The sequence below is a fragment of the Aquirufa sp. TARAVU-A1A genome, assembly GCF_054558675.1.
In genome coordinates this window covers 57,672-115,342 of sequence record NZ_JBPXKP010000003.1, presented here as the reverse complement: position 1 = coordinate 115,342, position 57,671 = coordinate 57,672, and the positions used below count along the sequence as shown (strand labels likewise).

The 57,671-nt window shown below is 42.1% G+C and carries 51 protein-coding genes (2 of these 51 cut by a window edge); 22 read left to right on the top strand and 29 right to left on the bottom strand.

The features are described 5' to 3' along the window. The 3 genes from V7S75_RS04980 to V7S75_RS04970 form a co-directional block, all read right to left on the bottom strand. A protein-coding gene (locus V7S75_RS04980; protein WP_459511890.1) for a DNA polymerase III subunit crosses the window boundary here: on the bottom strand, positions 1-733 show its 5' portion. 395 nt of this gene lie to the left of the window's left edge; only the first 733 of its 1,128 coding nucleotides appear in the window; it begins with the start codon at positions 731-733; the stop codon falls past the left edge of the window. Positions 734-758: 25 nt separating this feature from the next. Continuing rightward, the gene (locus tag V7S75_RS04975; protein ID WP_459511888.1) at positions 759-1,871 is read right to left on the bottom strand and encodes a putative sugar nucleotidyl transferase; all 1,113 of its coding nucleotides are present in this window, start codon (positions 1,869-1,871) and stop codon (positions 759-761) included. Positions 1,872-1,941: 70 nt separating this feature from the next. Next, positions 1,942-2,184, bottom strand: coding sequence for a type B 50S ribosomal protein L31 (locus V7S75_RS04970; RefSeq protein ID WP_315576023.1), 243 nt, complete (start codon positions 2,182-2,184; stop codon positions 1,942-1,944). Positions 2,185-2,704: 520 nt separating this feature from the next. Here V7S75_RS04970 and V7S75_RS04965 point away from each other — a divergent pair. From V7S75_RS04965 to V7S75_RS04950, 4 genes are all read left to right on the top strand, one after another. Further along, the gene (locus V7S75_RS04965) at positions 2,705-5,158 is read left to right on the top strand and encodes a ribonucleoside-diphosphate reductase subunit alpha (protein ID WP_459511887.1); all 2,454 of its coding nucleotides are present in this window, start codon (positions 2,705-2,707) and stop codon (positions 5,156-5,158) included. A 223-nt stretch (positions 5,159-5,381) separates the two neighbouring features. Next, positions 5,382-6,824, top strand: coding sequence for a glycosyltransferase family 39 protein (locus V7S75_RS04960; RefSeq protein WP_459511885.1), 1,443 nt, complete (start codon positions 5,382-5,384; stop codon positions 6,822-6,824). Then, positions 6,824-7,450 carry a lysoplasmalogenase gene (locus tag V7S75_RS04955; RefSeq protein ID WP_459511882.1) on the top strand — a complete coding sequence of 209 codons (627 nt, stop codon included), beginning with the start codon at positions 6,824-6,826 and terminating at the stop codon, positions 7,448-7,450. Before V7S75_RS04960 ends, V7S75_RS04955 begins: the two co-directional genes overlap by 1 nt. Before the next feature lie 10 nt (positions 7,451-7,460). Next, on the top strand, positions 7,461-10,370 hold the full coding sequence (locus V7S75_RS04950) for an FAD-binding and (Fe-S)-binding domain-containing protein (RefSeq protein WP_459511879.1): 2,910 nt from the start codon (positions 7,461-7,463) through the stop codon (positions 10,368-10,370). On the opposite strand, the gene nagB is transcribed toward V7S75_RS04950, so the two are convergent. Together nagB and V7S75_RS04940 are read right to left on the bottom strand one after the other, a co-directional pair. Beyond that, positions 10,367-12,268, bottom strand: a complete 1,902-nt coding sequence (gene nagB / locus V7S75_RS04945) for a glucosamine-6-phosphate deaminase (protein WP_459511878.1) — start codon at positions 12,266-12,268, stop codon at positions 10,367-10,369. The two genes, V7S75_RS04950 and nagB, sit on opposite strands and share 4 nt — an antisense overlap. A gap of 10 nt (positions 12,269-12,278) precedes the next feature. Beyond that, positions 12,279-12,488 carry a helix-turn-helix transcriptional regulator gene (locus V7S75_RS04940; RefSeq protein ID WP_377975285.1) on the bottom strand — a complete coding sequence of 70 codons (210 nt, stop codon included), beginning with the start codon at positions 12,486-12,488 and terminating at the stop codon, positions 12,279-12,281. 163 nt (positions 12,489-12,651) lie between these two features. On the opposite strand from V7S75_RS04940, the gene V7S75_RS04935 reads away from it, so the two are divergent. Beyond that, positions 12,652-15,027 carry a TonB-dependent receptor gene (locus V7S75_RS04935; protein ID WP_459511875.1) on the top strand — a complete coding sequence of 792 codons (2,376 nt, stop codon included), beginning with the start codon at positions 12,652-12,654 and terminating at the stop codon, positions 15,025-15,027. 1 nt (position 15,028) lies between these two features. Beyond that, entirely contained in the window at positions 15,029-15,934 is a 906-nt protein-coding gene (locus V7S75_RS04930; protein ID WP_459511873.1) for a DUF4249 domain-containing protein, read from the top strand. Position 15,935: 1 nt separating this feature from the next. Here the strand turns inward: V7S75_RS04930 and porT are convergent, their stop codons facing one another. From porT to V7S75_RS04910, 4 genes are all read right to left on the bottom strand, one after another. Continuing rightward, complete coding sequence (porT, locus tag V7S75_RS04925) at positions 15,936-16,613, bottom strand: type IX secretion/gliding motility protein PorT/SprT (protein WP_459511871.1); 678 nt, start codon at positions 16,611-16,613, stop codon at positions 15,936-15,938. A gap of 2 nt (positions 16,614-16,615) precedes the next feature. Next, entirely contained in the window at positions 16,616-17,341 is a 726-nt protein-coding gene (gene ubiE, locus V7S75_RS04920) for a bifunctional demethylmenaquinone methyltransferase/2-methoxy-6-polyprenyl-1,4-benzoquinol methylase UbiE (protein WP_459511869.1), read from the bottom strand. Positions 17,342-17,417: 76 nt separating this feature from the next. Continuing rightward, a complete protein-coding gene (locus V7S75_RS04915) occupies positions 17,418-18,344 on the bottom strand; it encodes an AEC family transporter (RefSeq protein ID WP_459511867.1) in 927 nt (308 codons plus the stop codon). Continuing rightward, entirely contained in the window at positions 18,341-19,564 is a 1,224-nt protein-coding gene (locus V7S75_RS04910; protein WP_459511865.1) for a sensor histidine kinase, read from the bottom strand. The genes V7S75_RS04915 and V7S75_RS04910 overlap by 4 nt, the downstream gene beginning before the upstream one ends. 137 nt (positions 19,565-19,701) lie before the next feature. Between V7S75_RS04910 and V7S75_RS04905 the strand changes: the two genes are divergently transcribed. From V7S75_RS04905 to V7S75_RS04895, 3 genes are all read left to right on the top strand, one after another. Beyond that, complete coding sequence (locus V7S75_RS04905; RefSeq protein ID WP_459511863.1) at positions 19,702-20,043, top strand: PadR family transcriptional regulator; 342 nt, start codon at positions 19,702-19,704, stop codon at positions 20,041-20,043. Between the two features lie 10 nt (positions 20,044-20,053). Then, on the top strand, positions 20,054-22,507 hold the full coding sequence (locus V7S75_RS04900) for a PspC domain-containing protein (RefSeq protein ID WP_459511861.1): 2,454 nt from the start codon (positions 20,054-20,056) through the stop codon (positions 22,505-22,507). A 67-nt stretch (positions 22,508-22,574) separates the two neighbouring features. Further along, complete coding sequence (locus V7S75_RS04895) at positions 22,575-23,297, top strand: head GIN domain-containing protein (RefSeq protein ID WP_459511859.1); 723 nt, start codon at positions 22,575-22,577, stop codon at positions 23,295-23,297. On the opposite strand, the gene V7S75_RS04890 is transcribed toward V7S75_RS04895, so the two are convergent. Continuing rightward, complete coding sequence (locus tag V7S75_RS04890) at positions 23,294-23,902, bottom strand: DUF1684 domain-containing protein (RefSeq protein WP_459511857.1); 609 nt, start codon at positions 23,900-23,902, stop codon at positions 23,294-23,296. The genes V7S75_RS04895 and V7S75_RS04890 overlap by 4 nt on opposite strands. Positions 23,903-23,948: 46 nt before the next feature. On the opposite strand from V7S75_RS04890, the gene V7S75_RS04885 reads away from it, so the two are divergent. Beyond that, the gene (locus tag V7S75_RS04885) at positions 23,949-24,539 is read left to right on the top strand and encodes a riboflavin synthase (protein ID WP_459511856.1); all 591 of its coding nucleotides are present in this window, start codon (positions 23,949-23,951) and stop codon (positions 24,537-24,539) included. Here the strand turns inward: V7S75_RS04885 and argH are convergent. The 5 genes from argH to V7S75_RS04860 form a co-directional block, all read right to left on the bottom strand. Further along, positions 24,528-25,868, bottom strand: coding sequence for an argininosuccinate lyase (gene argH / locus V7S75_RS04880; RefSeq protein ID WP_459511854.1), 1,341 nt, complete (start codon positions 25,866-25,868; stop codon positions 24,528-24,530). The genes V7S75_RS04885 and argH overlap by 12 nt on opposite strands. Positions 25,869-25,875: 7 nt before the next feature. Continuing rightward, entirely contained in the window at positions 25,876-26,991 is a 1,116-nt protein-coding gene (locus V7S75_RS04875) for a M20/M25/M40 family metallo-hydrolase (protein WP_459511852.1), read from the bottom strand. Next, positions 26,942-27,721 (bottom strand): acetylglutamate kinase, encoded by a 780-nt coding sequence (argB, locus tag V7S75_RS04870; protein WP_459511850.1) that lies wholly within the window; start codon positions 27,719-27,721, stop codon positions 26,942-26,944. The genes V7S75_RS04875 and argB overlap by 50 nt, the downstream gene beginning before the upstream one ends. Beyond that, positions 27,721-28,695, bottom strand: a complete 975-nt coding sequence (locus tag V7S75_RS04865) for a Rossmann-fold NAD(P)-binding domain-containing protein (protein WP_459511848.1) — start codon at positions 28,693-28,695, stop codon at positions 27,721-27,723. Before V7S75_RS04865 ends, argB begins: the two co-directional genes overlap by 1 nt. Before the next feature lie 73 nt (positions 28,696-28,768). Then, positions 28,769-29,317: a GNAT family N-acetyltransferase gene (locus V7S75_RS04860; protein WP_459511846.1), complete on the bottom strand. Its 549-nt coding sequence runs from the start codon at positions 29,315-29,317 to the stop codon at positions 28,769-28,771. A gap of 99 nt (positions 29,318-29,416) precedes the next feature. Between V7S75_RS04860 and V7S75_RS04855 the strand changes: the two genes are divergently transcribed. Continuing rightward, positions 29,417-32,020: a TonB-dependent receptor domain-containing protein gene (locus V7S75_RS04855; protein ID WP_459511844.1), complete on the top strand. Its 2,604-nt coding sequence runs from the start codon at positions 29,417-29,419 to the stop codon at positions 32,018-32,020. A 52-nt stretch (positions 32,021-32,072) separates the two neighbouring features. Here V7S75_RS04855 and V7S75_RS04850 read toward each other — a convergent pair whose 3' ends face one another. Then, the gene (locus tag V7S75_RS04850) at positions 32,073-33,047 is read right to left on the bottom strand and encodes a polyprenyl synthetase family protein (protein ID WP_459511843.1); all 975 of its coding nucleotides are present in this window, start codon (positions 33,045-33,047) and stop codon (positions 32,073-32,075) included. 100 nt (positions 33,048-33,147) lie between these two features. Here V7S75_RS04850 and V7S75_RS04845 point away from each other — a divergent pair, with 100 nt between their 5' ends. Beyond that, positions 33,148-34,077, top strand: a complete 930-nt coding sequence (locus V7S75_RS04845) for a patatin-like phospholipase family protein (protein WP_459511841.1) — start codon at positions 33,148-33,150, stop codon at positions 34,075-34,077. A gap of 28 nt (positions 34,078-34,105) precedes the next feature. Here V7S75_RS04845 and frr read toward each other — a convergent pair whose 3' ends face one another. From frr to V7S75_RS04830, 3 genes are read right to left on the bottom strand one after another with little or no spacing between them, the layout of a single operon-like run. Further along, positions 34,106-34,666 (bottom strand): ribosome recycling factor, encoded by a 561-nt coding sequence (frr, locus tag V7S75_RS04840; protein ID WP_459511839.1) that lies wholly within the window; start codon positions 34,664-34,666, stop codon positions 34,106-34,108. Positions 34,667-34,672: 6 nt separating this feature from the next. Continuing rightward, positions 34,673-35,383, bottom strand: coding sequence for a UMP kinase (gene pyrH, locus V7S75_RS04835; protein ID WP_459511837.1), 711 nt, complete (start codon positions 35,381-35,383; stop codon positions 34,673-34,675). Positions 35,384-35,435: 52 nt separating this feature from the next. Next, positions 35,436-36,134: a fatty acid desaturase gene (locus tag V7S75_RS04830; protein WP_459511835.1), complete on the bottom strand. Its 699-nt coding sequence runs from the start codon at positions 36,132-36,134 to the stop codon at positions 35,436-35,438. Between the two features lie 39 nt (positions 36,135-36,173). Between V7S75_RS04830 and V7S75_RS04825 the strand changes: the two genes are divergently transcribed. Beyond that, a complete protein-coding gene (locus V7S75_RS04825; protein WP_459511833.1) occupies positions 36,174-37,916 on the top strand; it encodes a family 43 glycosylhydrolase in 1,743 nt (580 codons plus the stop codon). Here V7S75_RS04825 and V7S75_RS04820 read toward each other — a convergent pair. The 3 genes from V7S75_RS04820 to dusB all read right to left on the bottom strand — a co-directional run bounded on the left by V7S75_RS04820 (position 37,903) and on the right by dusB (position 41,100). Continuing rightward, entirely contained in the window at positions 37,903-39,171 is a 1,269-nt protein-coding gene (locus V7S75_RS04820; protein ID WP_459511831.1) for a DUF2851 family protein, read from the bottom strand. The two genes, V7S75_RS04825 and V7S75_RS04820, sit on opposite strands and share 14 nt — an antisense overlap. Before the next feature lie 77 nt (positions 39,172-39,248). Continuing rightward, complete coding sequence (locus V7S75_RS04815; RefSeq protein WP_459511829.1) at positions 39,249-40,148, bottom strand: DMT family transporter; 900 nt, start codon at positions 40,146-40,148, stop codon at positions 39,249-39,251. Then, a complete protein-coding gene (gene dusB / locus V7S75_RS04810; protein WP_459511827.1) occupies positions 40,117-41,100 on the bottom strand; it encodes a tRNA dihydrouridine synthase DusB in 984 nt (327 codons plus the stop codon). The genes V7S75_RS04815 and dusB overlap by 32 nt, the downstream gene beginning before the upstream one ends. A 33-nt stretch (positions 41,101-41,133) precedes the next feature. On the opposite strand from dusB, the gene V7S75_RS04805 reads away from it, so the two are divergent. From V7S75_RS04805 to V7S75_RS04790, 4 genes are read left to right on the top strand one after another with little or no spacing between them, the layout of a single operon-like run. Further along, the gene (locus V7S75_RS04805; protein WP_459511826.1) at positions 41,134-42,084 is read left to right on the top strand and encodes a CPBP family intramembrane glutamic endopeptidase; all 951 of its coding nucleotides are present in this window, start codon (positions 41,134-41,136) and stop codon (positions 42,082-42,084) included. Continuing rightward, entirely contained in the window at positions 42,085-42,279 is a 195-nt protein-coding gene (locus V7S75_RS04800; RefSeq protein WP_459511825.1) for a putative signal transducing protein, read from the top strand. 2 nt (positions 42,280-42,281) lie between these two features. Then, entirely contained in the window at positions 42,282-43,115 is an 834-nt protein-coding gene (locus tag V7S75_RS04795; RefSeq protein ID WP_459511823.1) for a phosphatidate cytidylyltransferase, read from the top strand. A 55-nt stretch (positions 43,116-43,170) separates the two neighbouring features. Further along, complete coding sequence (locus tag V7S75_RS04790) at positions 43,171-43,884, top strand: peptidase associated/transthyretin-like domain-containing protein (RefSeq protein ID WP_459511821.1); 714 nt, start codon at positions 43,171-43,173, stop codon at positions 43,882-43,884. A gap of 162 nt (positions 43,885-44,046) precedes the next feature. On the opposite strand, the gene pgeF is transcribed toward V7S75_RS04790, so the two are convergent. The 3 genes from pgeF to V7S75_RS04775 are packed head-to-tail and all read right to left on the bottom strand — an operon-like array spanning position 44,047 to position 47,154. Beyond that, positions 44,047-44,784, bottom strand: coding sequence for a peptidoglycan editing factor PgeF (pgeF, locus tag V7S75_RS04785; protein WP_459511819.1), 738 nt, complete (start codon positions 44,782-44,784; stop codon positions 44,047-44,049). Further along, entirely contained in the window at positions 44,774-45,397 is a 624-nt protein-coding gene (locus V7S75_RS04780; protein ID WP_459511818.1) for a gluconate 2-dehydrogenase subunit 3 family protein, read from the bottom strand. The genes pgeF and V7S75_RS04780 overlap by 11 nt, the downstream gene beginning before the upstream one ends. Next, the gene (locus V7S75_RS04775; protein WP_459511816.1) at positions 45,397-47,154 is read right to left on the bottom strand and encodes a GMC family oxidoreductase; all 1,758 of its coding nucleotides are present in this window, start codon (positions 47,152-47,154) and stop codon (positions 45,397-45,399) included. The genes V7S75_RS04780 and V7S75_RS04775 overlap by 1 nt, the downstream gene beginning before the upstream one ends. Positions 47,155-47,230: 76 nt before the next feature. On the opposite strand from V7S75_RS04775, the gene mutS reads away from it, so the two are divergent. Beyond that, positions 47,231-49,861 (top strand): DNA mismatch repair protein MutS, encoded by a 2,631-nt coding sequence (mutS, locus tag V7S75_RS04770; RefSeq protein WP_459512328.1) that lies wholly within the window; start codon positions 47,231-47,233, stop codon positions 49,859-49,861. A 212-nt stretch (positions 49,862-50,073) separates the two neighbouring features. Here mutS and V7S75_RS04765 read toward each other — a convergent pair whose 3' ends face one another. The 3 genes from V7S75_RS04765 to V7S75_RS04755 are packed head-to-tail and all read right to left on the bottom strand — an operon-like array spanning position 50,074 to position 52,393. After that, on the bottom strand, positions 50,074-50,958 hold the full coding sequence (locus V7S75_RS04765; protein WP_459511814.1) for an NAD kinase: 885 nt from the start codon (positions 50,956-50,958) through the stop codon (positions 50,074-50,076). 3 nt (positions 50,959-50,961) lie between these two features. Next, a complete protein-coding gene (locus V7S75_RS04760) occupies positions 50,962-51,630 on the bottom strand; it encodes a hypothetical protein (protein WP_459511813.1) in 669 nt (222 codons plus the stop codon). A 1-nt stretch (position 51,631) separates the two neighbouring features. Continuing rightward, positions 51,632-52,393: an alpha/beta fold hydrolase gene (locus V7S75_RS04755; protein ID WP_459512326.1), complete on the bottom strand. Its 762-nt coding sequence runs from the start codon at positions 52,391-52,393 to the stop codon at positions 51,632-51,634. An 87-nt stretch (positions 52,394-52,480) separates the two neighbouring features. Between V7S75_RS04755 and V7S75_RS04750 the strand changes: the two genes are divergently transcribed. The 3 genes from V7S75_RS04750 (at position 52,481) to V7S75_RS04740 (ending at position 55,437) form a co-directional block, all read left to right on the top strand. Further along, positions 52,481-53,674 carry an NAD(P)/FAD-dependent oxidoreductase gene (locus V7S75_RS04750; protein ID WP_459511811.1) on the top strand — a complete coding sequence of 398 codons (1,194 nt, stop codon included), beginning with the start codon at positions 52,481-52,483 and terminating at the stop codon, positions 53,672-53,674. 63 nt (positions 53,675-53,737) lie between these two features. Then, entirely contained in the window at positions 53,738-55,057 is a 1,320-nt protein-coding gene (locus V7S75_RS04745) for a vanadium-dependent haloperoxidase (RefSeq protein ID WP_459511809.1), read from the top strand. Next, complete coding sequence (locus tag V7S75_RS04740; protein WP_459511807.1) at positions 55,057-55,437, top strand: group III truncated hemoglobin; 381 nt, start codon at positions 55,057-55,059, stop codon at positions 55,435-55,437. The genes V7S75_RS04745 and V7S75_RS04740 overlap by 1 nt, the downstream gene beginning before the upstream one ends. A gap of 193 nt (positions 55,438-55,630) precedes the next feature. On the opposite strand, the gene V7S75_RS04735 is transcribed toward V7S75_RS04740, so the two are convergent. Then, positions 55,631-56,716 (bottom strand): DUF5009 domain-containing protein, encoded by a 1,086-nt coding sequence (locus V7S75_RS04735; RefSeq protein ID WP_459511806.1) that lies wholly within the window; start codon positions 56,714-56,716, stop codon positions 55,631-55,633. A 41-nt stretch (positions 56,717-56,757) separates the two neighbouring features. On the opposite strand from V7S75_RS04735, the gene V7S75_RS04730 reads away from it, so the two are divergent. Continuing rightward, a protein-coding gene (locus V7S75_RS04730; protein WP_459512324.1) for a mevalonate kinase family protein crosses the window boundary here: on the top strand, positions 56,758-57,671 show its 5' portion. It continues 199 nt past the right edge of the window; 914 of the gene's 1,113 nt are visible here — the first part of the coding sequence; it begins with the start codon at positions 56,758-56,760; its stop codon lies off the right edge, out of view.

The following is a 57,671-nucleotide window of genomic DNA, read 5'->3' as shown; positions in this document are numbered from 1 at the left end:
AAGCCCAAGCAATATTTCCTTCGCAACTGATCGCTAAATTTTGCGCATTTTCAAGGCTTGTCCCCGTCTCTTTGACTAAAAAATCGGCGAGCGATGTTTCGTCAACAGCCTGAATAGCAATGCGTTGTGTTCTGGATAAAATGGTTGTTAACAACTTTTGGGCATCCGAACAAACTAATAAGAATAGGGTGTCGCTGGGTGGCTCCTCTAAGGTTTTAAGCAGGGCATTCCCGGATGATAAATTCAGCGATTCGGGGTTCCAAATAATGACCACTTTGAAAGGAGCTTCAAAAGGTTTAAGGCTTATTTTTCCTAGGAGCTTGCGGGTTTCTTCGACGGGGATATTTCCCTGTTTGTTTCCTTCAGCACCCATAGCTGCAAGCCACTCGGGAAGTACCCGAAAGAGGCCTCCCGTGATGAAATTACGCCATTCCGGAAGGAAGGCGTCGGATTCTGCCTCTTTGATTTTTTTAGTCGTGACACTCGGGAACAGGTAGACGATGTCTGGATGGATGCCTTTGTGCACTTTTTGGCAACTTGGACAAGTCCCACAAGAATCCTCACCTTGTCGGTTCGTACAGAATAAATACGAAGTAAATGCCATTGCCATGGCTAATTGAGCACCACCGGTAGGACCATGAAATAATTGGGCATGAGCAATGTGTTCGTTGAGAACAGATTGGCTCAATTGTTTCTTGGTTTGTTGTAATCCGGGGATGTCTTGAAAGCGCATGCGGTTTCCCTAATTAATGAATAAGCTAATTTCGGGCATTTGCTTCCTCTTTCCAAATTTGTTCGATGTTGCTGGGCAGATTTTCAGGGATTTCTTGTTTTTTGGCAAGAATCCATGCGGAAGCATTTTCTGCGGCTTGATCTTTTCGATAGGGGCTGAAGTCGGGGTATTCACCCCAGGTCAAAGAAGGAATGTATTTGGGCAGAAATTGTGTGCCACTGATGTTGCAATGGTTTCCTACGACTGTGCCTGTGTTGAATTTGGTATGAATGCCTGTTGTTACGTAATCACCGAGCAGTATGCCAAAGGATTTGCATCCCGTTTTTCGTGGCTTGTTTGTGGCGTAATTGTATAGTTGTACGGGTTTTAGGTCGTTGCGGACATTGGAACAAGTTGTTAACGCCCCAAGGTTACAGAAAGAGCCAATGATGGAATTTCCGATAAAACCTTCGTGCGACTTATTGCTGTAAGGGAAAAAGATACTCGCACTGATTTCGCCTCCTACTTTGCATCCAGGTCCTATGGTTGTGAAGGGTCTTATTTTGGCACCTAAATTTGTGACACTATCCGCTAAGATTGCGGCGGGTCCTTGCATGTAGGTTCCTATTTGTAGTGTTACGTTCTTTCCTATAAATATGGGGCCTTGACTGGCATCTAATATGGAGCCTGTGATGGATGCGCTGGAATCGATGTAACAGTTTGAGGAATTGATACAAGTGTTTCCTCGTTCGCCTAATGCGTTGAGGTCAAATGTATTTGGAGTAATTTCGCGGGTTAATGCTTGCCTATTTGCCTCGAGTAAATCTTCCGGGAATTGAATAAATGTGGGTTGCTCCTTGAGGTATATACGTTGTGTATGTTCGCTTTGTGGAGTCGAAGCCCGATAGGCGATCCATTGGCTTTCCCAATAGAGGGTTGAGTCCGATGGTAATTGAAGGATTTGTTGGACGAGATCTTTGCTCGGTAAAACAGAACCTAGTATATAAGTATCTGGCGAAAGGATGTTTTCAAAAGATTTCCATTTAGCTTCGATTGTACTTAGTCCCACCCATAGTTCGCTTAACTTTCTTGTATAAGTCAGCGGGCGCATTTGCATGCTTATTTGTACATCATCAAGGAGTTGGCTTGTCTTCCACATCTTGCAAATAAACGGAAAAAGCCTCAACATGAAGACATGTGGAGGCTTTTTTTGTATGCTATAATGAATACTAGTTCTTCGCGTAACGCTTGTTGAATTTATCAACACGACCCGTAGTATCTAACAATACATTTTTACCTGTGTAGAAAGGATGTGACTGAGAAGAAACCTCTAGTTTGTAAACTGGGTAAGTTGCTCCTTCAAATTCAGTTGTTTCAGTTGTTTGAACGCAAGAACGAGTTAAGAACTTGTAATCAGCTGATAAATCGTGAAATACAACCTCTTTGTATTCTGGGTGGATATCTTTTTTCATTGTGTTTGTATAATGACGATTCCCTGCCGTCTATTTTAAAATTAATTGGAAATCCCTGGGAATGGACTTCATTTATTCGGGTTGCAAAATTAATTATTATCTACATAAATACAAATCATGCGTGTATATAATTTTCAGTAAAATCAAAGCCTAAATACCTTGAAAAAATTTTTCAAAAATATTTTATGGTACTTTTCCAAGAGAGATACTGCCATTGGATTTTCCTATGGCGCTATGTCATAGTGTATTTTAAATATGGAATTATTTTCATCTTTTTTAGCTTGGAAAAATGTTTGCACGGCCTCTCATTTTTTTCTAATTTTACATAGTGCCCAAGCCGCTGGAAGTGCTTCAATTTTCAGCTTACGAAAAGCAATAAAACAAAACCGCCAACGGGTCAATTTTAACCATAAGTCGACCTAGTGAAATTAAGAAAAAGCAAATCTTAGTTGGGAATCTTATTGTGTTTAGTTTGGCTTGTACCGAAATGATTATTCTAATTTATATTTTATAGAAACACATGTACGTAATTAAAAGAGACGGTCGTCGCGAATCTGTCAAGTTTGACAAAATCACAGCTCGCATAGAGAAGTTGTGCTACAGCTTGGATCCATTTTTTGTTCAGCCTTTAGAGGTGGCAAGAAAGGTTATTTCGGGTTTATATGATGGGGTTAAGACGACTGAATTGGATAATTTAGCAGCAGAAACAGCGGCTTCTTTGACAACAAAGCACCCAGATTACGCAACTCTTGCTGCGCGTATCGCCATCTCAAATCTGCATAAAAACACGTTAAAGTCATTTTCTGCGACAATGAAGCGTCTTTACACGTACATTGATCCGAAGACAGGACAAAACGCAGCATTACTTTCTAAAGAAGTTTTTGACATCATCAAGAAGAATGCGGTAGAGCTGGATGAAGCGATTATCTATGACCGGGATTTTGGTTATGATTACTTTGGTTTCAAGACATTAGAGAAATCTTACTTATTGAAGTTGGATGGTGCAATCGCTGAGCGTCCTCAACACATGTTAATGCGTGTGGCGGTAGGTATCCATGGAGCGGATATTGCAGCAGCTATTCATACCTATAATTTATTGTCGGAGCGCTGGTTTACGCATGCTACTCCAACCTTGTTTAATGCAGGTACTCCAAAGCCTCAAATGTCGTCATGTTTCTTGCTTGCTATGCAGGACGATTCGATCGAAGGAATCTATGATACATTGAAGCAAACGGCTAAGATTTCTCAGTCGGCGGGAGGTATCGGTTTAAGCATTCATAACGTTCGTGCAACGGGTTCATATATCAAAGGGACGAATGGTACATCGAATGGTATTATTCCTATGTTGCGTGTATTCAACGATACGGCACGTTACGTGGATCAAGGGGGTGGAAAGCGTAAAGGATCGTTTGCGATTTATTTAGAGCCTTGGCATGCAGATGTATTTGATTTCTTGGAATTGAAGAAAAACCACGGAAAAGAAGAAATGCGTGCGCGTGACTTATTCTATGCCTTGTGGATTCCAGATTTATTCATGAAGCGTGTAGAAAGCAACGAGGAGTGGTCATTGTTCTGTCCACATGAGTGTCCAGGTTTATCAGATGCTTACGGCGAGGAATTTGAGGCATTGTATCACAAATATGAATTAGAAGGCAAAGCACGTGCTACTGTGAAGGCGCAAGAGCTTTGGTTTAAAGTATTAGAGTCGCAAACAGAGACTGGTACACCATATATGTTGTACAAAGACCATGCGAACAACAAGTCAAATCAGAAAAATTTAGGTACAATCAAGTCTTCGAACTTGTGTACTGAAATCATGGAGTACACATCGAAAGATGAGGTTGCCGTATGTAACTTGGCTTCATTAGCCTTGCCAAAGTATGTTCGTACGAACGAGCAAGGAGTATCTGAGTTTGATCACGCGAAGTTGTATGAAGTAACGAAAGCTGCAACGGTCAACTTGAACAAAATCATTGATGTTAACTACTACCCAGTTCCAGAGGCTCGTAATTCAAACTTACGTCACCGTCCTATTGGTCTAGGTGTTCAAGGATTAGCTGACGTGTTCATTATGTTGCGTATGCCATTCGAATCTGAAGAGGCGAAGCAACTGAATAAAGATATCTTCGAAACGATCTATTTCGCTGCGATGGAAGCATCCATGGAATTAGCGAAAGTGGAAGGTCCTTACTCAACTTGGGAAGGTTCACCCATCTCAAAAGGTATTTTCCAATTTGATATGTGGAATGTGACTCCATCTTCAGGAAACTGGGATTGGGAGAAATTGCGCCAACAAGTTGTGGAGCACGGTGTACGTAACTCCTTGTTAGTTGCACCAATGCCAACGGCTTCTACGAGCCAAATCTTGGGTAATAACGAATGTTTTGAACCATATACATCAAATATCTACGCACGTCGTGTGTTGTCAGGAGAGTTTGCTGTTGTGAATAAGCACTTGTTGAAAGACTTGATCAAATTGAACTTGTGGAATGAATCCATGAAAAACAAGTTGATCTCTGCCAACGGATCTGTTCAAAACATCCCAGAGATTCCACAAAACTTGAAAGATCTTTACAAGACGGTTTGGGAGATTAAGCAAAAAACCATCTTAGAAATGGCCGCAGATCGTGGTGCTTATATTTGCCAATCTCAAAGTTTAAATATCCACATTCAAGATGTGAACTTTGGTAAATTAACATCTATGCACTTCCACGCTTGGAAGTTAGGTTTGAAAACAGGTATGTATTACTTACGTACAAAAGCCGCTGCTGACGCGATTAAATTTACAATCGAGAAACAAGCAGATGTGGCAATCGAGCAATCGAATGATGTACACGAGACAGAATTGCAATATGCCGCACACGCAGCACAAGCAGCTGCCGCAGCTTCATTCCAAACAGATGATGCGCAAAATCGTGCTGACATGACATGTTCATTGGATAATCCAGAAGCATGTGAGGCTTGTGGCTCATAATCAATGGATGAATTAATTTGTTAAAATCACCTAGTCGAAAGATTAGGTGATTTTCATATTTTAGGATACGATGCAAATAAAGAAAGAACTGTATTTTTTCGTTTTTCTCGGACTAATTCTATTAGCTCTTTTTTTACGCGTTTATCATTTGGGACAATTCAGTCTTTTCTCCGACGAGCGATCGAGTGTCTTGTTAGGCGTCGCCAACACAAATCAAGGCGGGATGGGTGAATTAATGCGTCCTGACAAGACCTTTACACCTGCTGATTTTTGGGCTCCGCGAGGGATAAAATCCTGGTTGGATGCTGATGCTCGCGGTGATGTTAGCGGGAATAGTCTTGTACATGATATGATGCTCAAGCTATTTGCTTGGTTATTTGGTAAAGGGGATGCAGCCATGCGGAGCGTTTCCGTCATGTTTAATATGTTGACGATTTGGGTGATGTTTCGCTGGGCCCGACAATTCAGCAAATCAAACCTTTGGACTCTCGCGATTGTCTTCTTTGCTGCCATTGAACCTTTCTTTGTAATCTATAGTCAGCAGGCTCGTAATTATGCCACTAGTTTATTTTTTACAACGGCCTCGAATTACCTCTTTTGGTTATTGGTTATCAAACGAGAAGGGGAATTAAATGGGAATAAAAAATACCTTGCGCTCTGGGTATTAAGTTCAATAGGTGCATTGTTTAGTACTTATTTGACAGCTTTAGCACTCGTAGGGCAGTTTGTTTATATGGCCTTTTTTGTACGTAATCGGACCATTTGGCTGCGAATGACGACGCGTTTGGGTTTAATTCTTGTTCCATTTGTTGCTTGGTTTATTTGGGGACCTGCACGTTATTTCATGGGATTTCAAGCAAATGCCGCGGAACAATTAATTACTTATATTCGAAAAAATGGGGAAATTCCAGGCTGGTTAGAATTCGCGACGCCTGCAAATCTTTTTAAACGCACGATTTCGATTTTGTCCGATCACTTTTTCTGGACAAACGACCTGTATGTCAAACATGGTTTTAAAATTGGAAGCGTCCTGTTAGTTGGCTTTCTCTTTTTGATCTATCAATGGATCAAATCGTTGGATCGTGCAAGTCGGGGAATATATGTCTTGGGAATTATTCAAATTCTTTTGCCCGTTGTATTTCTATTTGCTGCTGCTGTAAATGCGGGTACGACTTCTGGCTTTTTCCTACGTTATGCTTGTTTTGGCTTGCCTTTTGGAATATTTCTGTCGGTAGGCATATTTGATTATATCTTGAAACAAGCGATTTGGTACCGGATTTTTGCCTTTGTTTATCTGTTGGCTCAGACCTATCAATTGGTTGCCTTATTTGTGCCTCTCTATTCAGATCAGCATCAGAAATATACCTTTTCTGTGAATCGTGGACCGAATCCATATCCCAGTATTGCCGCTAAAATACAAGCCCAATATCAAAAGGGTGATACCGTTGTGTATCCTTCATCCAAAGCCAATATTTTGGATTCAAAATACCTTCGCAATTTGGTTATCGACCCCTTGGATGCGCAAAATGTTAACCTATATCTGAATGAAACGGATTCCTTCATTCAGCGAGTTGATCCAGTCATGCAGGATTCTGTCCTTATTAAAAAAGCCGATGGCAAAGTTATCGTGCTATTTGATTTCAAAAAAGGCAAATACAGATACTGATGAAAGCAAATCGTGTGCTTATCGCTTATGGCCTAGTTGCATGCATGGAATTGCTTGCTAGCCATTCTGCCATTCGCTATGTTACTAAGCCCTTGTTGATGATTTTATTGGGAATTTTTGTCTTCGGCTATGGCTTAAAACCTGCTATGCGAAATTCCCTTTTATTTACATTGCTTTTTGCTTGGTTAGGGGATGTTTTTTTGCTGATTCCAGGTGATGCTGCCCTTTATTTCCAATTGGGCTTAGGTTCTTTCTTGGTCATGCAAATGGCTTATATAAGACAGTTTGTCAAGCTAGGTGCGCTACGTTGGTCCTATTTGTTGATTCCCGTTTTGGTCTATATCATCGGTTTTTTAGGATTTTTGTATCCCAACCTACCTGCAGCCCTAGTACCTCCAGTGGTGGTTTATGCCCTGGCTTTAGGTTCCATGTTATATTTTGCTTTTCAAATTCCTAATATCGAACTCCGTTGGGGCGCTTTTTTATTCGTTGTTTCTGATAGCTTATTAGCTTTTGGTAAGTTTTATTTTGAATATCCGTGGAATTCCTTTGCGGTCATGTCGACTTATATCCTAGCTCAATTGCTACTAATCCGCGCTTTGTGTAAATTGCACATTCAGCGATAATTACACGTACATGGATGCTCAAGTTCTCAATCAATTAGCAAGTCAATTACAAGGTGCTTTGCACACGGACAACGTGATGCGAACGCTGTATGCCACAGATGCATCGGCCTATCGGGAGATGCCTTTAGGCGTTGCGATACCTGAGACGATTCAGGACATTGAGACCTTGATTCAATTTGCTGACCAACATCAAATTCCGTTGATTCCGCGTACTGCTGGTACTTCATTGGCCGGTCAGGTTGTAGGAAGTGGATTAGTTGTTGATGTTTCTAAACATTTCAATCGAATTCTGGAGGTTAATGCCGCAGAATCCTATGCTTGGGTTGAGCCAGGTGTCGTGCGTGACGTGTTGAACGTGGAGTTGAAAAAACATGGTTTGTTTTTCGGACCTGAAACATCAACGGCAAATCGTGCAATGATTGGCGGTATGCTTGGAAATAACTCTTGTGGTTCGAATTCTGTTGTTTATGGCTCTACGCGGGATCATATCTTGGAAGTTGAGGGATATTTGTCGGATGGAACTTTCGTGCATTTTAAAGCTGAAGATCCACATCAAACGGTACAAACATTACAGCCGGGTTCGCGCTTGCATAGTATATATGCACAAACTTTAGCAGCACTTTCAAATCCCAAAAATCAAAAAAATATCAACGACGAGTTTCCGAAGCCAAGTATTAAGCGTAGAAATACGGGGTATGCGGTGGATATGTTGTTAAATACGGATGCATTTGTGGCTGATAAACCAGCCTTTAATTTTTGTGCACTTTTAGCTGGTTCTGAAGGAACTTTGTGCTTTGTGACACGTATTAAAGTTCACGTCGATCCGTTGCCACCAGCACATTTGGGTTTGGTTTGTGCGCATTTTAATAACATTGATGAGGCTTTACGCGCAAATTTAATTGCCTTGCGCTTTAATCCATCCGCTTCTGAGTTGATGGATCATTATATTTTAGAATGTACCAAAGCAAATGCCGAACAGAGTCTAAATCGTTTTTTCGTGGATGGAGACCCGGGAGCAATTCTGGTTGTGGAACTTCGTTCTGACAATGCTGATGATTTAGCTACTCAGGCGAAAGCAGTAGAAGAAGCGATGTTAGCTGAAAACCTCGGCTATCATTTTCCATTCGTTACAGGTGGAGATGTAAAAAAGGTTTGGGATTTGAGAAAAGCGGGCTTAGGCTTGTTGTCTAACTTGCCAGGTGACGAAAAAGCCGTTGCGGTAATTGAGGACACTGCGGTCGATGTGAATGACTTGCCTGCTTTTATTGCCGAGTTTAATGAGATTCTCTCTGAAAATAATTTGTATTGTGTACATTATGCACATGCGGGTTCCGGAGAATTGCACTTGCGACCAATCATTAATTTAAAGACAGAGGAAGGCCACAAGCAATTCCGACACATTGCAGAGGAAATTGCTCATTTGGTGAAAAAATACCAAGGGTCCTTGTCGGGCGAACATGGCGATGGCCGTTTACGTGGAGAATTTATTCCTTGGATGGTGGGAAAGGCCAATTACCAATTGATGCGTGAGCTAAAATCTTGGTGGGATCCGAAGGGGATTTTCAATCCGAATAAGATTGTTGATACGCCACCAATGGATACCTTTTTGCGTTATGAGGCAGGCCAACAAACTCCTGAGTTCAAAACAGCCTTCCGTTATCAGGATCAAGATGTTTTGCAACATGCCGAGCAATGCAATGGTTCGGGGGATTGTAGGAAGACGCCTGTTTCTGGCGGTACGATGTGTCCGTCGTTTATGGCAACACGTAATGAAAAAGAAACTACACGTGCACGTGCGAATATCCTTCGGGAATTTTTAACACGCTCAACGCAAGCTAATCGCTTTAATCACAAAGAAATTAAAGAGGTAATGGATTTGTGTTTAGCTTGTAAGGGTTGTAAAGCAGAATGCCCTTCCAATGTCGATGTGGCTAAATTGAAGATGGAATTCTTGTATCAATACCAAAAGGAAAATGGTACACCATTACGCAGTTGGCTTGTGGGTCATTTTGCCTCTGTATCTGCATATGCATCACGGGTACCTTTCCTCTATAATTTGGTGATGGGAACGCCATTTTTACGTCGGATTTCTAATCGTATGGTCGGATTTCATCCGGAACGTACGATGCCATTAATGGCTAAACAAACTTTATGGTCTTGGTTGAAAGGTCGTCATTCGATTCAGTCATCCAAAGCCGTATATCTATTTGTAGATGAATTCACGAACTTCAATGATGCTGAAGTTGGACGTAAGGCAGTGTTATTGCTTGAAGCTTTAGGTTATGAGGTGCGTACCTTACAGCATCCGATTTCGGGTAGATCATTCTTGTCGAAAGGTATGCTTGATGAGGCACGTAATTTGGCACAAAAAAATGTCGAATTATGGTCGGGGCTTGCAACTGCTGAGACTCCTTTAGTAGGGATTGAACCTTCCGCTATTTTGACATTCCGAGATGAATATCCTGATTTAGTGTCGGATGCGTGGTTAGAGAAGGCGCAAGCATTGAGTAAAAATGTATTGTTATTAGAGGAGTTTATTGCGCGGGAGGCGGATGCCAAACGTATCAATGGAAAAGCATTTTCAAGCGAAAAGAAATTGTTGAAGTTGCATGGGCATTGCCAACAAAAATCCATGAGCTCTTTGGTAGCTGCTAAAAAGGCTTTGTCGTTGCCTGCTAATTTTGAGGTTCAATTGATTCCTTCAGGATGTTGCGGGATGGCAGGATCTTTTGGTTACGAAAAAGAGCATTATGATTTATCCATGCAGATTGGGGAATTAGTTTTATTCCCTACAGTTCGCTCTCAACCAGCCGAAGTGGAAATTGTGGCATCGGGTACGAGTTGCCGACATCAAATCCACGACGGTACGCAACGCCATGCGAAGCATACCGCCGAGGTGTTATTTGAGGCTTTGGCTTAGAATTTCCAACGAACAAAGGCTTCCATGGCCTCGTATTCAGCTAAACCGAGTGCATTGTAAATTTGAGCAGTGCCTCGGTTTCGTTCTTCCGCACGTTGCCAGAATTCACGCGAATCTTCTCCTTGGAAAACAACACCATCTTTTTGTGATTGGTGTTTGAAGATACCCATTCGTTTTTTAAATACTTGGTCAGGGGACATGGGAACTGCCATTTCGATTTGATCGATATCCCATTCAGCCCACGCCCCTTTGTATAGCCAAACCCAACAATTCTTCATGTATTCACGATGTTTTAGGCGTTGGATTGCTTCAAAGATGGCATCCAGGCAGACTTTATGTGTACCGTGCGGATCTGCTAAATCGCCCGCAGCATAGATTTGATGCGGTTGGATTTCTTCGATGATATCCATAATTAATTGGATATCTTCTTCTCCGATGGGTTTCTTGCGTATAGTTCCCGTTTCATAAAAGGGCATATGTAAGAAATGTGCATTTTCTTTTTTGATTCCCACGAACCGACAAGTATTTTTCGCTTCGCCTTGTCGGATGAGGCCTTTGATCTCGCGAACAGCTGGAATATCTAATTCAGAATCCTTCTTGTTTTTTAAGAACTTAACTGCCTCCTTGTAGATTTTATTGGCTTTTGCATTCGAGCTTTCAAATTTTTCATTGAAGTCAACGACAAATTCTGCGAATCGTAACGCTTCATCATCTGCAACGGCGATGTTACCTGAAGTTTGATAGACTATATGTACGTCGTGCCCTTGATCATGTAAACGCTGGAATGTTCCGCCCATGGAGATGATATCATCGTCTGGGTGGGGGCTAAAAATGATGACTTTTTTCTTGGCAGGGAAAGCGCGTTCAGGTCTATGCGTATCATCTGCATTTGGTTTTCCGCCTGGCCAGCCTGTGATCGTATGTTGTAAGTAGTTGAATACTTCGATGTTGATGTCGTAGGCCTGTCCGTATAGGGAAAGCAAGTCCGACATGCCATGCTCGTTATAATCTTTACTGGTCAACTTTAATACGGGTTTGCCTAAATGAAGGGAAAGGTGAGTTACCGCTTTTTTGATCATGTTGCGGTCCCAGGTAACTGAGTCGACTAACCAAGGTGTTTTGATACGTGTCAATAAGGATGCAGCCGTTTCATCGAGAATGAAAAGTGTATTCGGGTGTTGCTGTAAATAAGTGGCCGGGATGTCAGATGTGATAGGACCTTCTACGGCTTTGGCAACACTTTGTGCTTTGTGTTCTCCCCAGGCTAATAAAACGATGCGTTTGGCTTGCATGATTTTATCGATTCCCAGCGTGATTGCACGCTTAGGTACTTTTTCTAGTCCACCAAAATCAATGGCAGCATCAATCTTGGTTGTGATGTCAAGTGTCATCAAACGAGTTTTGGAATTGATAACCGACCCCGGCTCATTAAATCCAATGTGACCATTACGGCCGATTCCAAGCAAGTAAAAATCGAAACCACCTAATTTTTCAATTTTGGCTTCGTAGTCCCGACAGAATTCTGGAATTTTTTCAATCGTTAATGTTCCATCCGGAATATGGTAATTTGTTACCGGTATATCGATATGATCAAAGAGTTGTTCGCGCATAAATCGAACGTAACTTTGGATAGAGTCCGGTTCCATTGGGTGGTATTCGTCCAAATTGAAGGTGATGACATTTTTGAAACTCAGCCCTTCCTCTTTGTGCATTCGAATAAGTTCCTGGTAAACTTTTTTAGGAGATGATCCGGTTGCTAGACCTAGAATAGTTGGCTTTCCTTCCTTGTTTTTTTGTCGGATAAGGGCTGCAATCTCCTGGGCAACGGCTTTTGATGCTTTTTCTGAATCATCAAAAATTCGGGTTGGGATACGTTCAAAACTGATGGCTTGTTCCATAATGGTTCATTTAGAGGGATTTGGCAGAAACGACGATGAAGTCGAGTTCCAATGTTTCAAATAAGCGTAATATTGTTTTTATGGCGGGATTGCCTTTTCCTAATTCAATGGAATGAATGGTTTTTACGGCTACCCCGCTTTGCATACTAAGGTCCTCCTGTTTTAAGCGCAGGGCATTTCTTTTTTCGCGAATGATCTGACCAAAAATTGTTAAATCCATTTTAGTGCTTCGTGTAAAGCAAATGTAGCGAAAGTATTTGTTTTATTTTTATTTCGGTAATATATTACCTGTTTTGTAAAAAAAATGAAATAAATGATAATATGATAATCGGTAAAACTTTTAGGCCCTCGGCACGTTATATTTGTGTCTTGAATTGAGCGATATGATTTTTAGAAAAATAGTTTTTAGTTTATTGTGCTTCTTGCCCTTTGGTTTATTGGCGCAAAAAGCCACGATTAGTGGATATGTGAAGGATGTTTCCAATGGAGAAGGATTGATTGGTGCTAGCATTTACATCAAGGAACTGAAGGTAGGTAATGTGACCAATACATATGGATTTTATAGTTTGTCTGTACAGCCGGGTGAATTTACTTTAGTCTTTTCTTCGTCAGGATTTGCTAAACAGGAGCGGAAAGTGACTTTTGCGGGTAAAAACCAGACCCTAAATATTGAAATGCAGCCTGAGTCGAACGAGCTAGCGGAGGTAAAGGTCTTAGCGAAAGCGGTTGATGAAAATGTGCGTGGCATTGAGATGTCGGTGAATAAAATTGATATTAAAACAATTCGAAAAATTCCAGCCTTATTAGGTGAGGTTGATTTAGTTCGTGCGATTCAATTGTTACCAGGTGTATCTACGGTAGGAGAGGGTGCTTCGGGATTTAATGTGCGAGGGGGAGGTGTGGATCAAAATTTGGTTTTATTAGATGATGCGCCTGTTTATAATTCATCTCATTTATTTGGTTTCTTTTCAGTCTTTAATCCAGATGCGGTCAAGGACGTGAAGTTGTTTAAGGGAGGTATTCCATCGCAATATGGTGGTCGTGTTTCATCAATTTTGGATGTGAAGATGAAGGAAGGAAATGCCAAAAAACTCGAGGTGAATGGAGGTATTGGGGTCATATTCTCTAGACTTTCCATTGAGGCCCCTTTAATTAAGGACAAGGCTTCATTCATCGTTGCCGCTCGTCGGTCTTACATCGATATCTTGGCTAAGCCCTTTTTGACAGGTAATAATGCGGATGCGGCATTTAATTTTTATGATTTGACCGCCAAAGTGAATTACAACATTAATACCAAGAATACGGTATTCTTATCGGGGTATTTTGGGCGTGACGTCTTCGGAAATGGGTTTGGTTTTAACTGGGGAAATAGTACGATTTCAGCACGATGGAATCATGTATTCTCCAATAAGTTGTTCATGAATGCGACAACTTTCTACAGTAATTACGATTATTTGTTGGATTCTGATTTGAAAAACAAACGACCTTCAGATGCATTTCGTTGGACATCAAATATTAAAAACTTAAGCTTTAAGCCGGATTTTACCTATTATGTCAGTCCGGATAATACACTGACTTTTGGTGCGCAAGTTTTAAGCTATCAGTTCTCACCTGGGAAAGCATCAGCTTCCTCTAACGGTGATAAGCGCGAATTTGGTCAAGTGGACAAGAGTGGTGTCGAACTTTCTGCCTATGTGGGGGATGAGTGGAAGATTAGTCCACGCATTTCCATTCAATACGGAGTAAGATATTCAAATTATGATTACAAGAGTGATAATGGGGAATATTATGAGCGTATCCCAGTTGCACCAAGTATCGAAAATCCCACGGGATATACATTGAAGTTAATTCAAGTATCGCCTAGTACTTCTGTGGCGAATTATGGTAATTGGGAGCCTCGATTTGCCTTGAATTTAAAAGTAGGCGAAAGTTCCTCATTAAAGGCTTCTTATAATCGATTAGCTCAATATGTTCATTTAATGTCGAATACAGCGGCATCTACCCCTTTGGATGTGTGGACTTCTTCGACAAACAATATTAAGCCACAGATTGCTGACCAAGTGGCTTTGGGTTTGTTTAAAAACGTAGGTGAAAGTGGTAACGATTATGAGACTTCGGTCGAAGTTTATTACAAGGAAATGCAAAATCAAATTGATTATGCAGACCGAGCGAATCTATTTTTAAACCCTTTGTTTGAAAAGGATTTATTGTTTGGAAAAGGAAGAGCTTATGGTGCCGAGTTTTTTGTGAAAAAAAATGTGGGGAATTTGACGGGTTGGGTAAGTTATACGCTCGCAAGAACTGAGCGATTAATCGAAGGACTGAATAACAATGAATGGTACGTCAATCGATATGATCGGACACATACCTTAAATGTTGTGGGGCAGTATGCTCTCTCCTCCAAATGGTCATTTGGAGCTAATTTCGCATACATTACGGGTGTTCCTTATTCAATTCCATCACAAAAATATATTTTTGATGGGATAGCTTATCCACAAACGATCGCAGGAACACGGGGTAATATACGGGTTCCCGACTACCATCGCTTGGATCTTTCTGCCACAAAAAAGAATAAAAAGGCCTTGTTTGGAAAAGGTAGTTCTGAATGGGTATTCTCAGTTTATAATGTGTATAATCGAAAGAATCCATTTTCAATTTATACCCAGCCGAGTGATGCCAATACATTAAAAACAGAAGCGGTTCAATTGTCAATTATTGGATCTTTTGTACCCGCTGTCACCTATAATTTTACTTTTTAAGATGCGCTATTTCATCCTGTTTTTTGCTTTATTTTTGATGTCATGCGAAGAGGTAGTGACTTTAAATAGTCCCCAATCAAATCATTACTTGGTTGTAGAGGCTACATTAACCAATTTGCCAGGCCCCCAAAAGATTGTTTTGACACAGTCGCAAGATTATTTTGATAATACAGCCGTGCCGCCTATAAAAGGTGCGGAGGTGATTGTGCGCGACGATGCATCCAATGAATTTAGGTTTACTGAAAGTGCCGAAAATCCGGGAACCTATGTGTGGGTTCCTTCGGTAGCTAAACCTCAATTTGGACAAGTGGGGCGGAATTACCAATTAAGTGTCAAGGCAGGGAATGATGTGTTTATCGCTTCTGCCATGATGAATCCGGTGCCACCGATTGATTCCATTGCTTACAAAACGGCTACAGCGAATCCGCGTCAAGCAGGAGAAGGGAAGCCCAAAGAAGGATTTGAGGCCCGTTGGTTTGCGAATGATTTAAAAGGGGAGGGAAGCAGTTATCGATTGAAGTATTATAAAAATGGAGTGCTGTTCAATGCTCCATCTAACCTCGTTATTTTCTATGATTCTGCGCTTCAGAAGGTGGCAGGTACGGATGGGCTGATGTTTAATTTGCCGATTCGTGCTGCGATTAATCCGGAATTGTATGTTGCAAATGATAAAGTTAAAGTCGAGCTATATTCTATCTCGGTGGATCAATTCAGCTTTTATTCGCAGGCGCGTTTGGAGTTGAATAATGCCGGTTTGTTTTCTCGTCCTGCGGCGAATATACCAACCAATATCAAGAATACGAATGCAGCGTCTAGCATGCAAGGAGCAGGATGGTTTGGCGTTTCAGCAGTATCTTCTTTGGAAACTACGATTGATCCTGCCAAAGCGAGAAAGAACATGCCTTAATTTATTCGAAATTGATGACCAGCGTCACGGTATGTGACCGGATATCATTCAGTTTGGAGTATGGGCCACCCACGGATGGTGGCACATACAAATTCAAGAGTCCGTGTGAAAATCGGATCTCAGGAGTGAATTTGAAAAATTGAAAATATTGTTCGAGACCAAAGCCGTATTCCAAAGAGAGATCAGTTGTGTTTGCACTCAATGCGGTACTTTTTTTCTTGACATTCGCCTCAACTCCTAGTTTAAATCCACCCAGGACGTACATACGGTGATTTTTCCGACGAACGGACCGTAATTTTAATAGTAAGGGCACTTCAAGCCAGGTAGATTCCCTCCAAAGTGGCGTATTCGCTTCACTCTTGAATTGGATTTCTCGTTCGTACAATGCAATATTGATGCCGGACTTTAATTCCCAATGTTTATCGATGGCATAATTCACAAGTCCCCCAATTTGAAAGCCGAAATTTCGAGGTGATCGAACGGAATCGATTGTTCCTAAGATATTTTGATCCGCCTGCATGAAATAATTGGAGGATGCAAATCCGAACAAGAATCCAAAGTGAATGGGTTTCTCGTCATAATATTCGTGAAAAATACGAGTATACTTGCTATGCTGTCCCCACGATTGGAAGGTTAGCAATAACAAGCAGAATGCTCCTATATTTCGAATGATTCGCACGATTATTTTGCTTTTTGGCCTAAATAGATGGAACAAATTCCTCCGGTCATCGGTATCCATTGGGTGCTTGAAAATCCGCAAGATTCATAAATCTTGATGAAATCAGGACCATCTGGAAATGCTTGTACCGATTCAGGCAGGTAGGTATATGCCGCAGGATCTTTGGAAATTAGCTTCCCCAATAGCGGTAAACAGTATTTCGAATAGAAATTGTATAGTTGCTTCATCGGGAAATGTCTCGGATTCGAAAATTCCAAGATGAGGCAATAGCCTCCCGGTTTCAATACCCGAAACATATCTTTTAGGCCTTTTTCCAAGGTTTCATAATTGCGTACACCAAAACTAACGGTGATCGCATCAAAACTATTGTCGGAAAATGGAAGTTTTTCTGAATCGCCTAATTGCAAGGTGATCTTATCTTCCAAGCCCATTTTCTTGATTTTCTCTTTTCCAAAGGCCAACATGCCTTCTGAGATATCGACTCCTACTACTTTTTCTGGGTTGATTTTTAATGCCTCAATTGCGAAGTCACCGGTACCCGTGGCGATATCCAATACTTTCTTGATGCCTTTGTTCTTGAGTAATTTGATCGCTTTCCGTCTCCAAATAATATCGATTCCACCACTTAATAAATGGTTTAGGAAGTCGTATTTATGTGAAATGGAATTGAACATGTCGGCGACTTGTTCTTTTTTACCTTTGTTTTGATTTTTGTAGGGAACGACCATAGCATTGATTGATTTGCCTAGTTCTAACCTTGATGATTGGCAAATTGTTTACGCAAAAATACCAATTTTATTTGGTTTAATGGGGCGCCATGCTGAAAATACCCACCAGTGACCACATAATGACGAAGCTAATGAGCATCGAGAAATTGACGATGGCTGCCGCGATTCCCGTGTCGAAATTTAGCTCATCTGAATAGGTGATGAGTGTCATACCTGCGGGAAGGATTAAGCAGATGAGCAGCATGTTTCGGTATTGAAATTCGAATGGGACGGTATAATACAGTAATAGACCTATGCTCAGTCCTAGAACATATCGTAATCCTAAGACTTGGAAAACTTTGGTGTAAGCTGTTTTAGGTAATCGAACACTGAAGTAGATACCCATGAGTAACAGGACCATGGGTTTGTTACCTTTAGCAATAGTGTCAATAATATCCGATGCAAGCGGTAGGACAGGTATTTTGATGATATTGAAAGCTAAGCCGATCAGCATCGCTTGAAACGGTGGGAGCGTAAATATCTTTTTTAATACATGCTTGAAGGGATTTTTGGTTCCATGATTCCCTGCCAAATAGGTCCCCATGCCGTAATTCACCATGAAGTTGATGATAGAATTTCCTAAATCAAACATGATGGCATAGGTCAATCCTTCCCATCCCCAAATACCCTCAATGAGTGGGTAGGCGAATAATCCGAGGTTCCAACCGGCAGATCCCATCGTCAAAATTCCACGATGTGTGGGTGCTTCTTTCTTAAAAAAAAGAAATCCTAAATAGGAAGAAAGAAAGCCAAATAACATGGCGATTATGGGGAGCCAACCTAAAGCAGCGGACAGTTTGACCTTCAACATGGTTGTAAAGACCAATGCCGGAAAGGTAGTGTGCATTAAGAATTTGGAAATGGATTTCGCATCTTGGGGCTCAATGAATTTTAGGCTTTTCAACAGATAGCCAATTCCAATGATGATTAATGCGGATCCGAAGACCAAGTTGGTCGTATTCATGCGTCCTGATTCGGTGGTTTAGGGAGTGAAATCCGGAATGTACTTCCTTTATTGATTTCGGTTGATTTTAACGTTAGTTTGCCTTGGTGATAATTTTCCACAATACGTTTCGCAAGTGTTAGGCCAAGGCCCCACCCACGTTTTTTGGTACTGTAACCGGGGTTGAATATTTTGGACATATTCGCAGGAATAATACCTTTCCCGGTATCGGAAATGTCGATATGAATCATGTTGTTTTTTCCTTCATGCAGGTAAATCAACATATCGCCCGTACCACTCATCGCATCTACTGCATTTTTGCAGATGTTTTCAATGACCCATTCAAATAAGTATTTATTGACATTCGCTAATTGACCCGGTACCAAAGACGATTTAATTTCAATGTATACTTTCGTAGAAATTCGAATTTTTAGGTAATTGATAAAGCTGGTAATTAATTCTTCTAAATTTTCTTCATTGAGAATTGGAGTAGATCCAATATTTGAGAAGCGCGTCGTAATCGTCTCCAAACGCTGAATATCTTTTCCTAATTCGACCACGATCTCAGGGTTTATATTAGGTTCATTCCGTAGGATTTCAACCCAGGCGGTCAAAGAGGATAGGGGGGTGCCCAATTGATGGGCTGTTTCTTTGGCTAAACCTACCCATACTCGATTCTGCTCTGCGCGTCGGGAATACGAGAAGAAAATATAGCCTAAGAATCCGATGATTAACACCACTAATAGTTGTGATAGTGGGTAATAGCGTAAGAGTTTTAGAAGCTTGGAATTCCCGTAATAGATATATTCCTTCTGAAAACCCATGTCCATCTCAATGGGTTTGTTGTTCTCGGCTAGAATTTCTTGAAGTTTAGCTTGTAGCAATACTTGTTTTTGTTCAATGTCAATCGACTCTGGCATCGCGATGTTTATTGAGTTCAAGTGACCACTACCATCTTTCCAAATCACCGGAATGGTGTTGTTCTCATTGATCTTTTTGATTCGTTCAAAGAAAAAATTGATATCGGCAGTTTCATCACTCGTCATTACATAACGAATCGTCTCCGCGTATAATTCGATTTGTTGCTTTTCACGTTCCTCTAATTTATTGACCAATCCATCTGTGAAATAGAGTGAAAAGCCGGCCATAAACACACATACGGCAAAGAAGGCAACCTTCAACCAGGTATCTCGGTTGTAGAACGCAAGCGGTAAGGCTACTTCTTTCGTTAGGATTTTCATAGGAACATAAGCATTTGTGCCATTCCTCACAAATTACTCACCGTTTATCCATAAATCAAAAATATTTTTTCTAAGGTACTTTGTAATACATAGTACCTTTTATACATTTGTCCTATCAAATAAACAAATACAAACCGATGGATATTGAAAATGCCAAGGTGCAGATGCGGAAAGGGATTTTAGAATTTTGTATTCTGCAGATTATTTCAAGGGGTGAGGTTTATGCCTCCACCATGCTGACGGAATTAACCTCAGCGAAAATCATGGTTGTCGAAGGAACTTTGTATCCTTTGTTGACACGTTTAAAAAATGCCGGATTTCTCGATTACAAATGGGTCGAGTCGGCATCAGGTCCGCCGAGAAAATATTATGTATTAACCGAAAAAGGAGAAACCTTTTTAGCGGAATTACATGGAACCTGGGAAGATTTACAAAGCTCAGTTTCACAAATTGTTCATCCCCAAACTTCCCAAGCATAATTATACTTTTATGAAAAAGACCTTATCAATTAATATCGCTGGCATCGTTTTCCATATCGAGGAAGATGCATTTGCAACCTTGGATGCGTATTTGAAATCCATCCATGCTTATTTCCAAAATTTTGAGGGCTCAAAGGAAATTATTGAAGATATCGAAGCTCGTATTGCTGAGAAATTTTGGAACATCCGTGAGACTGAAAAAACCGAAGCCATTTCGCAACATCATGTGGATGCCTTAATTGCATCCTTGGGAACGGTGGCTGATTTTCAAGAAGTAGAAGCTGAAGAAGGGAAGTCAGAAAAGCATCAAACGGAACCTAAACATGAAGCAGGAGCGAAGAAGGTATTCCGTCGTGATTTGACCAATAAGAAATTAGGTGGTGTGGCGTCAGGCGCTGCGAATTATTTTGAGATAGATCCGATCTGGGTTCGTTTGATTTTAATCGTAGCCTTCTTTGGACTTTTCCCACTATTACATGCGGCTAATCTTGTGTTCTGGATGTATGTAGCTTGCTGGATTGCTATTCCAGGTGAAGTGACCGTGGAAACGGATAAATCGTATCGTAAGTTTTATCGCGATCCCGAGAACAAAGTAGTTGGTGGTGTTATGGCAGGAATAGCTGCTTACACTGGTTGGGATGTAGGTTTATTACGTGTGTTGGCCGTTATTTCTTTGTTCTTTTTCGGTACAGGAGCTGCAGCTTACATCATTATCATGGCGATCACGCCCGAAGCGAAATCGGTGACGGATAAAATGGCGATGACAGGTGAGCCGATTACCTTGGAAAATATAGAAAAGAACATCAAGGAAACATTTCAGCCAGATTCTGCGGAGGAAAAACCTTTAACACGTTTATTGCTTTTCCCTTTCCGGACATTGGCTACAATTTTTTCTGCCATGAAACCGCTATTAATGGGGATAAAATGGTTTGTTCAATACCTGGTGGGTGTGGTGTTGTTATTTATTGCAATCGCATTTGCGGTTTGTTTAGTTGTATTAACAACGGCGGGTGTTTCAGGTTTTGACCACGGTCAAATTGGCTTGGCATTTGGGGAAATGATTCCGATTTATTTGTTGGCTCAGGATCTACCCGCATGGTCTATTTGGGCAGCTTATGCTGCCGTTATTCCAATGATTGTTGGGATAGGTATCGGTGGATTGTCTTTATTGTTGAATCGCAAATTGACAAACACAACGTATAAATACATTTCTACGACCATGGCGATTGTAGGTTGGGTCGGATTGTTTGCTGCCTTCAGTTTTGTAGGACGTAATTTCCAACGTACGGCATCGGTGAATCAAATGAAGGAAATTACTGCGGATTCATCGTATGTATTTGATGTGAATCGCGAATCAAATGAAACGATGTGGGAGAAATTGCTAGGTAACAACATCATCACAGACGAATTGTTGGATGAAGACGAGCAACATGATTTTAACCGCGGAGGTTTCTCGCGTGCACAAATTACGCTTGAGGGCTATGATGGGAAGACGATTCAGATTATTCAATTTGCGAAGTCCAATGGTCGGACGCGTGCTGAAGCAGAACAAAATGCCAAGGCAGTTCAATATCAATATGCGTTGAAGGGTAATCAATTGGTTTTAGATAGTCATTTTGGCCTAAAAAATCTAAAATTCCGGAACCAACGCATGCGTGTGAAAATCTTGATTCCTTACGGTGTAACGTTTAGCATGACGCGTGAATTTGGGTATTTCATCGACAATGTGCTTGACAGCGGCTATTTTAATGAGGAAAATGGAGATCAGTTTATCGGTTCGAAATGGACCTTCTCCATGGAAAAAGGGTTGATTTGCTTAAATCGTAATCCCAAGCAATCGGATGATTCGAATTTCGATTCTTCGAATTCTGATGAGGATTCGTTTGATGCAGCTCCTGAAGCTCCTATAGCCCCCGCTGCTCCATCCAATTTTTCGATCTCCAAAACGCTTGAACCTTTCAGTGCAATTGAATTAAAGCATTGTGGTTCTGCATCGATCAATATCATAAAAGGAAAAGAATTCAAAATTTCATACCAGTCGGCAGAAGCATCTGCCGACTTCGGTCGACTGACATCTGTGGGCAATCGAACATTGTCATTGAATGATATACCCAATGGAATGACGGTTACGATTGAAACCCCTTCGTTGAGTAAAGTCGATTTAGGAGGGAATGGTCGGACCGAAATCAAAGGATTTGATGTTCCTTCATTGGATGTGATTTTGCGTGATTTTCACAGTTTGACTTTGTCAGGTCATTCGAATGAACTGGCGGCAGCGGCATTTGATTCATCAGAATTATTGGCGAGCAATTGGGAAACGAATATCGCTCGCATTTCGGTGGGAAATCAAGCGAAAATGGATTTGAACGCTAAAAAAAGTATCAAAGGAAAGAAAGCTGAACGCGCGGATTTAACCTACAAGTCTTATCCGAAACTTCAAGTTTCATTTGCGAAAAATAAATAATTCCGCTGCTGATGCAACGAAGTAAGCAGGCATTGCATCTTGTTCCCATTATCATTTAATCAACATCATGAAAAATATCGTACGCTCCATTATTTGTCTATTCATTTTGGGTATTTCATTGCAAGCTCTTGCATTCGCACCCGAAAGTCAAACTAAAAAAATCCGAGTTGGGAATTTTCAAAGCCTTGAAATTGGGCACGATTTTGATGTTCAAATCATCAAAGGAAATGTTTGCAGCGTAACGGCTTCCGGTCGTGCGGATGATTTGGAAAAATTAGATGTACAAGTGGAAGGGAATACCTTGAAATTTGATCTTGATGCTTCCTGGTCTTGGATGGGATACAACAAGAACCATAAAAAAATCAAGTTGTTGATAACATTACCAAGAATCAAATCAGCCGAATTCTCTGGTGCGAGTCATGTAAATTTGCGCGGATTTGATGATGAGGAGCAAATGAATATTACGGTAAGTGGAGCCTCTCATTTTGCGGGAGATTCCATTCAAGCGGATAAATTGGTGCTCGAATTATCAGGTGCCTCACACGCCAAAATAAGCGGTCGAATTGCCAAACTGGATGTAGAACTTTCTGGTGCGAGTCACCTGGATGCGGATGCATTATTGGCACGTGATGCTGATATCGAGGCGAGTGGAGCAAGTCATGCACAAGTAAATATTCAGAAGTCTTTGCAAGTAGAGGCTTCGGGTGCTTCGAAAATTGAATATAAAGGAAATCCGATGAATCTTTCTAAAGATGTGAGTGGTGCTTCCACGGTTAGAAGGGCCAATTAAGGATTTTTTTCGCCGGCAGGTATGCGAATAGCAAGCTGATTTTCTTTGGGCGGAATGGGACAAGCAAATGTCTTATTGTACGCACAATAGGGGAAAAATGCTTCGTTAAAGTCAATGGTTAATTGATTGTCTTTTAATTTAGTTAGGGGTAACTCCAAATACCGACCGCCTCCATAGGTTTCTGTGGGGGCGGTTTTGTCTTTAAATGGGATGAAAAAATCACCAGAATCATGTTGGTAAACCAGTAAATGGATTCCCTGTCCGTTGATTTCAGCTTGTGCTGTACCAAATACCAAAAGTGAATCAGCGGATCCGTCGGTCATTTGAATCCGAATGCGTTGTATTTTTTCGTTTCTTTTGATTTCAAAATCGATTTTCCATGCCGCAGCATAGGGATAGTAGCTTAAGCCCTTAAAGGATGCCTTATCCGTAATGGGAGCATCATCATCGGTTTTGAATTGCTCATCTTTGGCCCGTCTCGTTTCCATGACTTGTAAGGAGTCTTCTGATGATTTGCCGATCGCTTGTGATTGTTTTGGTAGACTAATGTAAATTAGTCCAAACACAATTAGTACGAGAATCAGAATCCAGCGATTGAATTTCATGGGAATGGGTGTAAATTTGAGTTCGTAAAAATATAAAATTAATCACATGTTTACAGGTATTGTGGAATCAATGGGCGTTTTGGAAAGCAAACAAACGCATGGAACGAATGTTGATTTTTGGTTTTCATCTAGCTTTACGGATGAATTAAAAATCGATCAGTCATTGGCCCACAACGGTGTTTGCTTAACTGTTGTTGAAATTAAATCTCCGCAATATCGTGTAACGGCGATTCAAGAGACGCTGCAAAAGACGAATTTAGGGGATTTGGCAGTTGGCCAAAAGGTCAATCTCGAGCGTTGCATGCCCGCCAATGGACGCTTTGATGGGCATATTGTACAAGGTCATGTGGATTTAACTGGTGTTTGTACGTCCATCGTTACACATGATGGTTCTTGGGAATATCATTTCCAATATCCTGCCGGTCATGTGACTGTGGAAAAAGGTTCGATCTGCGTAAATGGGACGAGTTTAACCGTGGTGGAATCAGGATTGGATACCTTTTCGGTGGCGATTATTCCATACACCTATGAACACACGATTTTTCACCAAATGAAGGTGGGTGATCGCGTGAATTTAGAATTTGATATCTTAGGTAAGTATATGCAGAAATTATTGGCGCGCCAATTAGCTCAATAAATTGTCAATCGCATCTTCCACTTTTTCAAATCCAAAGCGACTCCAAACAGTATCTTTTTGGGCTTGAATTTCGCTTAATCCTAAATTGCCGATACTACCTAAATGTGAGTGATTGATTTCGCGTGAGCTTCCGTTAAATTCACCTGCTTCGATCATTTTGCCCACTTGCACATAGGCTTCCCGGAAAGGCATGCCCGCAACGACTAATTTATTCACCTCTTCTACGGAGAATAATAAATCATATTTAGCATCTTTCAATAGATCAGCTTTCACTTTCATGTGCGAAACCATGTAGTGCGTGATTTCCAGGCAATCTTTGATTTCGTCGATGGCAGGCATCAAAAGCTCCTTGGTCAGCTGGAATTCCCGGTGATAACCCGAAGGCAAGTTGCTCATAAGCAATTGCATTTGGTTGGGAACCGCCTTTAATTTATTGGATTTACCACGTAATAATTCGGCTACATCCGGATTCTTTTTATGTGGCATGATTGAGCTTCCCGTTGTTAAGGCGCTCGGTAATTCGATGAAGCCAAAGTTTTGTGAATTGTATAAACATACATCCATCGCCAAGCGGCTCAAGGTCGTTGCGATTTGACTGATGGCGTTTAATACATAAAATTCAGTTTTTCCACGGGACATTTGTGCGTTCACAACGTTCACATGTGGCGCTTCGAAGCCTAACAATACGGTCGTTAATTTCCGGTCTAAGGGAAACGAAGAACCATAGCCAGCTCCTGATCCTAAGGGGTTTTTATTGGCCAAACGAAAGGCTGCCTCCAGCAATTCTGCATCTTCCACCAAGCATTCTGCATAGGCTCCGAACCATAATCCAAAAGAAGATGGCATGGCGATTTGAAGGTGCGTATAACCGGGTAATAAATCGTTTTTATGCGCTTCGCTTTTGGTCAATAATAGATCAAATAAATCCTCCACCGCATCTGCGATTTCCATGATTTCAGCGCGCATGAATAATTTCAAGTCCACCAAAACTTGGTCGTTGCGTGAACGACCTGCATGGATTTTCTTGCCTAAATCGCCGAGTTTCTTCGTTAGCAAATATTCAATTTGGGAATGAACATCTTCCATGCCTTCTTCGATGACAAATGTTCCGTCTTCGATGGTATCCAAGATGTTTTTCAACTCGACACAAAGGGGCTCTAATTCCTCGGAAGGTAAAAGGCCCACATGCTCAAGCATCGTGATGTGCGCGAGTGATCCCATGACGTCGTAGCGCGCCAATTGCAAATCATATACAGGGTCGTTCCCAATCGTGAATTGCTCAATGATTGCGTCTGTTACTTGATTTTCTTTTTGCCAAAGTTTTGCCACGATCGTATTAGATTAATTGTGATAATATATTCTGATAGGTTTGGATACCTTGTTTCAGTTCTTCTACATAAATAAATTCATCCGCCGTATGACTTCTTCCTGAATGTCCTGGGCCAATCTTCACCGATGGGAAATGCATCAATGCTTGATCCGATAGGGTAGGTGAGCCAAAAGTGGTAATTCCCAAAGCCGCCGCTGCTGCTAACACCGGATGTCCATCCGGAATTTTACTCGATTGCAAGCGAATGCTGCGCGGAGTTAATTCAGCTTGAACTAAAGTCCTCAACGTTTCAAGCACTTGTTCCAAGGTGTAACATTCATTGACCCGACAATCTATCGTATAGTGACATAGGTCAGGTACAACATTATGTTGTTTTCCCGCATTGATCACCGTAACGGTGCATTTCACCGGCCCTAAAACAGGTGAAATTTCGGGAAACTCAAAGGACTTGATTTTATTGATATCTTCCAATGCCAAGTAAATCGCATTGACCCCTTCATTGCGCGCGGCATGTCCCGCGATTCCCTTGACCTCAGCATCCACTACCATCAACCCTTTCTCCGCAATGGCGAGTTGACAATCCGTCGGCTCCCCCACTATCGCCCAAGCAATCTCCGGGAATTCCGACGATTTTAAAACAGATTCAATGCCACCAGTGCCTGAAATTTCTTCTTCGGCCGTGGCGGCTAACACTAAATTGAAAGGTAAGCTTTGCTCGTAAAAAGAACAAAATGTCGTTATCAGAGCAACTAAGCTAGCTCCCGCATCATTCACTCCTAAGCCAATCATTTTGCCATCTTCGATGGTCGCCGCAAAGGGTTCATAGGTCCAAGAGGCATTCGCCTTCACCGTATCGTGGTGTGAGTTTAGTAAGATGCTCGGTTTATTGGCATCAAAAAGTTTGTTTGTTGCCCAAACATTATTTCCAAGCGTATGAAACGCAATATTTCGAGCAGCCAAAAAATCCTGGATAATGGCAGCGGTTCCTTGCTCTTCCCGACTCAACGACGGGCATGCTACGAGTTGGGCTAGTAGGTTTTGAGCGTCCAGAAATTGTTGGTCCGTATACATCTTACGCCTGAATCCTTGTGCCTTTATCAGGCTGTGAAACAAAATCTGCATGGCAAAGCCGAACGGCTTGAACGCCTTGTGCAATGGCCTTCAGCGCATTTTCGAGTTTAGGAATCATACCTGCTGACACGATACCATCTGCTTTTAATTGAGCAAAATTTGCTGAATTAATCTGTGAAATCACCGAATTGTCATCGTTGGGATCCATTAAAACCCCTTGCTTTTCAAAACAATATGTCAACGTCGTTTCAAAATATTCACTCAAGGCAATTGCTAATGCTTGTGCCATCGTATCGGCATTGGTGTTAAGGAGTTGGCCTGTGACATCCGCCGTAATCGGAGCGAATACCGGACTAAAACCTGCTAAGATCAATCCCGCTAAATCCTTTGCATTGACCTGTTCGATGTCTCCCACAAAGCCATAGTCAATGGGCTCGGGGTTTCTTTTTTTCGAGACAACAAAAGCGCCATCTGGTCCCGTTAATCCGATCGAATTGCATTTCAAAGCTTGCAAGGAGGCCACGATAGACTTGTTGATCCATCCCGCATACACCATCGTTACGATGCGGAGGCTTTCGTTATCTGTTACCCGCCGACCGTCAATCATCTGACTTACAATCCCTAAATCAGCCGCCATGGATGTAGCGATTTTTCCACCACCATGCACAAGCAATTTGGGGCCTTGAATCGCAGCAAAGTTGGCTAAAAAGGAAGCTAACGCCTCGGGAGCATCGATGATATTCCCGCCAATTTTGACAATATGTAAGGCTTGCTTCGACATTAGAATAAGTAAGGACTTTCTACCCGCATTTGGGTTAATAATATTTCTTTTAATACCGTTTGTGCAGCCCAAACCCGGTTTCCTGCTTGTTGGATCACAATTGAATTTTCAGAATCAATAACTTCATCATCCACAACCACATTCCGACGAACCGGAAGGCAATGCATGAATTTGGCATTATTCGTTAATTTCATTTTTTCTGCGCTGACTGTCCAAGCGGGGTCAGAAGAAAGGATTTTGCCATAATCTTCGTAGGAAGACCAGTTTTTGGCATAGATAAAATCCGCTCCTTCAAAGGCTTCTTTCGGATCGTAGCAAATCTTTGCATTGCCTGAAAATTCAGGGGCTAAATCATATCCTTTGGGATGAGCAATGGTGAAGTCCACATTTGCGATGTTCATCCATTCCGCGAACGAATTAGGTACACATTGCGGCAATGCCTTCACATGGGGTGCCCAAGTTAAAACTACTTTGGGCCGCTCTACGGTTTTATATTCGGTAATGGTAATCAAGTCAGTTAATGACTGTAATGGATGGCGCGTAGCTGATTCCAAGCTTACAATCGGCTTACCTGTAAACTTCATGAATTGCTTTAATACCAATTCCGAATAGTCATATTCCCGGTCTACAAGCCCTGGAAAACTTCTTACACCTACGATATCACAATATTGGCCGATGACCGCTGCTGCTTCAGATACGTGTTCAGCCTTATCGCCATTCATGATGACGCCTTCATTCATTTCCAATTGCCAAGAATCCGCCCCTACATTCATGACCATAACGTCCATTCCAAGGTTTTGCGCCGCTTTTTGAGTCGACAAACGGGTGCGTAAACTGGAGTTAAAGAACAATAAACCCATGGTTTTGTTCTTTCCCAAATGCTTGTCGGCATAAGGCATCTTTTTCATCAACAAAGCTTCATTAACAAGTTTGTCGATGTTGTACGCGTCTTTTACGGAAGTGAAATGTTGCATATAAATGGTGGTCCAGGGACCTTAGGATATTGGCAATTTGGTAAAATTACCATTTTTACGAGATAAAAGAAATTTATCGATGCCGTTCCCAGGTGAAAACCTCCATGGGGATTTCGAGTTCTAATGTTTTTTCGCCTGTTTTTTGGAAATTGTTTTTCATCAAAACGCGTTGGGATGCGAAGTTATCGATCGGAGTTTCTGCTCTCAAAACTTGCATATCCTTATCTTCAAACACCCATTTCGATAATGCTTCAACGGCTTCGGAAGCAATGCCCTTTCCTTCGAATTTTTGATCAATGGCATACCCAATCTCAGTTGTACCTTCATTATCGGGCAATCCAGCTAGGCCAATTCCCCCTACAGAGCAGGACGCGGAGTTTAGGATTATTTCCCAATTTGTGTACCAATAATAGTCCAATGGGAATTTTGCGGTTTGTGGAATCCAATAGTCGCTTAATGCCTGAAGCATTTCTTGTTCATAAAACAATCCCATTTCCCAGGGGTTATGTTTTACCTCGAGTGATTTCGCAAGTTCTTCTCGCCCTAATTGCTTCCAAATTTGCAATTGATCATGCGTCAGTGGAATCAGGGTTAATCGGGGCGTTTGAACTTGAATCTTCATATTGGGCAACAAATTATCCATTTTGGTCGCAAAATAAAAGACCTTTACTATTTATAAAGCAATTTTGCATTCGTTAAATACGATTTTAAACAACAAACAATGAAACAAATTATTACGCTATTCGCACTGATGAGCCTTTCGTTTTCAGCTGTGTCACAGATTCCGGGTGGAATGGGTGGTTTCGGTGCGGCGCCTAAGAAAGAAGCAGTTATCCCAGGTACAGCGCAAGCTACGCCCAAAGGTTCTGCCAAAATTGTCGGATATATCTTAGACTCTACGGATACAAAACCCGTTGAGTTTGCCTCCATTGCGTTAATTAACAAAGCAACCAATCGCCCAGTCGACGGTGCATCCGCTGATCAAGTAGGTAAATTCGTTTTGAATAAAGTTGCTCAAGGCGATTATAAATTGGTGATTTCATTCATCGGTTACGAAAGTAAAACCTTGTTTGTTTCCATCAATGCAAAAAATGATGACCATGATTTAGGGGTGATCAAATTGCCATCGAGTACGAAGATGTTGGCAGAAGTAACTGTTGAAGGCCAACGTGCCATGATTGAAGAGCGCGTGGATCGTACGGTTTACAATGCAGAAAAAGATGCAACCAATAAAGGTGGGGATGCAACGGATGTCTTGAAAAAAGTACCGATGTTATCCGTGGATTTAGATGGTAACCCATCGTTGCGTGGATCTTCTAACGTGAAGGTGCTGATCAACAACAAGCCTTCTACGATTATGGCATCCAGCATTGCAGATGCCTTGAAGCAAATTCCTGCGGATATGATTAAGACCGTTGAGGTGATTACATCGCCATCAGCGAAATATGATGCAGAGGGTTCAGCGGGGATTATCAACATTGTTACAAAGAAAAATACCTTACAAGGTTTGACCTTGAATTTTGATACGAGTGCTGGTGTTCGTGGTTCGAACTTAGCCTTAAATGGGAACTTCCGTAACAAAAACTGGGGGCTTTCTTTAGGAGGTTTTGGTCGTTCTGAATATAATGTGAACGGCAAATTTGAAAGTACGCAGATTACATCGGTGAACGGCGTGCAAACGACCAACCAACAGACAGCAGAAACGCGCCGCGAAGGAATTTTTGGTAATTATCAGTTGGGATTTGATTGGGATATTAATAAGTATAATTCAGTTACGTCAAACGTGCGTTTTGGATTAAGAAACGGTAACAACTGGCAAGATGGTTTGAAACAAATTCGTAATGGAGCATTGACGAGTTTGCGTAATACGAATTCATTAGATGAATCTGCGAATGTAGACATCAACGTGGATTACACGAAAACATTTGAAAAGGCTCAGAAAGAATTCTCGATTTTATCGATGTATAGTCGGAACAACCGTACAAATGATTTCTATAACTTAATCATGAATACAAAATCGACGATGAGTGAAATCATGAGCTCGATTAAAAATGCGAATGATGCTTTCAATGAAGAAGCGACGATTCAAATGGATTATCAAACGCCGATCAACAAGATGTCGATGGTTGAGTTTGGTGCAAAAGCGATCACGCGTAATGTGACTTCTGATTATAAATCATATACAGCTGGAGCTGATGGAGTTTATTCACAAGTGAATTTAGCAACTTTGCCAAGTAACGTATTTGATTACAACCAGAACATTTGGAGTACTTATGGTTCTTATACCTTGACTACTAAAAACAAGTGGAGTATCAAAGCGGGTGCGCGTTATGAGCATACAGATATCTCGGCAAGTTTCTTGAAAAAAGAAGGTCAAAATACAGTCATTCCTCCTTACGGAGTGTTAGTGCCTAGTTTCAATATGTCGAAGACATTTAAATCAGGGACTTGGAGATTCAGTTACAATCGTCGTATTCAACGTCCGGGTATTGAGAACTTGAATCCAAACGTGAATGCATCAAATCCGTTGAACATCTCGACTGGTAATCCAAATTTGGCACCTGAATACACGAATAACTATGAGGTTTCGTATAGCAAGTTTGTGAAGCAAACCTATATTTCTACGGCCATTTTCATGCGTAATACGACGGGTGCGATCAATCGTATTCGCGAGGTGCGTGGGGATACGGTTAAGACGACATCTCAGAACATTGGTAATGAAGATGCTTATGGGATGAACATTAACTTAAATGTGAATGTGTCGAATAAATTGATGCTTGGTGGGGGCGGTGATTTGGCTTATATGGTTTTGGCCAATAATGTTGCAGATCCATTGCTTTCAGCTAAGAATGAAGGCTTGCAGTCAAACTTCAGAATTTTTGGTAATTACAACTTTGGTAACGGCTGGGGTGCGCAAGTATTCTCTTTCTATCGCGTCAACCAAGTACAATTGCAAGGTTCACAAGGTGGATTTGGTATGTATAGCTTGAGTTTCAAAAAGGATTTCAAAAACAAAAAAGGAAGTATTGGTTTTGGTGCTGAGAACTTCTTAACGCCAAATGGCTTTGTAATTCGTAACGAAACAAAGACTGCGTCAATCAATCAGATCTCTGAAAATACGATGCGCAATATGAACTTCAAAATCAATTTATCTTATCGAATTGGTAAAATGAGTTTCGGTCCTACGAAGAAAAAGAAATCGGTTAATAACGACGATACAAAAGGTGGGGAAGGCGATGCAGCTCCGGCAGCTCCTCAGCAACCCATGGGTATGCCAGGCATGCGCATGGGCGGTGGAGGCGGAGGCTTCGGTGGCCCAAGATAGATTTGGGATTTCTAGTTCAAATAAAAAAGGAAGCTGTAATGGCTTCCTTTTTTTATTTGTTACGTTCGATTGTGTAATTGAGTAGATTACCGAGCGACGTGCGGTATGCAGAATCAGGGAACTGTAAGAGTATCTCACGGGCTTCTTGTGCAAATTCCTGCATGCGTTGCGTTGCATAAGCGATTCCCCCGGTTGATTTAACAAAGTCGATGACCTCCTTCACTTTAACTGGATTGTCAGAATCGTTCTTGATGGTTTTAATCATCTGTTTCCGAAGTGAGCGCGTTGTGTTTTGCAGTGCATAAATCAACGGCAAAGTCATTTTTTTCTCCTTGATATCAATCCCTAGCGGTTTCCCGATTTCGGCATCGCCATAATCAAACAAGTCATCTTTGATCTGAAAAGCTATACCCACCTTTTCCCCGAATTGATGCGCCATGTCGACATATTTTTCGTCGGCATCAGTCGATTGCACGCCCACTGCGCAGCATGCGGCGATCAGCGTAGCTGTTTTCTTACGGATAATATCAAAATAGACATCTTCGGTGATATCTAATTTGCGAGCTTTTTCAATTTGAAGTAATTCCCCTTCGGCCATTTCTCGTACGGCAGTCGAAACAGACGTCAATAAATCAAAGTCCTTGTGGTCGACAGAAAGTAAAAGTCCTTTGGATAATAGATAGTCGCCTACGAGTACGGCAATTTTATTTTTCCAAACAGCATTGATGGAGAAAAAACCCCGACGGTAATCCGATTCATCCACGACGTCATCATGGACTAAGGTTGCCGTGTGAAGCAATTCGATGAGCGCTGCGCCACGGTATGTTTTTTCGGTAATTTCGCCTACGCATCCTGCTGTTAGAAAAACGAACATGGGACGCATTTGCTTCCCTTTGCGTTGGACAATGTAATTCATGATTGTGTCCAGCAGCATGACTTTTGTCTTCATGAACTGCCTGAATTTCCCTTCAAATGCCTTCATGGGTTCCTCGATGGGCGCCTGAATGGATGAAAGCGAAATGGACATAGAATTAAGTTTGCGTGCTTGTTCGGCACATTTGGAAATTGTGTAAATTTAATCACATTTTGGGATAATTTAGTCCTGGGATTCAAATAATGCGAAATTTATGAGTAACATGTTGGTCTTAGCGGGAGGTTCGGTTAAGGGTGCATTTCAGGCGGGTGTCATCAAAGCATTGGCCGAAAAAGGTTTTCAGCCGGATGTTATTTATGGGATTTCTGCGGGCAGTTTAAATGCCGCATTTTTAGTCAATGCCTTAGGCCAACAGCAATTAGCGGGTCAGGCCATTTCGTTCAAACAAGCAGCGGATGATTTATGGGATTTTTGGGAAACGCGGATTACGCGTCCCGACTGCCTATCGAAGCCCTTGTCGATTTTCGAATTAGGTTGGACTGCATTAACGAAAAAATTCAAGGGCTTGGTTTCTACGCAGCCATTGCGGGACCTCATGTACGAGGTAATCTCGAATCGTAATTTGCACGCGAGCCCCGTAGGATTAAAAATTGGAGCGGTGAATATCATGGAGGGGCGCATACATTATGTCGACCCAAGCACCCCAGAATTCATGGAATATTTAATGGCTTCTTCTGCTGTACCTATTTTGATGCCAGTCGTAAAGATTAACGGTGAAGATCGCAGGAGCTACTTGGATGGAGGATTGCGGGATGTTACGCCGATTCGTCGGGCATTAGACGACGGAGGGAAAAACATCATTTGTATCAGTTGTCACCCGGAAGCTATTGAAGGTGGCTATTTCGATTCGGGTGATTTACTTGCCTTGGTTGATCGCGTAATGGACATTGCCGTCAATGAAATTCTCAATGCAGATTTACGAGAAACCATTTTGATTAATGATTCATTGCCTGCCGACGGTTCTGTAGTTCAGGAAGGTCCTTATCAAGGCTATCAGCGCGTTAAGATTGAGTCAATTCGGCCTGAGCAGCCTATTACGATTGATATTCAGCATTTCACCAAATTAGATATCCGACGTATGTTGGAGGTCGGCTATGAAGTGGGCCGCACAAAAAAAGCCTGATGTTTCCACCAGGCTTTCAGAGGGGTGATTAAACCACCATGATATCTTTTTCTTTTTCGACAAATATCTGATCGATTTTGGCAACGAAACCATCCGTGATTTTTTGGATTTTATCTTCGGCTGCTTTAATCGCATCTTCTGATACGCCATCGCCTTTTAATTTCTTGATGCTATTGTTTCCGTCTTGACGGGCATTGCGAATATTAATTTTCGCAACTTCAATTTCTTGCTTCACACGTTTTACTAAGTCGCGACGACGCTCTTCCGTCAAAGGAGGAATCGCTAAACGAATTAATTCTCCATCGTTCATCGGATTCAATCCTAAGCTTGAATTGCGAATCGCTTTTTCAATCTCTCCGAAAATTCCTTTTTCGAATGGTTTGATGGCAATCGTACGCGCATCGGGTGTGGTGATGGATGCTGCGCCAGAAATCGGTGTAGGCATACCGTAATAATCAATCATTAAACCATCTAACATCGAAGTGCTCGCTTTGCCGGCACGAATTTTAGATAATTCAATGTTTAAGTGTTTGATTGCGCCCTCCATGGTTTCTTGGGTCGCGTCAATATAAAATTCAATTTCTTCCATTGGGTTTTAGCTAATTAATGTTCCTACATCTTCACCTGAAACAAGCGCGGCCAAATTGCCTTCCTTGTTCATGTCAAAAACGATAATGGGTAAAGTATTTTCTTGGCATAAAGTAAATGCCGTGGTATCCATGATTTTCAAACCTTTTTGAATGGCTTCCGAAAAGCTTAAGTGGGTAAAGCGAGTTGCCGTTGGATCTTTTTCCGGATCTGCCGTGTAAACGCCATCCACCCGCGTGCCTTTTAATACGACATCTGCTTCTACTTCTATTGCACGCAAAGAGGCTGTTGAGTCTGTTGTGAAATAGGGGTTACCTGTTCCTGCGCCAAAGATGACAATACGTCCTTTTTCAAGGTGGCGAATGGCTCTCCTACGAATAAATGGTTCGCAAACCGCTTCCACTTTAAGGGCCGTCATCATGCGCGTGTACAATCCTTGTTTTTCTAATGCTGCTTGAACCGCCATGCCGTTGATAACCGTGGCAAGCATGCCCATGTAATCGCCTTGCACGCGGTCGATGCCCGCTTTTGCTGCACTCGCACCTCGGAAAATATTTCCTCCGCCGATTACAATGGCAACCTCAACACCTAAATCATGTACTTTTTTGATTTCGGCAGCATATTGGCCTAAAATAACGGGGTCAATCACCTCGTCTCTGGTCGACAATGCTTCACCTGAAAGTTTTAAAAGGATACGTTTGTATTTAGTGTCTTTCATGTGTTGTTGAGATTTATGCGGTGCAAATTTAGAAAATTAATCGGCTTCTTGTTTACCTTTTGGCTTGATAATCTTTGGCTTCTGGTAATTTCCACCAGGCTAAATAAGGATGCGCATGATGCTCATAATGATAACCGAAAAAGTAGCAGGAGACAAAGGCCCAAACGTGGTTACGCTTTTGGCTATGGGATTGCGTTTTATTTTCAGGTGCGTGTTCACCGCGGTGGGGTAAATAGGTGCCGAAAAAGAATAATTGGAGTGTACTTAATATGGCTGGAATCTCCCAATAAACAATCAGGTTTTCCATGGGTAAGAAAAGTTTCAATACATTGTATGCAATCGCCATAGCTAAAATTTGTTGCCAGGTGACATATTGCCACATAAACTTAAACCACCAAATGAAAAAGTTTCCCTGATGTACATCCGGGTCTTGTTCGGTGTTGACATAATCGTGGTGCCAATGATGCTTCTTGCGCAATACTGCGTAATTATTGAAGGCAAAAAGCGTCGCACAAACCCAACCAATCGCATGATTCAATTTCGGATAAGCGGGGGAAACTACCCCATGAATTGCATCATGTGAAGTAATAAATAAGCCTGTATATAAATGAGTTTGAATCAATACATGCACATAAGTCCAGGGTGATTGAAAATCCATGGGATGCATGAGCATATAGGTCAAATGTGCTGACCATAGCGTCAGGAGGGCAAAAGCCCAGAATAATCCCGTAAAATTATTTACTTTGTTCACCTGTTTTTGACTGTTGGTCAAAATTAATACTAATTACCTATGAAAAATGTTTTCGTCGTGATATTCCTTTGTGGAATTTCATTTATGTCTTTGGGCCAAAAAACCTATTGCAATCCCATGAATTTGGATTATGGTTTTACCCCCATTCCTAATTTTTCTGAGCAAGGTCGGCATAGAGCGACAGCAGATCCTGTGATCTCCTTTTTCAAAAATCAATATTACTTGTTTTCGACCAATCAATGGGGCTATTGGGTGAGTAATGACCTAGTCGATTGGAAATTTATTCCACGTAAGTTTTTACAACCTTATCACAAAGTCTATGATGAACTTTGTGCGCCTGCTACTTTGACGTTAGGGGATAGTCTTTTGGTCATCGGTTCTACCTATGAAAAGAATTTTACTTTGTGGTATAGCCAGCATCCCCAAACGGATAACTGGGAAGAAGCTGTTCATGCCTTTACGGCTGGAGCTTGGGATCCTGCCTTTTTTGAGGATGATGATAAACGAGTTTATTTATACCACGGATCGAGCAATACCTATCCGATGTACGGCCAGGAAATCGATCGTAAAACTTTACAACCAATCGGCGAGCGGCATGAATTAATTCGATTGCATGATGATATTCATGGCTGGGAACGCTTTGGAGAATATCAAGATAATACCTTCCTCAAGCCATTCATGGAAGGGGCTTGGATGAATAAATACAAGGGAAAATATTACTTACAATATGGCGCTCCTGGGACGGAATTTTCTTCTTATGGTGATGGGGTTTATACCTCAGATAAACCTTTCGGGCCATTTACTTACCAGGCGCATAATCCCTTTTCTTTTAAGCCGGGTGGATTTACGCGCGGTGCAGGCCATGGGGCAACTTTTGAAGGCCAATACGGGAATTGGTGGCATGTGTCCACGATTACCATTGCTGTGAAAAATAGTTTTGAACGTAGATTGGGTTTATGGCCCACCGCTTTTGACGCCGATGGTATTTTGTACACGAACACGGCTTATGGGGATTATCCGCATCGGATGCCTACGGCCCGAGTGGAAAACCCACGCGATTTATTTACTGGATGGATGCTGTTGAATTACAATAAACCTGTCCGTGTGTCGTCAAGTCTTCCAGGTTATGGTGCTAATTACGCGGTGGATGAGCAAATGAAGACTTATTGGTCGGCGAAATCTGCCAAAGCCGGCGAGTTTATCGAATCCGATTTAGGAGAGATTTCAACGGTTCGTGCGATTCAAGTAAATTATGCCGATCAGGATGTCGATTCGTCGTTTCTGGGTAAGATACCGGGTATCTATCATCAATATGTGATCGAGTCTAGTTTGGATGGAAAATGCTGGTCGGTAGCCGTAGATAAGTCAGCCAATAAAACGGATGTTCCGCACGACTATGTGGAATTAGCCAAACCCATCGAAGCTCGGTTCATTCGGTTGACGAATAAACACATGGCTGCGGGGAAATTTGCAATTAGTGGTTTGCGTGTTTTTGGTTTAGGGCATGGGGAAAAACCTAGCGTTGTGAAGGATTTAATTGTTTTGCGAGGGGATCATGACAAACGAAGTGCTTGGTTGAAATGGGGGCATATCAGCAATGCGACGGGATATGTGATTTATTCGGGTATTTCGCCGGATAAATTATATACATCCGTGCAGGTATTTGGGGCGAATGAATATTATTTCAAATCCATGGATAAAGACCGAACCTATTATTTTCAAATCGAAGCGTTCAATGAAAATGGCATAGGTGTTCGCGGCCCTGTGATTAAGTCGGAGTAAGAATCGCCTGTCCCACGGCGCATTGCAAGCATTTTTTCTTTTCACAGTAATGGCGATACCAGTGAATGCAGGCTTGTGATTCGCGTGCGGTTTTGATGGGCAGTCCGAGTGAGCTGAAATAGCGCGTTATTTGATTGTTTTCGCCATGTAGTTCTGCCAACCAGCGCCAAGCCTTTTGCTCGTATTGCGGTTGATTTCGTTCACGGCTGTAACAAATCAACATGGGAATGAGCGTATTAATACAAATGGATTGAAAGGCGCTAGCTCCCAATCGCGTATGATGCGGCGCACTTTTTTTGCCAAATTGGACATGGTTGCCCCAATATCCTTCTAATGGAATCTCAAAAAGTTGTTGGATTGTTTTCAATTCCTGCATTTCGAGCAACAGGGATATAAGGGCACAGTTGGCCCGAATAATTTCTGCGAATTGCGCCAAACGAATCTGCGGGAAATTGGCCGGTCGGAGCCGTAACATCTTCCAATCCGATTTTTGCAAGTGGCTTTCGGGCCAAGCATGTTTTTTCTTCAGATGGATGTATTCGCGCCGTAGTTCGAATTGATATTCATCTTGAATGGGTTCTTCCAATAACCCGGCAATTCCAAACAGCGCTGCTTCTATCCCCACATGTCGATCTCGGTAGAGCAAGATGAGTTTCAAAGGCAGGCTTCTTGCCAGTCGGAGCATGGGTTCCGCATTCAGCGAGAATCCGAAACTTTTGGCTAGGGATATGTAAAAGGCTTCCTCCCAGTCACCTTTATTTTCGATCAAAATCTTACGCATGTCATTGTATTTCCCAAGCATGCGCGCTTGAATCATTTGGTTAATCATGTCCGTTTTGATATTCCTTGAAACCGATTCGAAAAATGCATGACATGCCAAAGGATGTTGACTTGCGGGACTGATTTCGATTTGCTCTTTTTGTAACCATTTTGAAAGACAAAGTGTGGGAATTGGCTTCCCAGCTTCATATTGGATAGTCTGATTATCTTCCCAAACGACATGCAAAATGACATTTTCGTAGCTTTTGTCTGCATCGTGTCGGTGTAGAAGCCAGTCGGAGGCCTTGACATGTAATTCCACCGCACCGATCCATTCAATCCCGTCGATTCGAATTCGTGAATGCTGAAAATCCGCGCCGGCATGGCTGTTTTCAATACCAGGTGAAATGATTTGAATCGATTCTCCTGTGGTGAGTTGGGGATTTTGCTGGAAGCGTCGATTCTTCCAAATAAGGGCCATGTTGAGTTCATTCATCTTGTTTCGGTTCGATGAATGAAGGTAAGTAGCTCAGCTATAAGTAATTTGGTAAAACGACGAAGCGCTACAAATTATCAGGATTTTGATTTATTGACCAAGTAAATACCCGCAAGTAGCACAAACATGAAAAATATTTGTGACAGGTAAATCGCTTCGCCGTCCACAAAACCCCAGCCTAAAGCCACAATAGGAATCATGTAGGTTACGGAACTTGCCACGATTGCACTTGTCCACTTGATGATTTGGTTGAAAGCTAGCATTCCGATCGCTGACCCAAAAAGACCTAAGGCCATCGCAGAGATGAATGCCCAGATGTGCTCGTTGTCCAAGGGGATTTCGAAAAAACCGGTGGAATACAAGAGTCCGAGAGCCAATGGTCCGATCATCATGAAGATACCGGCCGTCGAAGTTAAGGGGTGTAGGTCGCTAAGTTTTGTTTTGACAATATGCATATTGATGCCATAGAGAAAGGTTGCTAAAACCACCCATAAGGCGTGAACATTGAAGTCGATGTTGAAACCTTGGCCTGCAAAAAGAAGACCTAAACAGCCGAGTAGGCCGACTAGAATTCCTGTCATTTGTTTCCAAAGAAAAGGTTGTGCAAAAAACAGGATGCCAATGATTAAGGTAAAAAGGGGAGTGAATGCGTTTAACATTCCCGATAAGGCACTGGAAAGATGTTGGCCTGCAATCGCGAATAAGATCGCGGGAATTAAATTTCCGGTGAGTCCTGCGGACAGAAATGAGAGACTATGTTTGCGTTCCATGTATTTGAAACGCTTCAAGAATATTGGTAAAAAGAATAAACTCGCTGAGCAAATGCGTAGCGCGCCAACTTGCAAAGCGGAATAATGCGCTAGGCTTTTTTTGACTAAAATGAATGAACTTCCCCAAATGAGTGCAAGTCCTAGGATGGCAAGGAAAATGATGATACTCGGTTTTTTATTCTCCGGCATAATGGTTGGCAATTGCATTGAGGGTTTCTTTAATTTCTTCGAGTGAATAACTCGTAACAAGTTTGGTGCGGAAAGGTTTGAAATGATCCATCCCGCGGAAGTAATTGGAATAATGGCGGCGCATTTCAACGATTCCGCCGTGGTTGCCTTTCCAACGGATTGAAAAGTCAAGGTGAGATTCGCAAACGGCAATTCGCTCTGCAATAGTAGGAGGTGCTAAAATATTTCCTGTTGCCAAATAATGTTTGATCTCGTTGAAAATCCAGGGATATCCGATGGATGCCCGACCGATCATAATGCCATCCACACCGTATTTATCACGATATTCCAACGCCTTTTGTGGTGAATCAATGTCACCATTGCCAAAAATTGGAATTTTAATGCGCGGATTTTCTTTGACTTTGGAGATTAAACGCCAGTCGGCCTCGCCCTTATACATCTGCACACGTGTCCGACCGTGAATGGTCAAGCCTTGAATACCAATGTCCTGGAGGCGTTCCGCGACATCCTCAATATTTTTTGTGGAATCGTCCCAACCTAATCGGGTTTTTACGGTCACAGGCAGATACGTTGCTTTGACAACGGCTTCTGTCATGGCCACCATTTTGGGGATGTCTTGCAATAGAGCGGCACCGGCTCCCCGACAAGCCACTTGTTTGACTGGGCAACCGTAATTGATGTCAATTAAATCGGGTCCGGCTTTTGTAGCGATTTCGGTGCAAGAAGCCATTGTTTCGATGGAGCTGCCGAAAAGCTGGATGCCAATCGGTCGTTCATATTCGAAAATGTCTAGTTTTTGAACGCTTTTGGCAGCATCTCGGATTAGACCTTCGGAAGAGATAAATTCGGTATACATTAAGTCGGCGCCATTTGCTTTACACACGGCACGAAATGGTGGATCAGACACATCTTCCATGGGTGCTAATAACAATGGGAAGTCCCCTAACTCGATGTTTCCTATTTTTACCATTCTGATTAAAAATTGCGTAAATTTACGAGCATTATGGAAGAAAACTATTATCAGGGGCCAACTCGTTGGTTGGGACTAAGTTCAAACCTCCTAAGTCTATTGGGATTTTTCTTGGTTGGCAGCTTTTTAGGTCAGTTTTTTGGTTTGTTGGCCGTCGTCGCATTGATGGAATTTCCAACACAAAATATTGAAGCATTTCAAACGCAGATTTTGGATTTTATTGCGCATCCTCAAAAGTATGAAGGGGCGTTCCATGCGATGATGGCTTTGCAGTGGTTTTCGGCGCTATTTACCTTTGTGTTAGGGGCTTGGGCCTATTTGAGATTCGTAGAAAGGCGCTCGATTTTTGATTTAAATCGCGCGGAGGCTCCTGGTTTTCAAGTGTTTACTTGGGCTATCTTGACGGTCTTGGTTGGGATGCCTGCCATGGAATATTTGATCGAATGGAATCAGCATATTCAATTACCTGCGGGATATGAGGGCTTGGAAAAAGCAATGCAAAATTCGGAGAAAAATATGGAGGAGCTGACAAAATTTTTATTGAATTTTCATTCGGATATGGATTTTGGCTTGGCGCTTATGGTGATTGCGGGAATGGCGGCCTTGGGAGAGGAGATCTTTTTCCGGGGTGTTTTGCAGTCGATGTTTGAGCGATACATTGGGAATACCCATGTCGCGATTTGGATTGCGGCAGCTATTTTTAGTTTTATCCATTTTCAGTTTTACGGCTTTTTTCCTCGGATGTTTTTAGGAGCGTTTTTTGGTTATTTATATGTTTGGTATCGGAGTATCTGGGTGCCAATCGCCGCACACTTTTTTAATAATGCTTGGACTTTGTTGATGCATTATTTGTATCAGCAAAAAAATATAAGCATTGATCCGGTGGACATGGTTAATTCGATCCCATGGTGGTCGGCTGTTTTGTCAGTGGTATTAGTTGGCTTTTATATTCGTAGATTGCATACCTATCGGACGGAAATATAAATGGAAGGCTGGAAATTAATTGGGCAATCGCGCACGGGAATTGACTTGGAGATGCAGAAAGCGTTGCTTTGGGAAAAGGCGGAAATACGTGCCGTGGTGATGAATAAGAAATTAAGTGCTTATGACTTGGGAAATTGGGAGCTGTATGTGCACCAAGATGATGAAGCGGAGGCGCTCAACATATTAAAAGTTTAAATATGGGATTACGAAGTTTATCCAATTTGCAGCAGCGGGTCATTGCCGCGGTTATAGCAGTTCCTTTTTTGTTGTTCTGTGTATTGTATGGTGATTATACCTTTTTGGTACTGTTTTTGGTTATCGGTATTTTGGCGCAATTGGAATTTTACAAATTGGTCGGAAGCATTAGTGACAATCTGCCATTAACATTTTATGGGACTTTTTGTGGTGTGGTGATGCACGTGTTGACTTTCTTTATCGAGAAGGGGGATTTGGCATATCAATATTATTACATTCTTTCGCCTTTATTGACGCTGATATTTTTCATCAAATTGTATAAATCTAAAGATGAAAAACCATTTAAAAATATTGCTTATACCTTTTTGGGTATTATTTATGTGGCATTGCCATTTACTTTATTGACCGTTTTAGCGTACATCAAAAATGACACCTACGATCCAAACATCGTGTTGGGTTGTTTATTCTTGTTGTGGGCCAGTGACTCAGGAGCTTATTTTGCGGGAACGAAGTTTGGGAAGACCAAATTATTTGAGCGTGTTTCGCCTAAGAAATCTTGGGAAGGGAGTATTGGCGGGATGATAACGGCCATGGTTGTTGCGACGATTATTTCGCGATATTATACGAATTATTCAGCTTTCCAATGGTACGCGATCGGCATCATCATTGTGATTGCGGGGACCTATGGGGATTTGGTTGAATCTTTGTTCAAACGTAGTATTAACATCAAAGATTCGGCGGATACGATACCGGGTCATGGTGGATTTTTGGATCGATTTGATGGATTATTGTTGTCGATACCCTTTATTATTCCCTTTGTGAAATTATTTCCTTAGTTCGTCGTTAACGAATATTAAGAAATAACCATTCAATTTTTTGTTTACTTGCGTTATGCTTCGAAAAGGCCTCTTTCTTGTTTTAATCATGTGCTTGTTTGTGAGTGCAGGTTTGTTCGCTCAAGGACAGGACAAGACGGTTTTATTCAATGCGCGCATTGTTTCGGCGACAAATTCGGAATATCTTCCTTTGGCATATGTGTACATTCCTGCGGCGGGCCGGGGGGCTTTGAGTGATAATTTTGGTGCGGTGGATTTGTATGTGTTTCCAGGGGATAGTGTGGTGGTTACTTATGTGGGATATAAACCTCAGTATTACATTATTCCACGGACGACGGGTCAAGTGCATCAGGCAATCATTGAGATGAATGAGGATGCGCGGATGTTATCAGAGGTCAAAGTTTTTCCACATGCGAGTGAGGAAGAATTTAAGAAGGCATTTTTGAATTTGCGCTTGCGGGATGAAAAGCAGCGAGAGGTGCTTGCTCGGAATTTAGAACAGTCGAAGTTAAATGTGTTTGCCTTGCAGGCGGGATTGGGGGCCAATTCGAATTTTCGGAATTTTTCGGATATGATGATTTCGGGTCAGGCGAATAAATCCTTTGTATCGAGTCCCTTGCTGAGTTTAACGAATCCGTTTGCTTGGATGAGTTTCATTAAGTCGATTAAGAATGGCGATTTGAAACGGAAGGATTGGAAGGAGGCTTATAAATTACAGCCGAAACAAGTCGTATCACCACAGCAATTCATGCAAGATCTGCGTCGCTAAACAGGGGATAGGCAGTTTATCAGTTTCTTGATAGCTTATTTGCTTGAATTGGCGTTTTATCTAGATTTAAGGAGAATTTTATCAGTTTTCTGGAACTGTTTCCGTTCGCCTTTGTGTAGCTTTGAGCGGTAACGCTGCCGGGGTCGCAGACCCCGGCAGCGTTTACCCCCTTCGCTGAAATCCAATCACTGCCAGCATCCTACCCGTAATCCCTTGTTCCTTTCGATGTGAAAAGAACACATCGTTATTTGCCACCGTGCAATAGTCCGAAATTTCAATTTGCGATATGCCTAAAGCTTGTAATTGCGCTGCATTCGTAGCCTTTAAATCCACATGCCAACGAGCACCCCGCCTCTCCTTGAATTCAAATTGCTCCGCCACCTCATCGCCTACTTCGAAATTTTCGAGGCTTATGCAAGGGCCTATGTAAGCTAAGATGTCTGCGGGATTTGACCCGCTAGAAATCATAAGAGAGGCAGTTTTGGAAACAATCTGCGCAACAGTGCCTTTCCAGCCTGCATGAATCGCAGCAGCAACTTCACGCGTAGGATCCGCGAGTAAAATCGGGCAACAATCCGCGATGCCCACGCCCGCAAAAACACCTGGCTCTGGGGTCATTATTGCATCATAACCACTTTCATAACCCGGCGAAACTGAAGTCCAGATTTCAGATCCATGAACTTGATACGAACGCGCTAAGGAGTCCGGCGAAATACCTAAATCGGCGCAAAAAAGTTTTAGATTGGACGAAATCGACAATGGATCATCGTCGGTATGTACCCCTAAATTTAAACTTTGATAGGCTTGTGAACTCACTCCGCCGTGGCGAGTAGAAATACCCGCCACAAGCTGAGGAATATGAGAAAATATGTCGGGTCGAATGACTCGATTATGCGTCATAACTTAATCCATACTGCTTCAATACCTCATCCGGAACACCATTCCACTGATTCGGGGTATTTCCTTTGTATTCTAAATCTGCAATACCCATTTTCGACGTATAAAATCCTGTCGCAGTCAAATTACGCATTAACGTAAAGAAGTTAACTCCTTGTGATAAATGCTTCGGGGCCGTATCTGGATAGGCAATATCATCCACGATGTTGATCCGTTGAGCGGCTGAAATTTCGATAAATTTCTTGCCAAAACGCTTGTTCGATTCAGAATCCAACCAGCGTAATCCTCCGCGCATCGGCGTCTTGAATTCAGGTTTGTCCTTCACAATGAACTCTATAAAAGCCGTTACGCCAGATTGCGAGGCGCTGCCCGATTTTCCATCGGCTGGAATGATGATGTCCGATAAGATTGTAATCGTATCTAATTCATGTTTGTTTAAGTAAACTTCCGCTTGCAATTTGGCCTCTAATTCGGCCTCTTCTTGGGTCCGGCCGTTTGGTCTTTTGACCGGAACTTTACTTAATTCTAAATTTTCAATCGCCTTTTCATCGGGATTGAATACGGCTAAGCCCAACGAACTCAAGCCCATATTTTTTAAATAGTCTCTTCTTTTCATTATAGGTTGCCTTTTTTACGTTGATCAATAATGTACTCCGAAGTACGTAATGACAATGCCAAAATTGTCCACGTCGCATTCTTATCCCCTTGCGAAACAAATGGCGCCGCATCCGCTACGAATAAATTCTTCACATCGTGTGCCTGGCAATTGGAATTTAATACCGACGTATTTTTATTGTCTCCCATACGTGCCGTTCCTACTTCGTGAATGATTCTTCCCGGATCCGCCAAACCATAATTGTTCGACGCATCTGGTTTTTTGCCCAAAGCCTCTCCACCCATGGCATGGATAATTTCTTCAAAGGTATCTTGCATGTGTTTTGCTTGCTTCACCTCGTAATCGCTCCATTTGTAGTGGAAACGAAGTACTGGAATTCCGTACTTATCCACGACATTCGGGTCGATTTCACAATAATTGTCTTCGCGAACGACGGGTTCCCCACGACCCGCAAAACCAACATAGGCTCCGTAGAACCGACGATAATCTTCCTTCAAGGTTGCCCCATATCCACCTGCAGCTTTTTTCAAGCCGTCACGCGTAAAGTTTTCCTTGCCATTTAGGCCTTCAATTCCCCATCCAAAACCGTAGTTTGGCATACCCATACCTCCACCATATTCGATGTGGTAGCCGCGTGGGAAATCTAATTTTGCGTTATCTAACCACCATGGCGTATAAATGTGCATACCACCCACACCATCTTCATTGTAACGTTTTCTGTCAAACAAAGAAGGGATAATTGCGGAACGTGAAGCCCCCGTGGAGTCATTTAAGTATTTGCCTACTACACCGCTCGAATTGGCCAAGCCATTCGGAAAGCGGGAGCTTTTGGAATTCAATAATAAACGCGCTGTTTCTCCCGCACTGGCCGCCAAAACAACAATCTTCCCTTTAACGGTATATTCTTGCATTGTACCTGTGTGGATATACGACACACCTGTTGCCAAACCAGTAGCTGGATCTGTCAATACCTCACGCGCCATCGCGAATGGCAACATAGTCAAGTTCCCAGTCGCTGCGGCTGGCTTAATTAACACAGACGATGATGAGAAATCGGCATATGCAGAACATCCCCGATTACACTGTCCGCAATAAAAACATTGTCCACGTTCGTTGTTGATCGGTTTTGTCAACATCGACATCCGCGAAGGGTAAGTTGGGATACCTAAGGCCTTATTTGCCTTTTTGATCATCAACTCATGCAAACGGGGTTTTGGGGGAGGTAAGAAAAATCCATCTGGATTATTTCGCAAACCTTCATTGGTCCCGAACACCCCAATCATTTTATCAACTTTGTCATAATATGGTTTGACATCGTCATATCCGATTGGCCAGTCGTCACCTAATCCGTCAATACTTTTTCGTTTAAAATCATCAGGACCAAAACGCAAGGAAATACGTCCCCAGTGGTTTGTACGTCCGCCGACCATCCGAGATCGGAACCAATCAAATTTTGTACCATCTTTTCTTGTATATGGTTCCCCTTCAATGTCCCAACCACCATAAGCTGCATCGAAATCGCCGAAATTACGCAATGAACTGCTTGCACCGCGGCGAAGTGATTCGTATGGCCATTTGAGTTGGGTCATATCTTTCGGGTCTGCCGGATCAAAGGGTTGGCCCGCTTCTAGCACACAAACTTTGGCTCCCGCCTTCGTTAATGTATGCGCAGCCATTCCACCGCCGGCTCCAGAACCGACAATCACCACATCGAAAACTTCTTGTTGGGATTGAATGTAAATAGACGAATTAATCATAGTTTGAGGTATCGGTTTAAAGAATGGTAAATGTATAAATTTTGACTTATTTTTGTCTTCATTAGCGATAAAAATTTTGGCCAAAAAAACACCCGATGGGCAAGAGCCCTTGAAAAAAGGGGAGACCCCACTTTCCAGACAATTTAATCAAATCAAAGCCAAGTATCCGGGTGCTATTCTGCTATTCCGGGTTGGTGACTTTTATGAGACGTTTGGGGAAGATGCGGTGAAAGCATCCAAGATTTTAGGAATTACCCTAACGCGCCGTAATAACGGGAATGCTGATGATCATTTGGCGGGATTTCCGCATCATTCCTTGGATACTTATTTACCCAAATTGGTTCGTGCCGGCCAGCGCGTGGCGATTTGTGATCAATTAGAAAATCCAGCAGAAGCAAAAGGAATTGTGAAACGTGGCGTAACGGAATTAGTAACCCCCGGCGTTTCGTTTAATGATCAAGTGCTTGATAATAAGCGAAATAATTATGTGGCATCGATTAGCTATCAAGAAAAAGACGCGCAATTTGGGGTGGCATTTTTGGATATATCCACCGGTGAATTCATGTGTTCACAAGGGCCTTTGGCCTATGTGCAGAAATTGATTCAAAGTTTCATGCCGTCTGAGATTTTATTTCCTAAAAAATACAGAGCTGTCTACCAAGAAAATTTCGGGGATCAATACCATTCTTTCTCCATGGAAGAGTGGATTTTTTCACACGAATTTACATATCCGCTCTTGACGGAGCATTTCAAGACTAAAAATCTAAAAGGATTTGGAATTGAAACCATGCCACTTGGTATCATTGCAGCTGGGGTGATTTTACATTATTTAGCTGAAACGGAACATAAGCAGGTGGGCCATATTGCCACAATTCAGCGCATTGAGGAAGATAAATACGTTTGGTTGGATCGTTTTACGATTCGAAACTTAGAATTAGTCTATTCTGTGCAAGAGGGTGGGGTACCTTTGATTGATTTGATGGACCAAACGATGACGCCCATGGGTGCACGTTTGTTACGCAAATGGATGGTTTTGCCTTTGAAAGAGTTAGCTGCGATTCAAGAACGTCAAGCGGGCGTAGCGGGTTTATTGGAGGTAGATGAGACGATAGATTTGCTCATTTCGCTATTGAAGCCCATTGGCGATTTGGAACGTTTGATTTCCAAAGTAGCGGCTGGGCGGATTAATCCGCGGGAATTGGTGCAACTGAAGCGCGCGCTCCAACAAGTTCCGGCGATTAAGGAATTACTAGCCACACACCCAGCGCCAATTTTACAGAAATGGGCAGATCAATTGAACCCATGTTTACATTTGGTGCAGAAAATCGAATCAGCTTTGCGCGACGATGCACCCATGCTCGTTCATCAAGGCGGTATCATCAAAACGGGTTATTTGCCGGAGTTGGATGAGCTTCATCTTTTGTCAACAAACGGCAAGGATTACCTGGCTGCCATGCAGAAACGGGAGATTGAACGAACGGGAATTACTTCTTTGAAAGTCGCTTATAATAAGGTTTTCGGCTATTATTTAGAGGTTACGAATGCGCACAAAGATCGCGTGCCGCCCGAGTGGATTCGCAAGCAGACCCTTGTGAACGCGGAACGCTATATCACGGAGGAATTAAAGGGTTATGAGGAGAAAATTTTAAGTGCGGAGGATAAAATATCGACAATTGAATTCGGGATTTTTCAAGAATTGGTGCGTGAGGCTTTGGAATATTTGGAATTGATTCAGTTGAATGCGCTCGGAATCGCGACCTTGGATGTGTTGACCAGTTTTGCCCAAGTCGCGAAACGCAATCAATATGTCCAACCGGAATTGCATACGGGTGATTCGATTCAAATTGAAGCGGGTCGCCATCCGGTTATTGAACAGCAATTGCCCTTAGGGGAGTTATATGTTCCGAATGATGTGTATTTGGATAATGAAACCCAACAAATCGTCATGATTACTGGGCCCAACATGGCTGGTAAGTCGGCATTGTTACGCCAAACGGCTTTGATTGTTTTGATGGCTCAAATGGGTTCTTTTGTTCCTGCTTCTGCTGCTTCAATCGGGCTTGTTGATAAAGTATTTACCCGTGTAGGTGCATCCGATAATTTATCCAAAGGCGAGTCAACCTTCATGGTCGAAATGACCGAAACGGCCGCGATTTTGAATAATTTATCGAATAAATCCTTGGTTTTATTGGATGAAATCGGTCGGGGAACCTCTACCTATGACGGAGTTTCCATGGCTTGGGCGATTGCAGAGCATTTGCATAATCATCCGAAGAGTCGGGCGAAAACCTTATTTGCTACTCACTACCACGAGTTGAATGAATTAACGGAAGATTTTCCGCGCATCAAGAATTTCCACGTTTCTGTGAAAGAGGTGGGAAACAAGATTATCTTCTTGCGTAAATTGGTTCCTGGCGGTTCTGCACATAGTTTTGGTATTCATGTGGCCCAAATGGCCGGTATGCCTACGTCATTGGTTTTACGTGCACATGAGATTTTACAAAACCTTGAGAAAGATCATGTGTTGGAAGATAATGTCGAGAAGCTGAAAGAAATGCCGAAAAACAACTATCAATTGAATTTATTTGGTACAGAGATTCCGGAGGGCTTGAAGAAAATCGAGGAGCAGTTGGGGTCGTTAGATGTTAATACGCTTTCGCCGATCGAGGCGCTGTTGAAGTTGAATGAGTTGAAGCGAATGTTGTAAGTCCGAAGGGAAATAGTCCGGAGTGAAGTATTCCGAAGTCCGGAGGGAATTAGTCCAGAGTGACGTAGTCCGAAGTACGGAGATTCTTAGGCTAAAGCCTAGGGTTATAATTTCTTATGCTTCGGCCTCCGGTTTGATCCATAGGCTTATAAATTCCTTTCCTTCGGACTTCGGACTTTTTTCCTCCGGACTCGTAATTAATTCCGCAGGAATTAATTACGCACATCCAACCCCCAATTCAATTTATTCCGCAAGGTTTGCAAGAAATCATCACCAGGAATCTTAACGATTTTGGCTGTAAAGGGTGCTTTTTGAACCTCAATGCTAAATTTGCTATCGATGACGCGAGAGCGGGAATCGATGGAGATAAGGAAATTTTGGCTCCGACTGCTTATTTCAAATTTCAATTTGGCATCACTTGAAACCACTAAAGGGCGCACATTTAAGTTGTGTGGACTCATGGGTGCAATGATCAAAATATCTGAACTTGGCATGACTAAAGGGCCGCCTACCGACAACGAATAGCCCGTTGAACCAGTAGCCGTTGAAACAATTAGTCCATCTGCCCAGTACGTATTCAAATAATTTCCATCCACGAAAGCTTTGATGACAATCATCGAAGACGTATCTGTCTTCATGATCCCCACTTCATTTAAACCGAATTGCTTGCCATCAAACAAATCGATTTCAGAATGTACCGAAACCAGTGTCCGATCTTCAATTCGATAATTTCCAGCAATTAATTGGTCCACCGCCGCACTCACATCTTGGGGTGATAAGGTCGCCAAAAAGCCTAGTCGGCCGGTATTAATCCCCAAAATGGGCAATTCCTTATTGCCAATATGCGTGAGCGTCTCTAGTAATGTTCCATCACCACCGATACTCCACGCCATTTGAACATCTTCGGGTGTGCCACTTTGTTCTTCGTAGGATTCAATGTCACCAACTTGAAATTGGTGCTCAGCTAGGTGATTCTTGAAAAATGCGGATAAAACAATTTGGCAGTCTTTTTTACATAAGATATCCCATAGGTTTTCCATCAACGGTCGATTTTCGGCCGAAAAAGATTTTCCATGAATAGCGATGCGTAAAGGCACAAATTATGGGTTTAAGTATTTTAAAAGCAAGTCGAAACGAGCCGTATCTACCTTTTCGTTTTTACCAAAATGGAAGGCTTTTTCGATATGAATGTTGTGGCGTTCCAAACTTTGAACGATTGCAGAAAATTGTTCTGTTTGAATCTGTAAAATCAATTCAGGTAATCCCAAGGGATCCTTCGGATTTTGAATCATAAGCGAGCGTGTAATCAGGCCATTGTTTTCCTCAATGAGACGTGCAATGAAGCTAAATGAATCGCGCTGGCTATGAAATGGAATGTAGATAATTCCGCCGTTAGTAGCATTGAATCCATTATTCATGAGTACGCCTGCCACTATTTTGGCCTCTAAATAACCCTGAAATTTTCCTTCCTCATTGGTTACCGGTAAGATGGAATAGCCACTTGCTTCAAACCATGGGAGACTTGCGAATAAATCTTCTTCAGACTCCAGGCTATAATGAGATAAGTTTTCGCGCAATTGGTCAATTTTGCCATCGGGATGCAGGGCTTGTGCTAGCATCCTCTCGCTAACATTTCCAATCCAAGTTTTTCCATCGAGTACAGCTAGGCTATCTTGCTTGGATTGATGCAAGATTTTTAATCCCTTTTGGATGGTGTCCTGTAAGGAAAGTGTCGGGTAGTCGTAGGAAAGGTAGGTGAGGGCCAACATCCTATAAGGGGTTTTTATCGAGCCAATGCTGTAAAATCTCGTTGAATTCTTTGGGTCTTTCCATCATGGGGGCATGGCAACAACGATCAATGAATTGCAAGGTTGATCCTGGAATCAATGCGTTGAATTCATGGCCCACATGCGGTGGCGTAATCGTGTCATTTAGTCCCCAAATCAACAAAGTTGGCTTGTCAATCCGAACAATATCTTTCGCCATATTGTTCCGTTGCGCTGATTTTGCAATCGCAATGATGCGCATTACTTTGGGAATACTATTAGTAATTTCAAAAACCTCGTCAACCAATTCCTTACTTGCGGTTTTGGGATCATAAAACGTGTATTCAACGCGTTCTTTGATGTATTCGTAATTGCCACGTTTTGGATAGGATCCACCCATGGAATTTTCAAACAATCCCGAGGACCCGGTCAAGATAAGTCGCTGAATTTTTTCAGGATGTTTTAGGGTATAAATCAAAGCGACATGGCCTCCCAATGAGTTACCGATTACGCTGAATTTGTCAAGTTTTTTGAATTCTACAAAACCTTCTATGAAGGTTGTTAAACCCTCGCAACCAGCCTCTTTAATGGGCATATCGTGAATGGGCATCAAAGGAATAATGACGCGATATTGCTTGGAAAAGTGATTGATTACCCCCTGCCAATTGCTTAACGCACCAAACAAACCATGCAAGAGAAGTAGGATTTCTCCCTGCCCTTCGTCAATGTATTGGTAATTGTTCTCCTCCTTAATCGTATAATTCATTCCGTGGGGACTATTTAATTTGCAAAGTAATAAAAAAGGATTCAAACTTTTCATCCTTTTTTTAGTTTGTTAGATATTAAACAAGTTATGAAGCCAATTGTTATTATCGGGGCTGGAATTGCTGGATTGCAAGCCGCCTCTCATTTAAATGCCCAAGGCATCCCGTTCGTTTTATTGGAGCAATCTGATCAAGTAGGTGGGCGTGTTCGTTCAGATTGTGCGGATGGGTTTATTTTTGATCATGGTTTTCAAGTTTTACAGACGAATTATCCAAGTGTAAAGCGTTCATTCGATTTGAGTGCCTTGAATCTACAGGCATTTGATTCCGGGTCGAAATTGTGGTTTCGGGGTCAATGGGCTTCGTTTTTAAATCCATTACGTGCGGGTTTTAAGTTTTTGGAATTAGTGCCTCACATCATTTCGTTCAAGGATTTATTTATTTTGGCTCGCCTATGGTTCAAATTACAATGGTCGGCAAATGAGCACATTAATTCCCATGAAAGCACCGCAGCCATGTTAAATCGCTGGGGTTTTTCCGATACCTTTCAATCTAAATTTATTCGGCCCTTTTTTCGGGGTATTTTACTAGATCAAAATTTACAGCAGCCAGCCTCCTTATTTTTCTTTTATATGCGCCAGTTTTTGGAAGGACAAGCTGCATTGCCGGCGAATGGGATGGGAGAAATTGCGAATCAACTATTGACTTTATTGCCCATGGATTCGGTTCGTTTAGGGACAGAGATAGTACATCTAAGCGACGATTTTGTGGAATTAAAAGGTGGAGAAAAAATCGAATTTGAACGATTGATTTTGGCTGTAGATCCGAATGCCGCTTCAAGATTATTGCATGTAGAATTGCCTCATTCTGTGCATTTAGGCGCTAAAACGTTCTATTTTTCAGTTCCATTACGAAAGGAACAAGACAAGTTGTTGCACCTAATTCCGGGGGAGTCTAAATTGTTACATTACTGCTTTTTATCACAAGTTGCACCCACATATGCTCCCGCGGGGAAAGAGCTTTTGCAGGTAACAATTTTGGATTTAGCGTTAAATGAAAAAGATGTTCTCAGCCTATTAGCTGAATACGAAGATGTCAGCGGATATATTTTTTTGCGGGCTTACGAAATTCCGAGATCACTAGCTAAGGTGGGCTCATTTGAGGCACTTATACATGCCGCTCAAGCGAAGGGAATTATATTAGCGGGCGATTATTGTGAAATGCCATCCTTGCACGGCGCGTTAGTATCCGGTCAAAAGGCGGCCGTTCAAAGCCTTATTTAACTGATTTTCATCAGGGATTTTTTGAGATAATTCATGTATATTTGTCCCGAAATGTTAACCCTTATGAAGAAATTATTCGTCCTGTTGGCTCTAGTTTTTGTAGCTACATCGTGTAAAAAATCAAACCCAGACTATCAAAAAGAGGCAGCTAATCCCCGTTTTTTGGAACGTGCGCAGAATATGTTGACAGAAAGTATCATTCATGATATTTTTGCTCCTCCGGTTTCATCTCGTATTTACATGTACTCAAGTGTGGCGGGGTATGAAGCTGCGATTTTGGGAGATCCTCGATTTAAATCATTAGTGGGTCAATTGAATGGATTTGAATCGGTCGCGAAACCTGAACCCGGTTTGGAATATTGTTTCCCTTTAGCATCTACGCGTGCATTTTTGTCGGTGGGCAAGAAATTGACTTTTGCACAGGAATTATACGTGGAGTTTGACAAGCAAATTGAAGAAGATTTTCGTAAGACGGGCATGCCGGATGATGTGTATGAGCGCTCGGTTGCTTTGGGAGATTCGATTGCTGCCTCAGTGATGCGTTGGGCTGCCAAAGATAATTACAAACAAACGCGTGGATTCCGGTTTACGGTGACGAATCTGCCAGGAACATGGACGCCTACGCCACCTGCCTATATGGATGCGGTTGAGCCCTATTGGATGAAAGTTCGTCCTGCTATGTTGGACTCAGCAAGCCAATTTCGAGCACCTGTACCCTCAAAATTTGATTTAACAAAGGGTAGTCCTTATTACAAAGAAGTGATGGATTCGTATTTAACAGTGAAGAATTTGACAAATGACCAACGGGATATTGCCAATTTCTGGGATTGTAATCCATTCAAAATGAATATCACAGGACATGCCATGTTTGCGACGAAGAAAATGTCGCCAGGCGGACACTGGTTGGGCATTGTTGCTCAAATTTCACGTCAATACAAGAAAGGGTATACAGAAACAGCAGAAGCTTTAGCTTTAACGTCGATTGCTATTTTCGATGGCTTTATTTCATGCTGGGATGAAAAATATCGTTCGATTCGTATTCGTCCAGAAACGATTATCAATGCCTCGATTGATAAATCTTGGATTCCGGTTTTACAGACACCTCCATTCCCAGAATATACTTCGGGTCATAGTACGATTTCACGTGCTGCTGCAGAAGTTTTGACGAAGGTTTACGGGGACAATGTGGCGTTCAATGACTCTACGGAGGTTCCTTATGGTTTGCCACCTCGAAAATTCACTTCATTTATTCAAGCTGCAGATGAGGCGTCAATTAGTCGTTTATATGGTGGAATTCACTTCCGTCCTGCCTTGGATGAAGGAGCAAAACAAGGATCAAAAGTGGGGCATTATTTGTTAGCCAAAGTAAAAACTCGCAAATAATGTATGATATAGCCTCTCGGGATGACATCAAGGTATTTGTGGATGCTTTTTACGGCGGCATGAAATCAGACGATCTTGTGGGGCATATTTTCTTGGATGTCATGCAGGTGGATTGGTCGCATCACCTACCTAAAATGTATGATTTTTGGGAAATGCTATTGCTCGATGGGACAAATTACAAAGGTGCCCCTATGCGTCCTCACATGGAAGTAAACCAAAAAGAGCCCTTAACAATGGCTCATTTTGACCGTTGGTTCGAATTGTTTTCCGCTACCTTAGATGCACATTTTGCGGGTCCTAAAACCGAGGAGGCGAAAACGAAAGCTTGGAACATCGCGCAGACTTGGGCGTATAAATTTCGGCTCATAAATGAGCCGTAGACGTTAGACGTTGGTCGGTAGACCTTAGTCCTTAATCCATTTATTTGGACGCGAGGTATAGTATATTTTTACGTCCCCAGGTTAAAACCTGGGGTTATGATTTTTATCACAGACTTTAGCGGGAGGGAAGACGCGAGGTATCGCGTCTCTACATTATCTTCCAACGTCTAACGTCCAACGTCCAACGTCCAACCTACAATTTCCAATAAATCTTCTTGTTATCCAGGAAAGTGGCCAATTTGATCACAATGGCTAATGCTACAAAAGCATTAATAACCTGTGCCCAATCTGATGGGATTTGACTGATTTGGGCAATAAATCCCACAAATACATAGGTCGTTTTCGTCAGCCATTGCGGAACTAAGGTTTCAAAAAAGAGGTAAATGAATATCGAGTTATTTCCCATCGAATTCAAATAAGCAGGCAATTGAAATCTAGGTTTTTCATGTATCCAGTTCGCATAAAATAAAGCCATCATGAGTGTGACCCAACCAGCAGAAGCCACTGTAAAGGATAGTGTTGCCGTGCGTTTGATGATCGGTAAACCCGCTAAATCGAGGCCATAACCTACAATTACGCCTAAAAATCCTAAACCAATTAATGTTCTTAACACTGTTTTTGGCGGCGAAGTACGATGAATCAGCCGGCCGATTAACGCTCCCCAGATCGTATGCGCCGCCGTGGGAATGGCATTCATCGCAATCCAGTGGCCGGAACTTAGTTTCCCCATCAAGAGCATGTCGATATATGATCCAAAATTTTTGTCAGGCGTGTATGCCTGATTATATCCTGGTATGTCGGTAAAGACGTACAATGAATGTGATAATAACAATAAAAACAAAGACGCAGCAAGTTGTAAAGGGATGGAAAATCGCAATAATGCGAAGGTGATGATCGTCGTGAAGGCGAGTTGGCACAACACATTCCATAGCTCAAAAACCATTTCACCTCGGTGAACACAAATCAAAATAATCCCGAAGAAAAGTAATAGAAATGATCGTTTCAGCACTTTGGGCCATAATTCCGCATATGTTGCCCCTTCATCCATGCGTTTGTAGGTAGAAAAATACAAGGCAGAGCCCGCAATCATCATGAAGCCAGGTTGGAATAAATCCAAGAAATGCAATCCTTCCCAGGAAGCATGAAAAAATTGTTGGATTACGAAGGAATGGGGAAATAAATTCTCTAGTTTGCTGTACACGCCCGCGCTTTCGGCGGCAAGTAGTACGAGAATAAAACCTCGGAAATAATCAACGGCAGGGAAGCGTTTTTTGATCATGGGTTTAGCTTATGACGTTCAAAGGTAAACTATTTTTTTAAATTCAATTTTGTACTTTTGTTTACGAACAAAAAAATATGATTGTATCTACTCCGGGTCGGATTTGCTTGTTTGGTGAACATCAAGATTATTTGGGTTTGCCTGTCATTGCGGCTGCGATATCTAAACGTATCCAACTAAAAGGTGCATTTCGCCCTGATCGGATCGTGCATTTTGAACTGCCCGACATACAGCAATCGGAAACGTTTAGCTTAGATTTTCCGCTTTCATACACCAAAGAGCGTGATTATTTCAAAAGCGTCTTGAATGTGCTTGCGCGGAAAGGACATGTTTTTGATAAAGGATTGGAGATAGAAGTTCGTGGAAATATTCCCATCAATTCAGGTACTTCGAGTTCATCAGCATTACTCGTTTCATGGGTAGAACTGTTGAACGAAATGTTTCAATTAGGTTATACGCAAAAAGAAGTAGGGGAGATTACCTATGAGGCGGAAGTATTGGAATTTACGGAGCCCGGCGGTATGATGGATCAATATTCAACGGCAGTTGGGAATGTAATTTATTTAGCGAGCCAACCGGGAATTTCGATTACGACGTATCAGCAAGCCTTGGGCACATTTGTTTTAGGAGATTCTGGAGAACCTAAAGATACCTTGGGGATTTTATCGCGAGTTAAATTTGGGACTTTGGGAGGTATTCAAAAGATTAAAGCAATTGATCCTTCGTTTGATTTGGCAACAACAAATGTGGCTTTTTGTGAGCAATATCGGAGCCTATTGACGGAAGATGAATGGGTATTGTTAACTGCCAATATAGCTGATCGGGATATCCTCTTGGCAGCGAAGAAAATGTTTGAGGGAGAAGAAATTTGGGATGATGTTCGATTAGGGAAACTATTAAATGAACATCAAGAAAACCTACGTGAACATAAGCAAATCTCGACCGCTAAAATTGA

What these genes read in the sequence shown, in the direction of transcription:
- V7S75_RS04975 (WP_459511888.1), bottom strand. Translation starts at nt 1,871, where the DNA reads ATGTGGAAGACAAGCCAACTCCTTGATGATGTACAAATAAGCATGCAA.
- V7S75_RS04970 (WP_315576023.1), bottom strand. Translation starts at nt 2,184, where the DNA reads ATGAAAAAAGATATCCACCCAGAATACAAAGAGGTTGTATTTCACGAT.
- V7S75_RS04965 (WP_459511887.1), top strand. Translation starts at nt 2,705, where the DNA reads ATGTACGTAATTAAAAGAGACGGTCGTCGCGAATCTGTCAAGTTTGAC.
- V7S75_RS04960 (WP_459511885.1), top strand. Translation starts at nt 5,382, where the DNA reads ATGGGTGAATTAATGCGTCCTGACAAGACCTTTACACCTGCTGATTTT.
- V7S75_RS04955 (WP_459511882.1), top strand. Translation starts at nt 6,824, where the DNA reads ATGAAAGCAAATCGTGTGCTTATCGCTTATGGCCTAGTTGCATGCATG.
- V7S75_RS04950 (WP_459511879.1), top strand. Translation starts at nt 7,461, where the DNA reads ATGGATGCTCAAGTTCTCAATCAATTAGCAAGTCAATTACAAGGTGCT.
- nagB (WP_459511878.1), bottom strand. Translation starts at nt 12,268, where the DNA reads ATGGAACAAGCCATCAGTTTTGAACGTATCCCAACCCGAATTTTTGAT.
- V7S75_RS04940 (WP_377975285.1), bottom strand. Translation starts at nt 12,488, where the DNA reads ATGGATTTAACAATTTTTGGTCAGATCATTCGCGAAAAAAGAAATGCC.
- V7S75_RS04935 (WP_459511875.1), top strand. Translation starts at nt 12,652, where the DNA reads ATGATTTTTAGAAAAATAGTTTTTAGTTTATTGTGCTTCTTGCCCTTT.
- V7S75_RS04930 (WP_459511873.1), top strand. Translation starts at nt 15,029, where the DNA reads ATGCGCTATTTCATCCTGTTTTTTGCTTTATTTTTGATGTCATGCGAA.
- ubiE (WP_459511869.1), bottom strand. Translation starts at nt 17,341, where the DNA reads ATGGTCGTTCCCTACAAAAATCAAAACAAAGGTAAAAAAGAACAAGTC.
- V7S75_RS04915 (WP_459511867.1), bottom strand. Translation starts at nt 18,344, where the DNA reads ATGAATACGACCAACTTGGTCTTCGGATCCGCATTAATCATCATTGGA.
- V7S75_RS04910 (WP_459511865.1), bottom strand. Translation starts at nt 19,564, where the DNA reads ATGAAAATCCTAACGAAAGAAGTAGCCTTACCGCTTGCGTTCTACAAC.
- V7S75_RS04905 (WP_459511863.1), top strand. Translation starts at nt 19,702, where the DNA reads ATGGATATTGAAAATGCCAAGGTGCAGATGCGGAAAGGGATTTTAGAA.
- V7S75_RS04900 (WP_459511861.1), top strand. Translation starts at nt 20,054, where the DNA reads ATGAAAAAGACCTTATCAATTAATATCGCTGGCATCGTTTTCCATATC.
- V7S75_RS04895 (WP_459511859.1), top strand. Translation starts at nt 22,575, where the DNA reads ATGAAAAATATCGTACGCTCCATTATTTGTCTATTCATTTTGGGTATT.
- V7S75_RS04890 (WP_459511857.1), bottom strand. Translation starts at nt 23,902, where the DNA reads ATGAAATTCAATCGCTGGATTCTGATTCTCGTACTAATTGTGTTTGGA.
- V7S75_RS04885 (WP_459511856.1), top strand. Translation starts at nt 23,949, where the DNA reads ATGTTTACAGGTATTGTGGAATCAATGGGCGTTTTGGAAAGCAAACAA.
- V7S75_RS04875 (WP_459511852.1), bottom strand. Translation starts at nt 26,991, where the DNA reads ATGCAGATTTTGTTTCACAGCCTGATAAAGGCACAAGGATTCAGGCGT.
- argB (WP_459511850.1), bottom strand. Translation starts at nt 27,721, where the DNA reads ATGTCGAAGCAAGCCTTACATATTGTCAAAATTGGCGGGAATATCATC.
- V7S75_RS04865 (WP_459511848.1), bottom strand. Translation starts at nt 28,695, where the DNA reads ATGCAACATTTCACTTCCGTAAAAGACGCGTACAACATCGACAAACTT.
- V7S75_RS04860 (WP_459511846.1), bottom strand. Translation starts at nt 29,317, where the DNA reads ATGAAGATTCAAGTTCAAACGCCCCGATTAACCCTGATTCCACTGACG.
- V7S75_RS04855 (WP_459511844.1), top strand. Translation starts at nt 29,417, where the DNA reads ATGAAACAAATTATTACGCTATTCGCACTGATGAGCCTTTCGTTTTCA.
- V7S75_RS04850 (WP_459511843.1), bottom strand. Translation starts at nt 33,047, where the DNA reads ATGTCCATTTCGCTTTCATCCATTCAGGCGCCCATCGAGGAACCCATG.
- V7S75_RS04845 (WP_459511841.1), top strand. Translation starts at nt 33,148, where the DNA reads ATGAGTAACATGTTGGTCTTAGCGGGAGGTTCGGTTAAGGGTGCATTT.
- frr (WP_459511839.1), bottom strand. Translation starts at nt 34,666, where the DNA reads ATGGAAGAAATTGAATTTTATATTGACGCGACCCAAGAAACCATGGAG.
- pyrH (WP_459511837.1), bottom strand. Translation starts at nt 35,383, where the DNA reads ATGAAAGACACTAAATACAAACGTATCCTTTTAAAACTTTCAGGTGAA.
- V7S75_RS04825 (WP_459511833.1), top strand. Translation starts at nt 36,174, where the DNA reads ATGAAAAATGTTTTCGTCGTGATATTCCTTTGTGGAATTTCATTTATG.
- V7S75_RS04820 (WP_459511831.1), bottom strand. Translation starts at nt 39,171, where the DNA reads ATGAATGAACTCAACATGGCCCTTATTTGGAAGAATCGACGCTTCCAG.
- V7S75_RS04815 (WP_459511829.1), bottom strand. Translation starts at nt 40,148, where the DNA reads ATGCAATTGCCAACCATTATGCCGGAGAATAAAAAACCGAGTATCATC.
- dusB (WP_459511827.1), bottom strand. Translation starts at nt 41,100, where the DNA reads ATGGTAAAAATAGGAAACATCGAGTTAGGGGACTTCCCATTGTTATTA.
- V7S75_RS04805 (WP_459511826.1), top strand. Translation starts at nt 41,134, where the DNA reads ATGGAAGAAAACTATTATCAGGGGCCAACTCGTTGGTTGGGACTAAGT.
- V7S75_RS04800 (WP_459511825.1), top strand. Translation starts at nt 42,085, where the DNA reads ATGGAAGGCTGGAAATTAATTGGGCAATCGCGCACGGGAATTGACTTG.
- V7S75_RS04795 (WP_459511823.1), top strand. Translation starts at nt 42,282, where the DNA reads ATGGGATTACGAAGTTTATCCAATTTGCAGCAGCGGGTCATTGCCGCG.
- V7S75_RS04790 (WP_459511821.1), top strand. Translation starts at nt 43,171, where the DNA reads ATGCTTCGAAAAGGCCTCTTTCTTGTTTTAATCATGTGCTTGTTTGTG.
- pgeF (WP_459511819.1), bottom strand. Translation starts at nt 44,784, where the DNA reads ATGACGCATAATCGAGTCATTCGACCCGACATATTTTCTCATATTCCT.
- V7S75_RS04780 (WP_459511818.1), bottom strand. Translation starts at nt 45,397, where the DNA reads ATGAAAAGAAGAGACTATTTAAAAAATATGGGCTTGAGTTCGTTGGGC.
- V7S75_RS04775 (WP_459511816.1), bottom strand. Translation starts at nt 47,154, where the DNA reads ATGATTAATTCGTCTATTTACATTCAATCCCAACAAGAAGTTTTCGAT.
- V7S75_RS04760 (WP_459511813.1), bottom strand. Translation starts at nt 51,630, where the DNA reads ATGTTGGCCCTCACCTACCTTTCCTACGACTACCCGACACTTTCCTTA.
- V7S75_RS04755 (WP_459512326.1), bottom strand. Translation starts at nt 52,393, where the DNA reads ATGAATTATACGATTAAGGAGGAGAACAATTACCAATACATTGACGAA.
- V7S75_RS04750 (WP_459511811.1), top strand. Translation starts at nt 52,481, where the DNA reads ATGAAGCCAATTGTTATTATCGGGGCTGGAATTGCTGGATTGCAAGCC.
- V7S75_RS04745 (WP_459511809.1), top strand. Translation starts at nt 53,738, where the DNA reads ATGAAGAAATTATTCGTCCTGTTGGCTCTAGTTTTTGTAGCTACATCG.
- V7S75_RS04740 (WP_459511807.1), top strand. Translation starts at nt 55,057, where the DNA reads ATGTATGATATAGCCTCTCGGGATGACATCAAGGTATTTGTGGATGCT.
- V7S75_RS04735 (WP_459511806.1), bottom strand. Translation starts at nt 56,716, where the DNA reads ATGATCAAAAAACGCTTCCCTGCCGTTGATTATTTCCGAGGTTTTATT.